At 59.2% G+C, this 53,153-nt stretch carries 52 protein-coding genes; 27 read left to right on the plus strand and 25 right to left on the minus strand.

Annotated elements, in window-relative coordinates:
- Nucleotides 1–351 precede the first annotated feature (351 nt).
- The 5 genes from WCA10_RS04580 (at nucleotide 352) to WCA10_RS04600 (ending at nucleotide 4,847) form a co-directional block, all read left to right on the plus strand.
- Entirely contained in the window at nucleotides 352–1,164 is an 813-nt protein-coding gene (locus tag WCA10_RS04580) for a sulfite exporter TauE/SafE family protein (protein ID WP_472821317.1), read from the plus strand.
- A gap of 31 nt (nucleotides 1,165–1,195) precedes the next feature.
- Nucleotides 1,196–2,668, plus strand: coding sequence for a M20/M25/M40 family metallo-hydrolase (locus tag WCA10_RS04585; RefSeq protein ID WP_472821318.1), 1,473 nt, complete (start codon nucleotides 1,196–1,198; stop codon nucleotides 2,666–2,668).
- 123 nt (nucleotides 2,669–2,791) lie between these two features.
- Nucleotides 2,792–3,247: a gamma-butyrobetaine hydroxylase-like domain-containing protein gene (locus tag WCA10_RS04590; protein ID WP_472821319.1), complete on the plus strand. Its 456-nt coding sequence runs from the start codon at nucleotides 2,792–2,794 to the stop codon at nucleotides 3,245–3,247.
- A gap of 137 nt (nucleotides 3,248–3,384) precedes the next feature.
- Complete coding sequence (locus tag WCA10_RS04595; RefSeq protein WP_472821320.1) at nucleotides 3,385–4,350, plus strand: SPFH domain-containing protein; 966 nt, start codon at nucleotides 3,385–3,387, stop codon at nucleotides 4,348–4,350.
- Complete coding sequence (locus tag WCA10_RS04600; RefSeq protein WP_472821321.1) at nucleotides 4,347–4,847, plus strand: TFIIB-type zinc ribbon-containing protein; 501 nt, start codon at nucleotides 4,347–4,349, stop codon at nucleotides 4,845–4,847. Before WCA10_RS04595 ends, WCA10_RS04600 begins: the two co-directional genes overlap by 4 nt.
- Nucleotides 4,848–4,890: 43 nt before the next feature.
- On the opposite strand, the gene WCA10_RS04605 is transcribed toward WCA10_RS04600, so the two are convergent.
- On the minus strand, nucleotides 4,891–5,352 hold the full coding sequence (locus tag WCA10_RS04605) for a hypothetical protein (protein WP_472821322.1): 462 nt from the start codon (nucleotides 5,350–5,352) through the stop codon (nucleotides 4,891–4,893).
- A gap of 240 nt (nucleotides 5,353–5,592) precedes the next feature.
- Here WCA10_RS04605 and WCA10_RS04610 point away from each other — a divergent pair, with 240 nt between their 5' ends.
- From WCA10_RS04610 to WCA10_RS04620, 3 genes are all read left to right on the plus strand, one after another.
- The gene (locus WCA10_RS04610; RefSeq protein ID WP_472821323.1) at nucleotides 5,593–6,489 is read left to right on the plus strand and encodes a hypothetical protein; all 897 of its coding nucleotides are present in this window, start codon (nucleotides 5,593–5,595) and stop codon (nucleotides 6,487–6,489) included.
- 168 nt (nucleotides 6,490–6,657) lie between these two features.
- Nucleotides 6,658–7,836, plus strand: coding sequence for a molybdopterin-synthase adenylyltransferase MoeB (gene moeB, locus WCA10_RS04615; protein ID WP_472821324.1), 1,179 nt, complete (start codon nucleotides 6,658–6,660; stop codon nucleotides 7,834–7,836).
- Between the two features lie 32 nt (nucleotides 7,837–7,868).
- On the plus strand, nucleotides 7,869–8,186 hold the full coding sequence (locus tag WCA10_RS04620; protein WP_472821325.1) for an EthD family reductase: 318 nt from the start codon (nucleotides 7,869–7,871) through the stop codon (nucleotides 8,184–8,186).
- 59 nt (nucleotides 8,187–8,245) lie between these two features.
- Here WCA10_RS04620 and WCA10_RS04625 read toward each other — a convergent pair whose 3' ends face one another.
- The 3 genes from WCA10_RS04625 to WCA10_RS04635 all read right to left on the minus strand — a co-directional run bounded on the left by WCA10_RS04625 (nucleotide 8,246) and on the right by WCA10_RS04635 (nucleotide 11,243).
- Nucleotides 8,246–9,280: a PIN/TRAM domain-containing protein gene (locus tag WCA10_RS04625; RefSeq protein ID WP_472821326.1), complete on the minus strand. Its 1,035-nt coding sequence runs from the start codon at nucleotides 9,278–9,280 to the stop codon at nucleotides 8,246–8,248.
- A gap of 184 nt (nucleotides 9,281–9,464) precedes the next feature.
- Entirely contained in the window at nucleotides 9,465–9,884 is a 420-nt protein-coding gene (locus WCA10_RS04630) for a response regulator transcription factor (protein WP_472821327.1), read from the minus strand.
- Between the two features lie 459 nt (nucleotides 9,885–10,343).
- On the minus strand, nucleotides 10,344–11,243 hold the full coding sequence (locus WCA10_RS04635) for a PhzF family phenazine biosynthesis protein (RefSeq protein WP_472821328.1): 900 nt from the start codon (nucleotides 11,241–11,243) through the stop codon (nucleotides 10,344–10,346).
- Nucleotides 11,244–11,327: 84 nt separating this feature from the next.
- Between WCA10_RS04635 and WCA10_RS04640 the strand changes: the two genes are divergently transcribed.
- Nucleotides 11,328–11,573 carry a hypothetical protein gene (locus WCA10_RS04640; protein WP_472821329.1) on the plus strand — a complete coding sequence of 82 codons (246 nt, stop codon included), beginning with the start codon at nucleotides 11,328–11,330 and terminating at the stop codon, nucleotides 11,571–11,573.
- A gap of 174 nt (nucleotides 11,574–11,747) precedes the next feature.
- Here WCA10_RS04640 and WCA10_RS04645 read toward each other — a convergent pair whose 3' ends face one another.
- Both WCA10_RS04645 and WCA10_RS04650 read right to left on the minus strand, forming a co-directional pair.
- The gene (locus WCA10_RS04645) at nucleotides 11,748–12,644 is read right to left on the minus strand and encodes a hypothetical protein (RefSeq protein WP_472821330.1); all 897 of its coding nucleotides are present in this window, start codon (nucleotides 12,642–12,644) and stop codon (nucleotides 11,748–11,750) included.
- Nucleotides 12,645–12,896: 252 nt separating this feature from the next.
- Nucleotides 12,897–13,949 (minus strand): VWA domain-containing protein, encoded by a 1,053-nt coding sequence (locus WCA10_RS04650; protein ID WP_472821331.1) that lies wholly within the window; start codon nucleotides 13,947–13,949, stop codon nucleotides 12,897–12,899.
- 201 nt (nucleotides 13,950–14,150) lie between these two features.
- Between WCA10_RS04650 and WCA10_RS04655 the strand changes: the two genes are divergently transcribed.
- Both WCA10_RS04655 and WCA10_RS04660 read left to right on the plus strand, forming a co-directional pair.
- Nucleotides 14,151–15,476: a VWA domain-containing protein gene (locus WCA10_RS04655; protein ID WP_472821332.1), complete on the plus strand. Its 1,326-nt coding sequence runs from the start codon at nucleotides 14,151–14,153 to the stop codon at nucleotides 15,474–15,476.
- A gap of 32 nt (nucleotides 15,477–15,508) precedes the next feature.
- Complete coding sequence (locus tag WCA10_RS04660; RefSeq protein ID WP_472821333.1) at nucleotides 15,509–16,327, plus strand: EamA family transporter; 819 nt, start codon at nucleotides 15,509–15,511, stop codon at nucleotides 16,325–16,327.
- Between the two features lie 94 nt (nucleotides 16,328–16,421).
- On the opposite strand, the gene tatA is transcribed toward WCA10_RS04660, so the two are convergent.
- Nucleotides 16,422–16,652: a twin-arginine translocase TatA/TatE family subunit gene (gene tatA / locus WCA10_RS04665; protein WP_472821334.1), complete on the minus strand. Its 231-nt coding sequence runs from the start codon at nucleotides 16,650–16,652 to the stop codon at nucleotides 16,422–16,424.
- Nucleotides 16,653–16,781: 129 nt separating this feature from the next.
- Nucleotides 16,782–17,225, minus strand: coding sequence for a hypothetical protein (locus WCA10_RS04670; RefSeq protein WP_472821335.1), 444 nt, complete (start codon nucleotides 17,223–17,225; stop codon nucleotides 16,782–16,784).
- A gap of 109 nt (nucleotides 17,226–17,334) precedes the next feature.
- On the opposite strand from WCA10_RS04670, the gene WCA10_RS04675 reads away from it, so the two are divergent.
- The gene (locus WCA10_RS04675) at nucleotides 17,335–17,832 is read left to right on the plus strand and encodes a thioredoxin family protein (protein ID WP_472821336.1); all 498 of its coding nucleotides are present in this window, start codon (nucleotides 17,335–17,337) and stop codon (nucleotides 17,830–17,832) included.
- Between the two features lie 7 nt (nucleotides 17,833–17,839).
- Here WCA10_RS04675 and WCA10_RS04680 read toward each other — a convergent pair whose 3' ends face one another.
- Together WCA10_RS04680 and WCA10_RS04685 are read right to left on the minus strand one after the other, a co-directional pair.
- Nucleotides 17,840–18,469, minus strand: a complete 630-nt coding sequence (locus WCA10_RS04680) for a CDP-alcohol phosphatidyltransferase family protein (RefSeq protein ID WP_472821337.1) — start codon at nucleotides 18,467–18,469, stop codon at nucleotides 17,840–17,842.
- Nucleotides 18,470–18,479: 10 nt separating this feature from the next.
- A complete protein-coding gene (locus WCA10_RS04685) occupies nucleotides 18,480–18,989 on the minus strand; it encodes a GreA/GreB family elongation factor (RefSeq protein ID WP_472821338.1) in 510 nt (169 codons plus the stop codon).
- Nucleotides 18,990–19,263: 274 nt separating this feature from the next.
- Between WCA10_RS04685 and WCA10_RS04690 the strand changes: the two genes are divergently transcribed.
- Genes WCA10_RS04690 through WCA10_RS04710 form a run of 5 tightly spaced genes read left to right on the plus strand, consistent with a single transcriptional unit; the run spans nucleotide 19,264 to nucleotide 22,473 of the window.
- The gene (locus tag WCA10_RS04690; protein WP_472821339.1) at nucleotides 19,264–20,262 is read left to right on the plus strand and encodes a metallophosphoesterase family protein; all 999 of its coding nucleotides are present in this window, start codon (nucleotides 19,264–19,266) and stop codon (nucleotides 20,260–20,262) included.
- A complete protein-coding gene (locus tag WCA10_RS04695) occupies nucleotides 20,262–20,759 on the plus strand; it encodes a heme-binding domain-containing protein (protein WP_472821340.1) in 498 nt (165 codons plus the stop codon). Before WCA10_RS04690 ends, WCA10_RS04695 begins: the two co-directional genes overlap by 1 nt.
- Nucleotides 20,756–21,166 carry a c-type cytochrome gene (locus tag WCA10_RS04700; protein ID WP_472821341.1) on the plus strand — a complete coding sequence of 137 codons (411 nt, stop codon included), beginning with the start codon at nucleotides 20,756–20,758 and terminating at the stop codon, nucleotides 21,164–21,166. Before WCA10_RS04695 ends, WCA10_RS04700 begins: the two co-directional genes overlap by 4 nt.
- Nucleotides 21,167–21,196: 30 nt before the next feature.
- Nucleotides 21,197–21,724 carry a sigma-70 family RNA polymerase sigma factor gene (locus WCA10_RS04705; protein ID WP_472821342.1) on the plus strand — a complete coding sequence of 176 codons (528 nt, stop codon included), beginning with the start codon at nucleotides 21,197–21,199 and terminating at the stop codon, nucleotides 21,722–21,724.
- Nucleotides 21,724–22,473, plus strand: coding sequence for an anti-sigma factor family protein (locus tag WCA10_RS04710; RefSeq protein ID WP_472821343.1), 750 nt, complete (start codon nucleotides 21,724–21,726; stop codon nucleotides 22,471–22,473). Before WCA10_RS04705 ends, WCA10_RS04710 begins: the two co-directional genes overlap by 1 nt.
- 25 nt (nucleotides 22,474–22,498) lie before the next feature.
- On the opposite strand, the gene ruvX is transcribed toward WCA10_RS04710, so the two are convergent.
- Nucleotides 22,499–22,948, minus strand: a complete 450-nt coding sequence (gene ruvX, locus WCA10_RS04715; protein ID WP_472821344.1) for a Holliday junction resolvase RuvX — start codon at nucleotides 22,946–22,948, stop codon at nucleotides 22,499–22,501.
- A gap of 164 nt (nucleotides 22,949–23,112) precedes the next feature.
- Between ruvX and mltG the strand changes: the two genes are divergently transcribed.
- Nucleotides 23,113–24,159 carry an endolytic transglycosylase MltG gene (gene mltG / locus WCA10_RS04720; protein ID WP_472821345.1) on the plus strand — a complete coding sequence of 349 codons (1,047 nt, stop codon included), beginning with the start codon at nucleotides 23,113–23,115 and terminating at the stop codon, nucleotides 24,157–24,159.
- Nucleotides 24,156–25,043, plus strand: coding sequence for a LolA-like protein (locus WCA10_RS04725; RefSeq protein ID WP_472821346.1), 888 nt, complete (start codon nucleotides 24,156–24,158; stop codon nucleotides 25,041–25,043). The genes mltG and WCA10_RS04725 overlap by 4 nt, the downstream gene beginning before the upstream one ends.
- A 33-nt stretch (nucleotides 25,044–25,076) precedes the next feature.
- On the opposite strand, the gene WCA10_RS04730 is transcribed toward WCA10_RS04725, so the two are convergent.
- Nucleotides 25,077–25,604 carry a DinB family protein gene (locus WCA10_RS04730; protein WP_472821347.1) on the minus strand — a complete coding sequence of 176 codons (528 nt, stop codon included), beginning with the start codon at nucleotides 25,602–25,604 and terminating at the stop codon, nucleotides 25,077–25,079.
- Nucleotides 25,605–25,822: 218 nt separating this feature from the next.
- Nucleotides 25,823–26,200, minus strand: a complete 378-nt coding sequence (locus WCA10_RS04735) for a DUF5818 domain-containing protein (RefSeq protein WP_472821348.1) — start codon at nucleotides 26,198–26,200, stop codon at nucleotides 25,823–25,825.
- A gap of 313 nt (nucleotides 26,201–26,513) precedes the next feature.
- Here WCA10_RS04735 and WCA10_RS04740 point away from each other — a divergent pair, with 313 nt between their 5' ends.
- The 7 genes from WCA10_RS04740 to WCA10_RS04770 all read left to right on the plus strand — a co-directional run bounded on the left by WCA10_RS04740 (nucleotide 26,514) and on the right by WCA10_RS04770 (nucleotide 34,606).
- Entirely contained in the window at nucleotides 26,514–27,536 is a 1,023-nt protein-coding gene (locus WCA10_RS04740) for a glycerophosphoryl diester phosphodiesterase membrane domain-containing protein (RefSeq protein WP_472821349.1), read from the plus strand.
- The gene (locus WCA10_RS04745) at nucleotides 27,529–28,644 is read left to right on the plus strand and encodes a hypothetical protein (RefSeq protein WP_472821350.1); all 1,116 of its coding nucleotides are present in this window, start codon (nucleotides 27,529–27,531) and stop codon (nucleotides 28,642–28,644) included. The genes WCA10_RS04740 and WCA10_RS04745 overlap by 8 nt, the downstream gene beginning before the upstream one ends.
- Nucleotides 28,641–29,624, plus strand: a complete 984-nt coding sequence (locus WCA10_RS04750) for a hypothetical protein (protein ID WP_472821351.1) — start codon at nucleotides 28,641–28,643, stop codon at nucleotides 29,622–29,624. The genes WCA10_RS04745 and WCA10_RS04750 overlap by 4 nt, the downstream gene beginning before the upstream one ends.
- A gap of 182 nt (nucleotides 29,625–29,806) precedes the next feature.
- On the plus strand, nucleotides 29,807–30,949 hold the full coding sequence (locus WCA10_RS04755) for a DUF4129 domain-containing protein (RefSeq protein WP_472821352.1): 1,143 nt from the start codon (nucleotides 29,807–29,809) through the stop codon (nucleotides 30,947–30,949).
- Nucleotides 30,946–32,178 (plus strand): DUF4350 domain-containing protein, encoded by a 1,233-nt coding sequence (locus WCA10_RS04760; RefSeq protein WP_472821353.1) that lies wholly within the window; start codon nucleotides 30,946–30,948, stop codon nucleotides 32,176–32,178. Before WCA10_RS04755 ends, WCA10_RS04760 begins: the two co-directional genes overlap by 4 nt.
- Nucleotides 32,175–33,173, plus strand: coding sequence for an AAA family ATPase (locus WCA10_RS04765; RefSeq protein ID WP_472821354.1), 999 nt, complete (start codon nucleotides 32,175–32,177; stop codon nucleotides 33,171–33,173). The genes WCA10_RS04760 and WCA10_RS04765 overlap by 4 nt, the downstream gene beginning before the upstream one ends.
- Entirely contained in the window at nucleotides 33,170–34,606 is a 1,437-nt protein-coding gene (locus tag WCA10_RS04770) for a DUF58 domain-containing protein (protein WP_472821355.1), read from the plus strand. Before WCA10_RS04765 ends, WCA10_RS04770 begins: the two co-directional genes overlap by 4 nt.
- A gap of 225 nt (nucleotides 34,607–34,831) precedes the next feature.
- Here WCA10_RS04770 and obgE read toward each other — a convergent pair whose 3' ends face one another.
- The gene (gene obgE, locus WCA10_RS04775) at nucleotides 34,832–35,881 is read right to left on the minus strand and encodes a GTPase ObgE (RefSeq protein WP_472821356.1); all 1,050 of its coding nucleotides are present in this window, start codon (nucleotides 35,879–35,881) and stop codon (nucleotides 34,832–34,834) included.
- 332 nt (nucleotides 35,882–36,213) lie between these two features.
- Here obgE and WCA10_RS04780 point away from each other — a divergent pair, with 332 nt between their 5' ends.
- A complete protein-coding gene (locus tag WCA10_RS04780) occupies nucleotides 36,214–40,020 on the plus strand; it encodes a carboxypeptidase-like regulatory domain-containing protein (protein WP_472821357.1) in 3,807 nt (1,268 codons plus the stop codon).
- A gap of 56 nt (nucleotides 40,021–40,076) precedes the next feature.
- On the opposite strand, the gene WCA10_RS04785 is transcribed toward WCA10_RS04780, so the two are convergent.
- The 11 genes from WCA10_RS04785 to bamD form a co-directional block, all read right to left on the minus strand.
- The gene (locus WCA10_RS04785) at nucleotides 40,077–42,779 is read right to left on the minus strand and encodes a ComEC/Rec2 family competence protein (protein WP_472821358.1); all 2,703 of its coding nucleotides are present in this window, start codon (nucleotides 42,777–42,779) and stop codon (nucleotides 40,077–40,079) included.
- A 39-nt stretch (nucleotides 42,780–42,818) separates the two neighbouring features.
- Nucleotides 42,819–44,132: a 23S rRNA (uracil(1939)-C(5))-methyltransferase RlmD gene (gene rlmD, locus WCA10_RS04790; protein ID WP_472821359.1), complete on the minus strand. Its 1,314-nt coding sequence runs from the start codon at nucleotides 44,130–44,132 to the stop codon at nucleotides 42,819–42,821.
- The gene (locus WCA10_RS04795; protein WP_472821360.1) at nucleotides 44,129–44,842 is read right to left on the minus strand and encodes a hypothetical protein; all 714 of its coding nucleotides are present in this window, start codon (nucleotides 44,840–44,842) and stop codon (nucleotides 44,129–44,131) included. Before WCA10_RS04795 ends, rlmD begins: the two co-directional genes overlap by 4 nt.
- 155 nt (nucleotides 44,843–44,997) lie before the next feature.
- Nucleotides 44,998–45,843, minus strand: coding sequence for a type III pantothenate kinase (locus WCA10_RS04800; protein WP_472821361.1), 846 nt, complete (start codon nucleotides 45,841–45,843; stop codon nucleotides 44,998–45,000).
- Between the two features lie 8 nt (nucleotides 45,844–45,851).
- A complete protein-coding gene (locus WCA10_RS04805) occupies nucleotides 45,852–46,634 on the minus strand; it encodes a biotin--[acetyl-CoA-carboxylase] ligase (RefSeq protein WP_472821362.1) in 783 nt (260 codons plus the stop codon).
- Between the two features lie 2 nt (nucleotides 46,635–46,636).
- Nucleotides 46,637–47,527 carry a carboxylating nicotinate-nucleotide diphosphorylase gene (gene nadC, locus WCA10_RS04810; RefSeq protein WP_472821363.1) on the minus strand — a complete coding sequence of 297 codons (891 nt, stop codon included), beginning with the start codon at nucleotides 47,525–47,527 and terminating at the stop codon, nucleotides 46,637–46,639.
- An 18-nt stretch (nucleotides 47,528–47,545) separates the two neighbouring features.
- Nucleotides 47,546–48,217, minus strand: a complete 672-nt coding sequence (locus tag WCA10_RS04815) for a J domain-containing protein (RefSeq protein ID WP_472821364.1) — start codon at nucleotides 48,215–48,217, stop codon at nucleotides 47,546–47,548.
- Between the two features lie 64 nt (nucleotides 48,218–48,281).
- On the minus strand, nucleotides 48,282–51,140 hold the full coding sequence (locus WCA10_RS04820) for a valine--tRNA ligase (protein ID WP_472821365.1): 2,859 nt from the start codon (nucleotides 51,138–51,140) through the stop codon (nucleotides 48,282–48,284).
- Between the two features lie 81 nt (nucleotides 51,141–51,221).
- Nucleotides 51,222–51,350, minus strand: coding sequence for a membrane dipeptidase (locus tag WCA10_RS04825; protein WP_472821368.1), 129 nt, complete (start codon nucleotides 51,348–51,350; stop codon nucleotides 51,222–51,224).
- 5 nt (nucleotides 51,351–51,355) lie between these two features.
- On the minus strand, nucleotides 51,356–51,589 hold the full coding sequence (locus WCA10_RS04830; protein WP_472821366.1) for a membrane dipeptidase: 234 nt from the start codon (nucleotides 51,587–51,589) through the stop codon (nucleotides 51,356–51,358).
- Between the two features lie 71 nt (nucleotides 51,590–51,660).
- Nucleotides 51,661–53,153 (minus strand): outer membrane protein assembly factor BamD (bamD, locus tag WCA10_RS04835; protein ID WP_472821367.1); only part of this gene is annotated, 1,493 nt, incomplete at its 5' end.

Here is a 53,153-nt window from a genome sequence, read left to right on the forward strand (position 1 = left end):
GTTTTGTGGGTTGGGGAGGCTGATCCCCATCCATACATTAACTATGATTACACTATAGCACAATCGATTCATAAAATATGAGTGTTATATGCTAATATGTTTAAAGAACCCACAAAACATTGCAAATAAAAGTGTTAGATAAGAGGAATGGACCAGGCCTGTCCGCCTTTTTGGTGATTATCCACCGGATTTCTTCCGAAAACACCTCAAATCTCCGTAGCAGCCGAGGCTCATTCGACCGCCCTTCCGGTCCGATGGATTCGCCAGCCAGACTTGGGGAATTTGAGATTCCGAGGCGCAAAAAGCCTGTCGCACTCTGAGGCTGGGAATGCCCTCTAAAATCGAAGGTAGATGATCGTTCTCTCCGCCCTGCCCCCCTACATGGATTGGCATTGGCTTTGGCTCACCGTGGCGGCCTTTCTGGCCGGTCTGTTGAATGCCGTAGCCGGAGGGGGATCGTTTCTCCTGTTTCCAGCGATGCTGAGCATGAAGATGCTGCCGGTCCAGGCCAACGCCACCAACACGGTTGCCCTTTGGCCCGGCCAACTCACCTCCGTCGCGGCCTACCGCGAAGATATTCGCAAGAATTTCAGAGTCGCAATTCCTATGGCGATTGCCGGCCTGATCGGAGGAACGGGCGGAGCGATCGTCCTTCTCAATACTCCGCAAATGACCTTTCTGCACCTGGTTCCATGGCTCCTGCTTATCGCCGCAGTCATCTTCGCCCTCAGCGGACCGGTCTCGCGCCGGCTTGAGCATCGTAAGTTCCTTCGCAGCCAGGTTCCGCTGGGCGAAGTGCACCAGCCTCGCATGGCTCCCGTGTTTCTTTCGACGGTGGCAGTCTGCTTTTACATCGGCTACTTCGGGGCAGGCGCCGGTTTTCTGATCATCACGCTGCTGTCGCTGTTCGGCTATCAGGACCTGAATGAAATCAACGCGCTGAAAGTCGTCTCGACCACCATGGCCAACGGAATCGCCTTTGTGCTTTTCGTCATGAATGGCCAGGTCGTTTGGCGCTACTGTCTTCTCGCCATGATCACGTGCGCAATCGGTGGATACACGTCGGCGAGCCTCGCGCGAAAGATTCCTCAACCCCTCTTGCGCGGAACCGTTGTAATGATCGGGCTCGGCATGGCGGCGTACTTCTTCTGGAAAGTACGATAGCCATACGAGGCCACCGTTATAGATTGGTCCCATGATGAAGCGGCAAACAATCTGTCTTCTCTTCCTTTCGATTTGCTCCGGCCCGGCGCTCTTTGCTCAAGTCTCGCCCCCGGAAGCGGCAAAACGTTACGCTGCTGCTCATCGACTCGAACTCGTTCGTCAATTCAGCGAGTTTCTCTCCATCCCCAACGTCGCCGCTGACCCCGCGAATCTCCAGCGGAACGCGAATTTTCTGCTTGACGCGCTCCGAAGCCGTGGAGTCGATGCGCGTTTGCTCACGCTCACCGGTGCGCCCCCAGTGGTCTTCGGCCAGATCATGACCCCCGGCGCGCAGCACACCATCGTTTTCTACGCGCATTACGACGGCCAGCCCGTCACGCCATCCGAGTGGGCGATTCCACCCTTTGAACCCGCCGTCCGCGCAGTCGACGGCGAGGATCGAATCTTCGCGCGCTCGGCCGGCGACGACAAAGCGGCAATCTTTGCGCAACTCACCGCGCTCGATGCTCTGAAGGCCTCTGCAATCGCCTTGCGAGCCAACATCCGCTTTGTCTGGGAGGGAGAGGAAGAGGCTGGGTCGCCGCATCTCGAGCAGATTCTCGAAGCCAATCGCGACTTGGTGCATGGAGATATCTGGCTTGTCTGCGACGGTCCGGTCGATCAGAGCGGTAAGCAGACCGTCGTCTTCGGCGCGCGCGGCGATGCGCATCTCGAGATCACGGTCTACGGACCGCATCACGGCCTGCACAGCGGCCACTATGGCAACTGGGCTCCGAATCCGGCCATGATGCTGGCCCAGCTTCTCGCCAGCATGAAAGACGAAAATGGGCACGTTCTCATTCCGCATTTTTACGACGGCATTGCAGCACTCTCCGCGGCAGAGAAGCAGGCCCTGGCGCGCGCTCCAGTCAACGACAAGATGCTGAAGGACGCATTCTGGCTGGGACACACCGACGGCAGCGGCGCGCATCTTCTCGAACTCATCAACCAGCCCTCGCTGAACATCAATGGGCTTTCCTCGGCGCAGACCGGACCTCACGCCGCCAACGTCATTCCCCCCACCGCCGTCGCCGATCTCGATCTTCGTCTCGTTGTCGGTAATGACTGGAAAGTCCAGCAGCAGCGCGTCATCGACTACGTTCGCGGGCGCAGATACTTCATCGTCGATCACGATCCCTCGAAACAGGAACTGACCTCGCACCCCCGCGTAGCAAAGATCGTCTCCGACCCGGCAAGCTACAACGCGGTGCGCACCCCGATGGAGCTCCCCATCGCCAAGGAAGTGATTGCGGCCGTTTCAAGTGCTCGTGGAGAGGTCGTGCTTCTGTCCACCATGGGTGGCAGCGTTCCTCTCGGAGCCATGGAGCGCGCTGCCCAGACCCGCACCATCACTGTCCCCATCGCCAACTATGACGACAACCAGCACGCAGCCAATGAAAACCTGCGTCTCCAGAGTTTATGGAATGGAATCGAGACAATGGCTGCGCTGTTAGACATGCGCTAAAGTGCTTAGGATCTAGGCATCGACTCTTCAAGCTAGCAACCCACGCGAATTCATCAGCTTCGAATCTCTAGCCAACTGCGAACTACGAACTACGAACTTAGAACTGCGAACTAAAATAGAACCATGAGTCACGAAGGCATTCGCTTCCTCAGTAAGGATGAACAGGCACAGGAGAATCTGGCAGATCGGCCCCTTCCTCGCGCAGCCGTTACCCCTGATAAGGTGCGCGTAAAAATCACCGAGGGCACCGGCCTCGAGATCGACTGGCAGGACGGCCACAAGAGCGCGTGGAGCTTTGCATGGCTTCGCGACGCTTGCCCGTGCGCCACATGCATCGACGAACGCAAGGCCCAGGGCCGCAAGGCGGGTCAGCCCAAGCCCAAGCCGGCAGCGTTGCTGCCGATGTATACGCCGGCACCGAAACCTGCCAGTGCACATGCCGTCGGCCGATACGCTCTCCAGTTCAACTGGCTTGATGGCCACTCTAGCGGCATCTACTCATGGGAATATTTGCGCCGTTGCTGCCATTGTGCGGAGTGCAGGTTCAAGACCACTGAGAGCTCGGGCTCGCCCAACTGATCGCAACCCGCAATAGCGCAATCTACAGATATTGCAGGAAGTTATAAGTTACGGCGTTGCAGATGATTCGCAACATTTTCTCGAATCCCCCATCACCTGCGTGGTAGAGTTGCTTTCCAGAACACCCGGAGGCGTGCGTGACTCTCAAGCAATTTGTTGCCAAGCAGTTCATCGACGTCATTCAGTGGAACGAGCCGGACGAGGGAATCCTCGCCTACCGCTATCCCATGCAGGACATGGAGATTCAGAATGGCGGTCAGCTCACAGTCCGCGAGTCGCAGATGGCCGCATTTGTCAACGAGGGCAAAATTGCCGACGTCTTCAGCCCCGGATTGCACGCCCTGAATACGCACAACCTTCCTGTCTTGACCGACCTGATGAACTGGGACAAGGAATTCGAGTCGCCCTTCAAATCGGACGTCTATTTCTTCTCGACCCATCTCCAGATCGATCAGAAGTGGGGCACGGCAACCCCGATCACGATCCGCGACAGCGAATTTGGGGCGGTTCGCATTCGCGGCTACGGCATCTATTCGTATCGGATCGCGGATCCGCGTATATTCTTCACGCAAGTGAGCGGCACGCGGCCCACATACTACGTTGGCGATCTCGAAGGCCAGCTGCGCAACACGATTGTGGCCCGCATGACCGACATCTTTGCCACCAGCAAGATCTCGTTTCTCGATATGGCGGCCAATCAGGCTGCGCTGGGCAAGCAGATCGCAGCGGAGATGCAAACCAACTTCGCCACGCTCGGCCTGGAACTCGCCTCCTTCGTCGTCGAGAACATTTCGCTGCCCGATGAACTCCAGAAGGTGATGGACGCGCGTATCGGCGTCAGCATGGCCGGCGACCTCAATAAGTACACACAGTTTCAGGCCGCGCAGGCATTGCCGGTCGCAGCTGCGAACTCCGGCGGTGCCGCCGGAATGGGTGTGGGCCTCGGAGCAGGGGCCGTAATGGGGCAGAACATGATGGCCGCCATGAGGCAGCCCGCAGCAGCCGATGCCCCCGCCTCGGTAGCGAAGAAACATTGCGTTGATTGCGGATCTGCAATTCCTGAGGGCGCGCGCTTCTGCCCGTCATGCGGAAGGGTCCTATGAACTGCCCATCCTGCGGCGCCGCCATGCGCCTCAACGCCGACGAAGACTATTTGAAATGCGACTACTGCAAGAGCATCTTCTTTCCCGCGAAAGACGATGAGGGCGTAAGCGTTCTGCAAGTTGCTTCCGATGAGGAATGCCCCATCTGCGCGGTTCCGCTAATGCACGCCGCACTGGCCAAGATCCGCATTCGGTACTGCACTCGCTGCCATGGCATGCTGATTCCCATGGCCGTCTTCCTTGCGCTGGTGGAAGAGCTCCGCGCCGGAGAGCCAGGAACCTTGGTTGCACCCACACCCGATCGCCACGACCTCGAGCGCAAGATCAATTGCCCACATTGCCATCAGCGCATGGACACCCACTTCTACAACGGACCGGGCAACGTCATCATCGATGATTGCGACCCTTGCGCCTTGAACTGGCTCGATCATGGCGAGATGATGCGCATCGTCCGCGCACCCGACTATTCGAACCAGCGCGCTTTCGAATCGTCTTAAGGCAACCTGCGGGAGGGCTTTTCAGACCAGACGGATGAACCGCCTAGTGGCCGCCACTTGCCAGCTCCCACGGCCGCTTTGGCGCTGGAGCCTCGTCTTCTCGACCACGCAGTCGGTCGTACTCATACACGTCACTCGTTGTGCCGAGCGACTGGTTGTAGAGACTCTCCCCGCCAATCAACTTCGTCAGTTCCTCGCTGAACGTGTGGATGGCATGCAACTGGCTCGCAGTTGCCGGTAATTCATATTGGTGTGTCTTAATAAATTTCTGGTAGCCCCGGTCAAGCAGTCGCGCCACTTCCCCCCGCACCAGGATTCCCGGACGCTCGAAGAGGCTGGCAGGTCCGCCTTGCTCATCACGCGAAGGAACCAGTATGGCTGCGGCTCCAGACTTGCTGACTATCTGACCGTTCGGCGCCCCCTGGAAAGAGGAAACCGCGAAGCCGTTGGTGCGAAGCGTCTCAAGAACCTGCTCGAAGCTCGGGCGGAGGGTCTTTCTGGGCATAATTGAGTCTCTATTCCGAAGATAATTAAGTTGAATCCCTCATCAAATCTCGCACACAAGGAGCTATCCCCGCAATCGAACTGCTCTGGCATAACTCCCTCTTCGTGGAGGATCCACTGACCCTATTTACAAGTTCACGTCGCGGGGCTAGTATTCGCGCAGTCCCAGAGCACATGCGGTTCCAAACTGAGTTCTCCCCCAATCGCCAGTGAATCTCTGAGCAAGTCCAGGAGGTTACACATGAAAATCAGTCCAGTCTTACTGGGGCTGTCCCTCGCGGTTGTCGGCAGTTCGCTGGCCGCAGCGCAAGACGCAGCAACCACATCCGTACCGAGAATCCTTCAGATCACCCGCGAATACACCAAGCCCTACAAAGGTGGCGCGGCCCACGACAAAACCGAAAGCGCCTTCGTCATCGCGATGAATCGCGCAAAATTCCCTGCTTACTACGTTGGCATGAACTCTATGTCCGGCAAAGCGCGCTCCTTGTACATGACGCGTTATACGTCTTTTGCAGAATGGGAGAAGGACAACGATATTGAGGCCAAGAGCGCCGCTCTTGCCGCTGACGTTGAGCGCGCAAGCCTCGCCGATGGCGAACTGCTCGAGGAAGTCGACTCAGGTGTCTACACCTACGAGGAAGAGCTCAGCTTCCACCCTCACAACGACATACAAAAACACCACTTCTATCAAATCTTCGTCTTCCACGTTCGTCCCGGACGCGGGAAGGAATGGCACGAACTTGTGAAGATGGTCAAGGAAGCGCACGAAAAAGCCGGCGACAGCGCTCACTGGGGCATGTATAGCCTCATGTTCGGCGGCGAAGGCGGCACCTATGTCGCTCTCTCCGGCGATCCTTCCATGTCGGCGATTGACGATGCCTTCACGGGGCGAAACAAATACCTTGAAGCTCTCGGGGGCGAAGAAGGGATGGCCAAGGCCGACGCGCTCTTTGGCGCCGCAGTCGACACCTCCCACTCCGAACTGTTCGCCGTCAACCCAAAACAAAGCTACGTGAGCGCGGACTGGATCAAGGAGGACGCTACCTTCTGGAAGCCTGTTGCTGCGGCATCGAAAGCCCAGGCGGCTGCGGCCAAACCTGCGGCTGCAGCTGCCGCCAAACCCGCATCGCGCTGAAACTGCATAATCTACATCGCTAAAGCGGCTCCGGTTACGCCTGGGCCGCTTTTCCTTTTGGTACCCTGTAAGGGTACGCGGCGCTTCTCCACCACATGCGCAGCATTGTCAGGCATTTCGAATCGAAACTGCGTTCCCAATCCTCAAATGAGGCAGAACCGAAATACGATGGCTACCGCTACCGACCCGACTCTTCTCCCTGAACTCACGACTGATGATCTCTCCCGCTACTCCCGCCATCTGATCCTTCCTGAGGTCGGCATGGAAGGCCAGCGCAAGTTGAAGGCCGCGCGCGTCCTGTGCGTGGGCACTGGCGGATTGGGATCGCCGCTGGCGCTTTACCTGGCGGCAGCCGGAATCGGCACCCTGGGGATCGTCGATTTTGACGTCGTGGACGCCAGCAACCTGCAGCGCCAGATAATCCACTCAACCAAAGACATCGGTCGCAAAAAGCTCGATTCCGCCGCGGAAAAACTGACCGCGCTCAATCCTGCACTGAACGTGATCAAGCACGACACAATGCTTTCAAGCGCAAACGCTCTCGAAATACTCAAGGACTACGACATCGTTGCCGACGGAACCGACAATTTTCCGACGCGCTATCTCGTCAACGACGCCTGCGTTCTGCTGGGCAAACCGAATGCCTACGGTTCAATCTTCCGCTTTGAAGGCCAAGCCAGCGTATTCGCGACGAAGGACGGAGCGTGTTATCGCTGCCTCTATCCCGAGCCGCCACCGCCCGGCCTGGTTCCGAGCTGCGCGGAAGGCGGCGTACTTGGAATTCTGCCCGGCCTGGTCGGCGTTATTCAGGCCACCGAGGTCATCAAGCTGATCCTCGGCAAGGGCAGTCCGCTCATCGGCCGTCTGCTTCTGGTTGATGCGCTCGGCATGCGCTTCCGTGAGCTCAAGCTTCGCAAAAATCCTGAGTGCCCCGTCTGCGGCGAAAACCCGACCGTGAAAGAACTGATCGATTACCAGAACTTCTGTGGCATCGTTCCGGAGTCGAAAGAGGAGAAGGCCGTGAAGAATGGCGTTCCGCAACTCAGCGTGAAGGAACTCAAGAAGCGCATCGATGGCGGCGAAGACGTCTTCATCCTCGACGTGCGCGAGCCCTACGAGTACCAGATCGCGCAGATCGGCGGAAAGCTCATTCCGCAGAATGACGTCCCGCAGCGCCTTGCCGAAATTCCTCGTGACCGTGAAATCGTCGTGCAATGCCGTTCGGGCGCGCGGTCACAGAAGATCGCAGAATTCCTCAAGCAGTCGGGTTACACCCAGGTAGTGAACCTTGCTGGCGGCATTCTTGCCTGGAGCGACGAGATCGACCCCAAGGTGCAAAAGTACTGATGGCCTTTACCCGCCGCAGTTAAGAGAGGGCAATGATTAAGGTAAGTGTTCTCTACCCCAGCAAACCAGGCAGCCGGTTCGATGTCGACTACTACCTGACAGTGCATATGCCGATGGCGACGAGGCTGCTCGGCGCGGCTGTAAAGGACACCTCCATCGAGATCGGAATAGGTGGAGGCGCTCCGAACGAGCCCGCGCCGTATGCCGCCATTGTCGGATTTACCTGTGATTCCGTGGACGCATTTATGGCGGCGTTCACGCCGGTAGTCGGCCAGCTCCAGGGAGACTTCCCCAACTACACTGATATCCAGCCGGTTATCCAGATCAGCGAGATCCGCCGGATTTCCTAATCCTCAATGGGAAAGCGCCGGCACTCGGCCGGCGCTTCGTTTTCAACAACGGAGAAGCTCTACCGAGCCAGCTCCACCGGACCAACCTTGCTTGGTTCGATGGCCTTGCCGTTCTCATCCATCTTGCCAAAGATCATTTTGCCGCTGGCGGTCTGCAGCACGCTGGTCACTGAGATCTCCACCGCTCGGCCGATCATCTTGCGTGCGTGATCCACCACCACCATGGTGCCGTCGTCCAGGTAGCCGACGCCCTGGTTGTACTCCTTACCTTCCTTCAGGATAAGTACATTCATCTTCTCCCCGGGCAGAACGACCGGCTTGAGCGCGTTGGCCAGGTCGTTGATGTTGAGCACCTCGACGCGATGCAGATGCGCCACCTTATTCAGGTTGAAGTCGTTGGTAACGACCTTTGCTTCCCATTTCTTGGCGAGTTCGAGCAGCTTCAAATCGACTTCTCTGATCGACGGAAAGTCGTCGGGAACAATCTGCACCTGGATGTTGTTATTCGACTGCATCCGCTGCAGCATATCCAGCCCGCGACGACCACGCTGGCGCTTGGAACCATCAGTGGAGTCGGCCACAATCTGCAGCTCGCGCAAAACAAACTCCGGCACCACCATCATCCCGTCGATAAATCCGGCTTCAGCGATATCGGCGATGCGGCCGTCGATAATCACGCTGGTATCCAGTACTTTCGCGCTCTTCCGTGAGGGGCGATCGCCGGCAAACAGCGTGCCCAGCGCCGCCGGGTTCAGCAGATCGCCTTTGTTCGCGCCGACCAGCAAGCCCACATACGTCATCAGCAGCAGAACAAAAATCTGCAGCACGGCCGAGGTGGACGAGTTGAGCGGGGCGGACCGCAGCACCAGGCAGAACAGCGCCGCGCCAAAAATACCCAGCACGCTGCCGGCCACCGCACCGATTAGGCGCCGCAGGCTGAGCGCGCGCACCCTGAGTTCAAAAACGATGACGGCAACTGCCGCCAGCGCGCCGCCGGCCGCTCCCCCCCAACCTGTTACGCCGAAGGGATGAAGGAAATAACAAACGACGGAGAGTAAGGCAACAAAAAGAAAACGAACAAGAATGAGGTCCATATAAGCCTGCTTCTACTGGTGTGGAAGAACATACACCAGTTTGGGCACCGTTGGCGAGTATGCTCATCGGCCCTCTTCCTCGTCAAGGGGCGAGTGCTTTGCGGCTACACCAAGGAGATTGCTCCCCAGTTACCATCCGGTTGGAGTAACCAAAACCATGCCTCCGGCCCCTTTTTAAAGCAGGTCACGAGGCGACAGCCAGCTCAGCGCTGACCACGCGCGAAGCCCCTTTGCGCGGCCCTCGTTTGCGAGCACTCATAATCTTTACGCGCTCCAGCAGTTCCTGCGGAGAGCAGGTCTTCTTGGCCAGCAGCGCATCGGCCCCGTGGATCTGGCCGCTCATCTTCTGCGGATCGCCCAGGATCACCATGGGCACGTGGGATGCGATCTGTTTCAGTTTGAGAACCAGCTGGTCGCCGCTCATCTGCGGCATCGCAAGGTCCGCCAGAACGAGGTCAACCTGGTTGTCCGCGAAAAGCGCGATTGCTTCCTGGCCGTTGCTGGCCGAGAGTACACGGTAACCGTTTGTTAGCAGCATAAACTTCAGGACGGATAGGTCCTGCTCATTATCGTCAACGCAAAGTATTACTTTCTTCGGGCGCATGTTTTTCGGTTCCTGCTCCTGTTTCTTAAATTCTCTCTACACCAGTTCCGAGGCACACTACCACATCGCCCGTTGGTTGCTCGGGCAGGCACGTCTAGGTCCGGGGCCATCGGCCGCGACTGGGTTCCAGCTTTAGAGCGGGCACACACGACGCCGCCTGAGCGACGCACCCTCAATCAAGACCGTGCGCCCCATGCAGACGACTTCGCGCGCAAGCGGTCCGCAAGCTGAAAACCTCGTTGCGGTCAGATTGTTGTATGAAGCCGTTGTAAAAACCGGAAGGCATCCGGCTCAAACTGCGTTCAATGCTTGGGCAAGAGTACGGAGAGTGGAAAGCTATGAAAAGAGGGAATAAGAAGCGAAACTATGCATGTAAACCATCTTGTAACAAAGGAAAAAAGGGCAGAATGAACATAGAAAGTAACTTGGCCTGATTAAATTCTGTTGAAAGCGTGTGTATTACGGCAGGAAAAGCTCCCCCTTTGCAACGCGAACTGTGCTGCCCCCAACGCGCACATCGCCGACCTTCCCTGAAACCCCGTCCGCCGCCAGAAATAAATCGCTTGCACGGCCGATTTCGACTCCTTGTCGAACGTGAATTTGCCTGCCCGGCGCGACAAAGCCATAACGTACCAGGTAGCTGATCGCACAACCGGCCGCTGAGCCCGTTGCCGGATCTTCGCCGCCGTAGAACTGCATGCGCGCTCTCCACGCAGGGGTGTCGCCGTCCGTTGGCCCGAGAACATAGAACCAGCGTCCCCCATGTTCGCGCAGATATTTTGTAGCGTCCTCCTGATCGATCCGTAGGCGTGCCAGGGCCTCGTGCGAACGCAAGGCCACAATGGCGAAAGCTGTGCCCGTCGAAACGACCTGAGGCGCGGCAGAGGCGCTAAGCTCACCGAGCGTCAGCCCGATAAGGCGCGCGACCTCCGCAGGATCGAGTTGATCGCCAAACTCGGGATCGCGCTGCATCATCTCCCCGAAAAGGCTGTCCGCCTTGAAGCGCACGGGCACCGTGCCGACGTTGAGAGCCAGCTTGATCGTGTCGCCTGAAATTGTTTCGGGTGCGGCGAGCTTCAGCACGCTTGCTGTTCCCAGCGTCGGATGGCCGGCAAACGGAAGCTCCTCCTGCGTTGTGAAGATGCGCACGCGCACACCCTCACGTTTCTCAGTCTCCACGTCGCGGCGCTGAATGAACGTGGTCTCTGAAAGATTGAACTCCCGCGCGATGGCCTGCATGCGCTCGCTGCTCAAACCCACGGTGTCGAAAACTACGGCGAGCCCGTTGCCCTTGAGGGCGGTCTCAGTGAATACATCGACGATCTGATAGTCGAGTGTTTGGCTGGAAGCGGGGACCATGCACCATTATGAATCCACCGGAAGATGCGTTGTTCACAGGCTCCTTCATAGCGAGATCATCGGAGGCGGAATTCGTGTTCCTGCATGATCGAGAAAGCTGCGCATGCGTCGCGCCTCGGCACGCTGCACGGCCACCAGGCGTCTTTGCCGGCGGATGTGATCGCTATTGTCGAGATGTGCCAGCTGAGCTTCGTCGGTGTCTGCGTCGCGCTCCAGTTGTTCAATGCACTCCTCGATCAGCCGCCGGAACTGGATGCTGATTTCAAAGCCTTCACGAGTTTCCGGGGCATCATTGACAGCCATTGCGGACTCCCTGGTGCGAGCGCTTGAAATTATTTGCGAAACCAGCTCAAGCTTCTCTGCCAAGGCCAATGCTATCGGTGAGGGCACCGTCCAGCCAGATTACGAAGTCGCGGAACTTGCGTAATCTCATTGCCCCAAAATGGGACCAGGCCGGAGAGTTACCCCGGCCTGGTCGTTGGGAGCGCCCTGTGGTGGTTACGATTAACGGCTCATCCCGCCGCCCGCGCCCTCAGGAGCCGCCGCGATTGCGACCACCATCTGCGTGCCGCCGTCCAGATGAATGTCGCGCCGCGCGCCCAGCAACATGCCCGAGGCATTCGTGAACGGCAAGCCGTTGATGTCATTTGCGAGCAGAACCCCTGGGATTGCCGTCGTGCGAATGGCGACGTTTCCGTTCCTGGCCACAATGCTTCCCGCTGCCGGCATGCTGCTGTTCGTTGTTTGGTCGGTGGCGCCGGGCTGCACCGTCGTATTCGATGCCAGTCCAGGACGATTATTGGCCATGTTCGGGTTTGTACCGCTGTTCGATCCGCTCATGCCCTGGGCAGAAGACGTGGTACCACCCGGAGCCCCTTCCGGACTCGCGCCAAATGCTCCCGGAACACCGTTGTCCATCGCACTGCTCGCACCCTCAGCCGGAGATACAGACTTGATGACAGACTCGATCGCCATATTCTGCCCATCTTTCAATTCCGCATGGTCAAACTGGATGGCGATTTGCGAATTCTCTTTGCCATCCGCGCGGGCCTGCACATTTGTGATGTGGCCGACCAGCTTCGATCCTTTGGGAAGATTGGCTCCTCCCGGAAACTTCAAGTCTTCCTTTGTCTTCACCACGACACTGTCGCCTTGTTTGGCTGACTTGGAGTCCAGTTTGTTCACAAGTTCACTGTTGACTGGCTGCAACTGGGCCGCTGCGGCGCCGGGTTGGTTGCCGGCAGCGTTTTGTTGGCCAGGATTCTGTTGGCCAGGGGCAGTTGCCGATTGGGCCTGCTGCGGTTGCTGCTCTGGCTGTTGCTGCGCAGGCGAAGGAAAACTTGAAAAGGCGGCAAGGGCCACCGCAATGACGGCGGCTGCTTTCATGTAAAGATCATCCATTGGTTCACCATCCGGGGTCGGCCGTGGAGTACGCAGCGCGAAAATTGCTTTCGCACAACTTGGTGGCACGACGGATGCCAAAGGTTAGCTCTCTTCTCGAACTCAACATCGCGAGAGATCGATCTTTATCAAAACAGGGTGCTTGAAGGATCGGGATTTTTCCCGAAGGGGGTTAGGTCGGAACACGAAGAACCCCGCAGTTTATGCGCAGCCGTGTAATTTCTCGTGTGTATATATTTCTGCGGGCGGGTTCTACCGGGCTTCCGGCAAAGGCGCGTAGTATCCCTTGCGAACCTGCACCTTCATGCCATCGCCCTTGCATTGCACTGAGATTCGGCGGAAACTGCCGTCCTGCTTGGCGTTGGTGGGTACATAGCTGGCGAGATACTCGGTGCGGAGTTCTTCCTCGATCTGCTGGAACGCGGCGTCAAGCTTTTTGCCGTTGCTCCCAACGTTAATCAGGCGGCCGCCCGTCTCTTCAGAAATCTTCTTCGCGGCCGAATAACCGGAGTAGCCAAAGCCGCCGTAGAAGCCCGGATCGGCGATCAGGATGACGTACACGATCGTATTCGACTTCTGGGCGGCGGCAATGGCTTCCTGGATCTTGTGGTCGCTGCCCTGGTCGTCTCCGTCGGTCAGGATGATCATCGCCTTACGCCCGTTCTGTTCGGACATCTTGTCATTGGAGGCGAGATAAATGGCGTCATAGAGCAAGGTGCCCTTCGGCGTTCCGTGGATCGGAATGGTGCCTCCGCCGAGCCCCGGAATACCGGAACCGCCGTTTCCTCCCGCCGTATTGATCTCGGCCTTGTCCATGGCATGCGAAAGCATGCGAGCGCTGTTGGTGAAGTCCTGCAAAAGATCGACATTGACATCAAACGAAAGCAGGAACGCCTGGTCTTTCGATTTCAAAACGCGCTCCAGAAACTGGCTGCCGGCCTGCTGCTCCAGCGGAAGCACGTCAATCTGGCTGCCTGACGTATCAAGCAGGATTCCCAGCGTAAGCGGCAGATGCGTTTCCGCATTAAAGTTTTTGAGGGTTTGTGGAGTTTTGTCTTCCGCGACCGAACAATCATCCTTCGTGAGGTGCGGAACAAGTTCCCCTGATTTGTTCTTGACTGTGAAGAAGAGATCAACCAGGTTGACGTTAAGTTTGAGCGTACCCATTGATTCTTCTTCCGGGGGCGGAGGCGGCGCAGTGCTCACCGGCGAGGCGTCAGGTGATGGAACGAGCTGCCCCCAGGCCGCTGCGCCGAGAAGCGCCAGGGCGAAGAACAAAACGACGAAACTTCGGGGGACACGCATGCTGCTGAGTTTGACGTGAAAACCGCGCCGAAAGAGAGCATAGCTTAACTCTTTCAGCTTGATTGGGGCAAACCTGCAAGGCTGCGGCGCGTCTGATACTCTGACGGGTGCAGCCTCTCCATTGCGAATTTCTGAGAGAGGGTGCGTCTGCGGGCCAAAAAACCGGCTGGCGCGGTGTCGTATGGGGAGGAAAGAATACCTGTGGACCTTGGCTTGAAAGCACTGGCGCTTACCGCATTCCTGAGTTTGTCGTTCAGCCTCAGTCCGGCGGCATTTGCCCAGACTCAACCGCAGCAGACTCCGGCAGATCAGCAGGCTGTTCCGGATGCTCCTGCCCCACAGGCTCCCTCGCCTTTGAAGGGCATCGGTCCCCTGACACCCGGAATTGGCACTCCGTCATCCACTTCCACCTCAAGCACTTCAGGTGATGTTCCCCAGCAGGCACCGGCCACTCAGCCGCCGGCCAGCCAGACGAACGAAGTGCAGAAGACTCCACCGGAAAACATGACACCGGAAGACATCGGCCAAACGATACGCACCTATACGACGTACGTCGAAGTCCCCGTTACGGTGAAGGATTCCAAAGGCAAGCCGATCGCCGGCCTTACCTGGCGCGACTTCCGCGTCTATGAAAACAATACCTGGGAGCCCCTCAAGATCTTTACCGTCGATCCCGCTGCGCTCTCGATTGCGTTTGTGATTGACCAGAGCTTGACTTCCGACGTCATGGCCAAGGTGAACGATTCGCTCAGCGCGTTCCAGGGCGCACTTTCGCCCTACGATGAGGTCGCGATCTTTACCTACAACAACGGCCCGCGCGAATGGACCGGCTTCACCGGGGCGCAGGGCAATCGCGTGCCTGCGGTTCTCGCTCTCGCCAAGTCGATCGGACGCGATGACCTGGTGCCTGTGAATAGCGGGCCTTTTGGTGGATGCGCCATCGTGAAGAACGGCGGCTGCGTCGATTCAAACAACACCGTGCAACAGGGTGGATCGGTAGGCAATCCCTCATTCATCAACATCCCCAAGGAAGTCCACACCCTGAACGATGCGATTCTGGCTGCCGCCAAGGAACTCTCAACCCGGCCGCCGGACCGTCGCCGCATGATCTACGTTGTTTCCGACGGCAAAGAGTACGGCAGCAAAGCCTCCTACAAAGACGTACTCCACTATCTTCAGGCCAACAAGATTGCCGTCTCTGGAACGCTGGTGGGCGATTCCGCTCGCTGGGGAGAGGGCCGCATCAGCAGGCTGCATCTGCCCTTCCAGATGTATGACAATCGCCTCGCTGGCTATATTATTGCGACCGGCGGTGACTTCGAATCTCAGGGCAACCTGAACGGCATCGAGAAGAGTTATGCTCAACTCGCCGAGGAGAGCCGCAACCAGTACACGCTGGTATACGCGAGCCACCAACCTCTGCTCGACAGCAGGTACCGTAAAATCGAGGTCCGCGTCGACAGACCCAACGTCGAAGTCATTGCTAAAAAGGGCTACTACCCATCCAGCCAGGATAACCAGCACTAGACATGGTGGCTTCTTCGGGAGCTACGGCAGGTTTGAGCCTCCTTTCGGCCGCCACGTGGGGCGGTTCCGACTTCGCAGGCGGGTGCGGTGCTCGGCGGTCTTCCACACTGCTTGTCACCGCATCGGGCCAGATTGTTTCACTTGCTGCGCTGCTGGTCCTCTGCTTCCTCCTCAGGCTTGCGTTGCCGGGAACAAGCTATCTCATCTATGCAGGCATCGGCGGATTTGAAGGCGCGCTCGCGCTCGCCGCTTTTTATCGGGCGTTATCGATGGGGGCAATGGGCCTGACCGCTGCTCTCACGGGACTCATGACCGCACTCATCCCGGTGATCTTTGAGCTGATCCACGCCGGCTGGCCCGGCCCGGTCACTGTCGTTGGCCTGATCATCGGACTGGCCGCGATCTGGCTGATCTCTCATTCCCCGGCAACCGAAGGCGCAGGCACCTCCCGCCGCGCACTGCTTCTGGGTGCGAGCGCCGGAATCGGATTCGGTGCGCAGTTGATTTTGTTCAGGGCGGCGGCCGCTGGCGGTGTGCTGTGGGGCCTGACCGCAGGCAGGGTCGCCGGCGTTGTCGCGATCCTTCTCGTCGTTGCCATGGCGCCCCCCAAAGGACCATGGCGGGGCTTCTGGATAGCAGGGATCGTGTCGGGATCGCTGGATACCGTCGGCAACTTGTTCTACATGATGGCTTCGCAACTGGGAAGGCTCGACGTCGCGGCAGTCATCTGCTCGCTCTATCCGGCAGGAACGATCCTGCTGGCCGGGATCCTGCTGCGGGAGCGGCCGACAAAACGCCAGGTGGCGGGAATGGGACTGGCGCTAGCCGCCGTTGCCCTCTTAAGTGTCTGAAACACAAAGGCCCATGCCACTGGCACAGGCCTCTTTGCTTTCTGAAAAGTCTGAACGATCCGGCCCAAAGCCTGTACCGGCTTTGGGCTCAGGTCTACCCCTGCTTGGGGGGTTCGGTGCTCGCGGGGGGAGGGGGAGGGGGGGTCTGCGTGCTCTGCTGGGTTGTCGGAGGCGCCGGATCGGTTACGCCCTTGATGCCCTCCCTAAACCCTTTTAATCCTTCGCCTAAACCCTTACCCAGCTCCGGCAGCCGCTTGGCGCCAAAGAGCAAAAACGCCACAATCGCGATCAAAATCAGATGCCATGGCTGTAATAAATCGCCCATCGTGTATCCTTCCGCGCGCCCGCTATGGATGCGCGCTTATCACCCTCAATTGTCGCACAAAGCCAATCAAACGGTGTGACCAATGCCACTCGTGTCCCCACCGCTAGGCCGTATTGGCTCGATATACGTTCAATTCACCTGCGCCGGATTGCCCAGCCGCTCCGTCACCATCGTGTAAAAGCTGCGCAAATCCTCCTCTTCCCCGGCGGTCAGCCGCCGATAGACCTTCATCAGCGGAAAAAGCCGTGAGCCCCGCACATCCACCGCCGGCGCCGCATGCTCCGCTCCCGGATACTGCGTCATCTCCCACGTGCCGGCATACCGTTGCCGAAGCACCTCGCCGAGATAGCTTCCCCAAAGGCGCGATTCGTAATCGAGATCGATCTCCGGGCTTTCGCTGAGCAGAACCAGAATTTCGTCGAGCGCGTTAATCGAGTCGGCGGAGAAATCCAGGATCTGACGGAAATCGCTCCGTGCCACCTCGACTGCCGCATGCGCGTAGCCCTCCATCATCGCTCCCAGATCGGGGAACGCGCGTGATTCGAGCTTCTGCCGCACTTTGTTCATACCCAATTAGAGACTAAATCTTCCCCCGGAAGGTAGCGGACAGATTTGTAACCGGATGCCCCGCGATTGCATCCCTATGGCAGACTTGTGGTAGTCGTTGGAGGATTCCCCGTCCATGAAAATGACGAAGTTTTTGAGCCTGGTTGTCGTCCTGGCATTCACCGTGGGACCAGCGCTGTCTGCCAATCTCGATATCTATCCCGATCCCTCGCAAGCCAAGGCCGATCTTGCAGCGGCGCTCAAGACAGCCGCCGCGACCCACAAGCGCGTGATCGTCGATTTCGGCGGAAACTGGTGCGGCGACTGCCATGTGCTCGACATCTACTTCCACAACACCGAAAACCGTCCGATCCTTGAATCGAATTACGTTCTTGTGCACGTCAATGTGGGACGTTATGACGCGAATCTCGATCTGGCCCAGCGCTACGGGATTCCGCTTCAGAAAGGCGTGCCCGCGCTGGTCGTTCTGAGCGACAAGGGTAAGCTCGTCTTCAGCCAGAAGAGCGGGGAGTTTGAGAAGATGGGCCGCATGGAACCAAGTTCGGTCACAAGCTTTCTAGTGCAATGGAAGCCCACCAAGCCCGGCTGCAGTGTGACAATGGTGACCTGCTGATCCGCCCCTACTGGCTCAGCGGCGCCAGATGCTTGGTGTTCTGGTAGGTGTACTGCACGCGATGGATAACCGTAATCGTCGAGAGCACGGCCAGCACCCATAGCACCGGCGCCATCACTCCCCAATGCTCAAAGAGCGCGCCTAGCAGGATGAGCACGATCCGCTCCGGCCGCTCCATGAATCCCACCTTGCACGAGCCGATCAGAGCCTCGGCGCGAGCCCGCGTATAGCTCACCATCAGCGACGTCACCATCACAAATGCCACCAGCACCACGTACCGGAAGCGATTGATGCGTCCGTAGTAGACCAGCAATCCGAAGAAGAGCACCACGTCCGAATAGCGGTCGATTACCGAATCAAAGAAGGATCCAAAGACCGTGACCTGGTTGTTCTTGCGTGCGACACGCCCGTCGACCATGTCGAAGAGCCCCGCGCCGAAGATAACCATTCCGGCGTAGAAAAACATCCGCCCGGCATTCGTAGCGTTCGCGTGTCCAAACAGGAACGCAGCGACGATGTTGATCACCAGTCCGATAAAGGTGAGCGCGTTGGGCGAGATGCGGGTCAGTGCAAGGCCATGCACGATTCGATCAAGAAGCCAGCCGCAGGCGCGGCCAAATGCACTGGTCCAGGTCATTCTTACTTCCTTACTTCTCTGTGCCGGTCTCGGCCTCTTCTTCGTCTTCGTCCACCTCATCGTGGACCGTGGTCAACTTCAAAATCTCGAGTTCGCGCTTCCCGTTCGGCGTCACGATCGTGGCAATGTCGCCAACCTTCTTGCCTACGATCCCGCGACCGATCGGCGAAGTCGTCGAAATCAGCCCCTTGGCCACGTCGGATTCTTCGCTGGTGACGAGGCGATAAACAATCTCTTCTTCTTTCGTTGAGTCGTACACGACAACGGTCGAACCAAATCCGGCTTTGTCGTGAGGGATGTTCGCCAGATTCACGAGCGAAAGCTCTGCCATCCGCCGTTTCAGCTGGCCTAGCCGCGCATTCACGAACTCCTGCCGCTGCTTCGCCATGTGATACTCGGCGTTTTCCGACAGGTCACCCATGGCGACGGCCTTCTTGATCTCCGCCGGCAACTCGTGAGCAAGCTCATGCTCAAGGACAGCGATTTCTTCGAGCAGTTGCTTTTTAATGTGATCGGGCATCCGTGATCCGTGGCGGCGAGCGGGGCTGCTCAACCGCGAGAAATGTTACGTCTAGACGTCTCCATTATACGCGGCTGAAGCGGTCGAAGGCTCCGGGGTCGGTTGCGCCTCGCCGTCGATAAACCCGCTTCTGCTAAAGACGCTTCAAATGCCGCTCCCCGACCGCGGTTCGCGCCAATGATCTTTGCGCCACATTTTCGTCCGGAACGGTGGAATAAAACGGCTCCGGCTCAGTTCTCTTCATTGACACAGCAAATGTGCACGAGGAGAAAACATGAGCGGATCAATAGAGAAGCAGATTCAAGCCGAAGCAACACAGATCGACTCCGGCGGGTCGGACGGCATCGACCGCCGCGGATTTCTGAAGTGCATGGCGTGGGCTGGCACCGGGCTCGTATGGACCTTCGCCGGCGGCGTGCCCACCTCGCGCGTATTCGGCGAACCGGTGAAGCCCTCGGTGCAGTCCGATTTCACATTCGTGCAAATCAGCGATAGCCACATCGGCTTCAACAAGCCTGCGAACACCGATGTAACAGCCACGCTGCAGGCTGCCCTGAGGCGGATCGATGCCGCTCCGGCGGCTCCGGACTTTCTGATCCACACCGGTGACCTCACGCATTCCTCCAAACCCGCGGAGTTCGACGCGCTCGATCAGATACTCGCCCCGCGTCGGCAGGTATTTTACGTGCCCGGCGAACACGATACCTCGGTCGACGACGGAAAAATGTATCTCGATCGCTACGGAAAAGGTACCAACGGAAATGGTTGGTACAGCTTCGACCACAAGGGCGTGCACTTTATCGGCCTCGTGAACGTGGTGCAGCTCGAAGGCATGGGCAAGCTCGGCCAGGCACAGCTCGACTGGTTGAAGCAGGATTTGCGCAGCGTCAAGAGCAGTGTACCCATTGTTCTCTTCGCGCATATTCCACTGTGGGCTGTTTACCCCCAGTGGGGCTGGGACACATCCGACAGCGAGCAGGCGTTTGCAATGTTGAGACGCTTTGGGTCCGTCACGGTTTTGAATGGCCACATCCACCAGGTGATGCAAAAGGTGGAGGGCCAGGTGATGTTTCACACCGCAATGTCGACGGCATTTCCGCAGCCCGCACCAGGATCGGCTCCATCGCCCGGCCCCATGAAAGTTTCGGCCGACCGACTGCAAAGCGTGTTGGGCATTACGGACGTAAGCTTCGTCGCCCAGCGGCGAGAACTGGCTATCGTCGACGCGACGCTATCAGGAATGACCGGCGAGCATCGCGAGCCGAGCCTGTGATGCTGGGTAGACCAATTGGCTTCAGCGCCCTACTTCTCTCACTGATCAGCGCAGCGTGTTCGTTTGTGCATCCATGGGGCGATGTCCGCAACGTTGCAACTCGCGGACAGATCCTTGAAGGCAGTGCCGTGCCGGAGGACGTTCGCAGAATCCTCGAGAGCAAGTGCGCCGATTGCCACTCGAACCAGACACACTGGCCCGTGTACAGTCGCGTGCCGCCGGTTTCCTGGCTCGTAGAACACGACGTACATGCGGGACGAGCGGCAATGAACCTCTCGCATTGGGCACGGATAAGCACAGAGAGCAGGATTGCGCTGCTTTCTCGCATCGCAGCCGAAGCGCGGACCGGAGAGATGCCGCCAAAGCCCTACACAATGCTGCATCCGGCGAATCGCCTCACTGACAGTGACAAACAGCAGATTGCGACATGGGCGCGGACCGAGAGAAAGCGCATAAGGACCGAAGGTTCCGCGCAGAAGGAGATTGAAACCAAGTGAAGCAGCCAAGTGAGCTCAGATTCTTCATCGTTGTCGCACCCGTCTGGCTGGCCATCGCGATCTTCTGCTCACCACACGTAAGCGGCGCTGCGGCAACGACCAATGGAGACGCGACAAACGGCAAGCAGCTCTTCGAGAAGAGATGCACGGGTTGCCACTCGCTCTCAAACAACAAAGAAGGCCCGCGTTTGCGAGGTGTCTACGGCAGAAAGGCCGGGAGTGTAACCGACTTCACTTACTCGGATGAACTAAAAGCGGCGCACATCGTTTGGGATGAACACTCGCTCGACCAGTGGTTGACCGATCCAGACGCGGTAGTTCCCAACAACGACATGGCATTCCATGTTTCAAACCCCCAGGAGAGAGCGGACATAATCCAATTTCTTCGGCTATCCTCGGGCAAATAGGATTTAGACAGAGATCGCGCAGGAGACGGGATGGATCGGGTGTTCTTCGAACAGCTTGCAATGCCGCTGTTCGACCAACTTTATAACCATGCTTGCTGGCTCACCGGCGATCGCGTTGATGCCGAAGACCTGGTGCAGGAAACCTACGCCAAGGCCCTGAAAGGGTTCGCCGCCTTCGCCGAAGGCACCAATATCCGCGCCTGGATGTTTCGTATTCTGCGCAATACATTCCTGACTTCGAAAAGTGGCCTCGCTGCCCAAAGGACGGAACCCCTTGAAGACGAAGACGGGAACGCGGAGGAATTGGTGGCGGATTCATTGACTCCCGAGGTGATCCTGATGCGCAGCCAGAATGAACAGGCGCTCTTTGCCGCGTTGGATTCGCTTTCGGTGAATTACCGGCAGATCATCCTGCTGTGCGAGGTTGAGGAGATGTCCTACCGCGAGATCGCGCAGGTTCTCGACGTGCCGTTAGGTACGGTAATGTCGCGGCTGTCACGCGCGCGGAATGCCCTGCGAGCTTCGCTCGGGGTAAATGTTGCGCAGGAGGTCCGGTGATGCCCTGCGATCAAGATCGAAAATTGCTCGCGGCATATCTCGACGGAGAACTGCAATCCGAGCAGGGAAGCGCGCTTGAGCAGCACCTTCGCAACTGTACCGAGTGCGCAGCGGAGGTCGCAAGCATGATGAGCGTGCGCCGAGCCATGAGGGCGGCGAAAACGCGCTTCACGCCGAGCGCTCAATTCCGGCAGAAGATTCAGTCCCAGACTGCACCGAAGCGTCGAGGCTTCGGATCCTTCGGCCTGTTGCCGATAGCAACGGCAGCCTTGGCCATCCTGGTCGTGGCCCTTGTCTTGACGCGCCAGAACACCTCGCAAGCCGACGCTTTCCGCGAGGTCGCCGATTTGCATACGGGAGACCTGGCCAGCGCAAATCCATACGATGTGGTCTCCTCAGACCGGCACACCGTCAAGCCCTGGTTCCAGGGCCATATTCCGTTCGCATTCAACCTTCCCGAGTTTGCCGGGACCGAATTCACGTTGCTTGGCGGCCGCCTGGTCTATCTGCACCAGCAACCGGCCGCGCAGGTGGTTGTAGGTATGGGCCAGCACAAAATCTCTGTCCTCATCGTGCAGGATTCCGAAACATTCGCAACTGCTTTTCCGCTCTCCACCGGCGTCGACCTGCGAAGTTCCTTCAACGTGGAGACATGGAGCAAGCAAGGTCTTCGCTTTTTCGTAATCGGTGACGTAGAGAAGTCTGAAATTCGGCATCTTGCCGATGCTCTCCAAAGCGCCAATCCGTGATTTCGTCAGGTTCATCGAGCCGCGATTAACCTTGGTGGGGCCGATCAGGCAGCCGATCAAGGAATGATTGCAGGATCAGTGTTGCGGCGACCTGGTCGACCACCCTCCGGTGATCCTGCCGCGCATGGCCCGCCTCGTAAAGCAGTTGGTGCGCCTCATGCGTGGTCAGCCGTTCGTCCCAGAGATGGATAGGCAGCCCAGTCAGCTCGACCAAATCCGCTGCGAATGCCTGCACCTTCACAGCTTGCGAACTGATCTCTCCAGTGAGTTTCAGCGGATTGCCAACCACGATCCCCGCGACGCCGTATCGCCGGCATAGACGCGCGACCGACCGCAGGTCTTCGCGAGGATTCCGTCGCCGTTCGAGGGTCAAAACCGGCTGGGCTGTGAGCCCAAGCTCATCTGAAACAGCGATACCGATGCGCTTTGAACCTACATCGAGCGCCAGATAACGCGAAACTATCTTGTCGGCCACCCTTTTGACCCTCCGAAACCCTTGAACTCCTAGAATCTCACCTCATTGTGCTTTGAGTCCTCCGGCGTCATCCATTCACTTGCTGACCGGTACAATCGAATAAGAAGCAGAATCCGCGGCACACTAAACCGCGTCTTATCTTGAGGAAGGGTGTTTCAGCATAGATGGCGTCACGCCGCACTCGAGGGAATCGGAAGAAAAGAGGGCTCGGCGCGGCGGGATTCTTTCTGGCGCTCATCCTCCTTCTTGCAGTTCTGGCCGCGGCTGCGGCCGGGTGGATGATTTTCATACCGTTTGGGCCATCGAACGAGACCTTTGTTGAGATTGAACCGGGCTCCTCGTCGACTCGTATTGCCCAACAACTCGAATCGGCAGGAGTGGTTCGCAATCAGTTCGCGTTTGACCTGTGGCGCTGGGTGCGCAGGGGCAAATTGAAGGCAGGGGAGTATCGTTTCGACCATCCGGCCCCCCTCCCTGAGGTGTACGACCGCATCGCGCGGGGCGACGTCTATACGGTTGCAGTAACGGTCCGGGAGGGAGCGACCATTTTTGAAGTTGCCGCGCGCCTCGAACAGGCCGGCATCGGAACAGGCCAACAGTTTCTGGATCAGCAGGAGCGGCTCACCGAACTGGTGGCCGACATCGATCCGAAGGCGAAGACGCTGGAGGGCTATTTGTTTCCCGATACGTACCGTTTCCCGCGTCGGGCAACATCGGGACAGGTGGCCGCCGCCATGGTCCGGCGGTTCAGGTTGGAGGCATCTCAAATCGGCCTCAGGGAGAATGTGCACAAGGTGGTAACGCTGGCTTCACTGGTGGAACGGGAAACGGCCGTGGATGCCGAAAGACCGCTGGTCGCCAGCGTCTTTGAAAACCGTCTCGCAAAACATATGCCGCTCATGACCGATCCTTCCGTGATCTACGGGCTCGAAGTCGAAAAGGAATGGCGCGGAGCCATTCATGCCAGCGACCTCAAGCGCGACACGCCCTACAACACCTATCTCCACCAGGGATTGCCTCCAGGGCCGGTCGCGAACCCCGGGCTTCCGTCGCTCCGTGCCGCGATGAATCCGGCGCAATCGAACTATCTCTACTTCGTTGCAGCGGGCGCAAATCCGCAGGGAAAGTCGCTGTTCTCGGCCACGCTTGAGGAACATGCACGGGATGTCTCCGGTTATCGCAAGGCGCTGAAGAAGGCAGGGCAACGATGACCGTGCGGAGTTCTTTCGGCGTCACCGCACTTGCGTTGCCGCTGCTTTTGACCGGATGTTCGCTGATTCCGATGAAGCGTCATTTGCCGGTACCCAAGGCGCCGGCAAAGGTCCAAACCGCCACTCCGGAAGAGCTGGTCACGCAAGTCAATCAACGGTGGAATTCCTTCGAAAACCTGACGGCCGAGGTTGAAATCAACCTGACCTTGACGAAACCGCAGGAAGGTCTGGCGACAGATTATCCAAGCTGCCGCGGATGGATCGTGATGCAGAAGCCCGAATATCTGCGGGTGGTCGGACAGTTGGTCGGGGTACGAATCTTTAACATGGCGAGCGACGGAAAAACCTTCACCGTGTTGATCCCACCGAAGAACAAGGCGATCGAGGGACCGACTTCGCTCACCAAAAGATCCGACAAGCAGTTCGAAAACCTGCGCCCCGGCTTCTTCTTTGACGCCATGATCGTGCGTGGGCTCGATCCGGAAGACTATTACACCGAAACTTCCGATACCGAGACCATCGAGGATGCCGCCAAGAAACACCTCTTTACAATGCCGGAATACGTCCTGAACATCACGCGGCACGCGCCAAATGGAAGCCGCCGCGACAAGCCTGTGCGCGTCATTACCTTCCATCGCGACGACCTGCTGCCCTCCAATCAGGATTCGTATGACAGCGAGGGGAATCTGGAGAGCCAGGTCTCCTATTTCGCATACAAAGACTTCGGTGGAAATAAACTCCCGACGCGCGTCGTGATCAGAAGACCGCTGGAAGGAATAACGATTGCATTGACTGTCGAAAAGGTCGATGAGAATCAGAAACTGCCTGGCGACGAATTCACTGTGAAGATCCCGCCCGACACCCAGATCCAGCATCTGCAATAAGCAGTCCCTGAGCGGCACTCCGGCCCAGCAAGATCAGACCGATCCCCGGCTCGCGCGACCGCTCTGGCTCAGTTCCTTGTAGAAGCCCAGGTCCCGGCCTTCCTGCATTTTTGTGATGTATACGATCTGACCGTAGTGCAGTCCAAAGTGCTCGACTACCTGGTAAACCGCCGCCAGCCCACTGACCGTGTAGCCTTGGATGTGCCAGGTTGCCAGCAGTTCTTCTTCCGTTAACCGAGCCAGCACCTTCGCCGCTTCGTCAAGGGTCTGCTCGAGACGACCGATCAGATCGGTAGCCGACAGGTCCCCGGTGGCGTTGAACTCCGCCGGTCGATCGCGACGATCTTCCAGACCGTTGAACGACCCCACCAGCCACTGCCAGACGTTCCCGTTCAAATGCAGGATAAGGTTGCCAATGCTGTTGCTGGCTTCGTTGGGGCGCCACCATATCTGCTTGTCGCTAAGCGGCTCGACCGCCTTGCGCAGACGCGGCCAGTATTGTTCGAGCAGTTTGCGGCGGGAAAACTCAAGAAAAACTTCGCATACGGGATCGGCAGGCATTTGAGCGGGTCCCTCCTTTAACAACTTGAGATTCTATCGAACCCGCCTTGAGACACCACCGCCGAAGTGGTCTCTGCGTGAACAGTGACCGGCTTCGGCGGGATGCTGCCTGGGATTTTGTAATGTATGAAGCCCCTGAGGAAGTGCGGTCCGGATGCGAACTTTCCTGCTGCGCATCCGGATCGGTTCGCTTTCACTTCAGTTTGATTGGTCTTGCGTTAGGACGCCAGCGCCTCAATGCTGTCGACATGGATCATCTTCGATTGCCTGTCGAGACGGCCGGTCACCTTGACTGTCTTTCCTTCGAAAGCCTGCGCTCGCGAAGAGTCGTCCAGTTTGTAGACGCTGCCCGATGAATCGCGGAGCACGTACTGTTCCCCGTCCTTCACGACTGTGCCGGTAAATGTCGTGGTTTTTGACGCGTCCGGGTTCGGCATCTGGTCAGGTGATGCCTGGGCAGGCGGATTCTGAGGTTCCTGGATGACCGGCATCGGGGTGGCCGACTTTAAAGTGCTCGCTCCCCATGCCTGCGCGCTTGCTAGCAATAGAGCGCAGCAGGAGACGCCGAATAGGATCTGGATTCGGGTACTTTTCATATGTAACCTCCGGGGGGTGAAACACTCCTACCTGTCTTTCATATCTAGATCGAGCGAAGAGAAAGTAGGAGATTCCTCTCCGAACTATCACCTTTACTAGCAAGCCGCGGACCACAGCCCTCCCGCTTTCGTTCGAATAGCTTGCAACAGACGTGTCGATTCCACTGCCGGGTAAGAAGTACCATGTTGGAAAAAAGTGCTCCACCTCCTTACCCACACGGTGAAATACCAGAGTGGGATGACATCCATTGCCGCCTCATGTGTGCTAGCATCCCCGCAAGCATCTGCCTCCCATTTTTGAAGGATTTCAGGCATGGAAACGACGCTGCGCCCGCTCACCCTTGGCGAAATTCTTGACCGCACGGCCGAACTCTACCGCACAAACTTCCTCTTATTTGCAGGCATCTCGTCGATCTACGCCGGCATCCTGCTGGTGCTGAGCCTGCTCCAGATCGGGGCACAGCAGGCCGCGCTGTCTCTGCACACCGGCCCGAACATGAATACCGGCCTGATCGCGGTGTCGGTCATCGGCCTCGTCGTTCTCTGGCTGGCCATTTTCGTAGCCGGCGGCCTGGCTGTGGCGGCCAACACCCGCGCCGTGGGGTGGGTGCATCTGGGAGAACCCGCCAGTATCGGCGCGGCTTATAGCACCATCCTTCCGCGAACCGGGCGCTACCTATGGCTCATGACGATTACGTACTTTCTCGCCTGGTTTCCTTGCGTACTCGTCTATGGTGCCTATGCCGCACTGCTCTTCGCATATGTGAAGCCCAAGGGCCTGTTTAGTCCCCACGCTCCTCCACCAGACCCGCAGATGATGGTCGTCTTCCTGGCATCGAGCGTTGCATTTCTGTTTTTGCTCGCCGGCGCAATGGTATACGGCATTATCATGAGCCTGCGCTACTCTCTCGCCATTCCTGCCTGCACGGTTGAGAACCTCACTGCTCGCGCGGCAATTCGCCGCAGCATTCAACTCAGCAAGGGTTCGCGCGGTCGTATCTTCATGTTGGCGCTCCTTGCTCTCATTATCCAATTGGGTCTCACCGGAATTACGCAAGGTTTCTTCATCGTTGTGGGCTTGAAACACCATGGCGTGCTGCCCGTATGGATGAGTGTGATGCAGCAGTTCCTGGCATTCCTGACAAACACGTTCGTCGGGCCCATTTATGCAACCGGATTCACCCTCTTCTACTATGACCAGCGCGTGCGCAAAGAGGGCTACGACATTGAACGCATGATGCACAACGCGGGAATGACGCCTTCCTTGCCGGCCGTCGAATCCAATTCCGCCCTTGAAGACGCGACTCCACTCGACCAGGGGAGCGGGCATGAATGAGCCGCTGCATCCGCTGACCCTGTCGGAGATTCTTGACCGTACGGCGCAGCTTTACCGCTCGCGGTTCCTCGTCTTCCTGGGCATCGGAACCATTCCCGCCGGAACCATGTTCGTCTTCGCCGCGGGAGCCTTTGCTTTCATCACCTGGATGGGCTTAAACGCTAGAAGCGGAACGAATATTGCCGACTCCTTTGTTTGGGTGTTTCTCGTACTGCTCATGCTTATCGCAATCCCGGTGAGCCTGGGGGTCGGCGCCCTTGGCGAGGCGGCGATGAGCGATGCCGCCGCGCGCCTCTTCCTGGGCGACAAGATCACTATCCGGAGTGCTTACAAGGCATCCTGGAAACGTGGTTGGCGCTATGTCGGCCTTTTTCTCTTGCAAGGGCTCGTGATCGTCGGTGTACCCGCCGTTGTGTTTTCCCTTGGCGTGTTTGGGATGATCTTTGGGAAGGTAAGTGGACTGGCGGCGAACGACAACAGCCCGCTGTTCGGCGGTCTTGTATTTCTGCTCATTCTTGTCCTTGGTGTCTTCGCCGTCTGGATGTTGCTGCGTCTGTGCCTGGCGTTTCCCACGTGTGTAGTGGAGCAGGCTCCCGCATGGAACTCCCTCAAACGCGGCGTCATGCTCAGCAAGGGGACCCGCGCGCGTATCTTCGTTCTTTACGTGATGGGTGTCTTCCTCAGCCAGATCCTTGCCTGGTGCGTGATGTTTCCGATCTTGATTGCAATCGCCCTTATTCCCGGACTCCAGGGCCAGGCCCATGCGCAGGCCGTCGGCATGTTTACCATTCTTGTCACGTACGGGTCGTATTTCCTCGTCAAGGCCCTGGTCAAGCCCATCTTCGGCATTGCGCTCACCGTCTTCTATTTCGATCAGCGCATCCGCAAAGAAGGCTTCGATATTGAGTGGATGATGCAGAAGGCGGGCATGCTCGCGCCTCCACCTGCTTCTGAACTAAAGCCCGAGATCGCACCCCTGGCTCCGGCGCAGGATTCGCCGGTGGTTTCTGAGCCGTTCGCAGTCGCGACCGTAATGCCTGAAAACCCGGAAATCATCTCCACACCTCAATCTGCCCTCGAACCGAAAACCGAAGAAGGCCACGCATGAGCGACGCGCCACCGTATCCGGTCTACATCCCAAAGACGTTCGGTCAGATTCTCGATCGAGTCTTCCAATTGATGCGAGGGAATTTCAAGCTCTTCGTGGAAATTGCTGTGTTGCCTCCAGCGGCGTTCTACGCCGTCTTTGTCCTCATAGCCGCTGCGGCGCTTTGGCCGGTTTTAAAAGCATTGCCCCAATCACCCTCGCCGGAAGAGATGCTCCAACTCGTCCCCGTCTTTGTTCCACTGATGGTCGGGTTGACCATCTTTTATTTGTTCGTGTTTGCACTGTATCTGGCCGCCGCTTCATTCGCGGGCGTGCAGGCTGACTGTGGCATAAAGGTCACGCTCCGGGAGTCCTATGCGGTCGCGTGGCGCCATGCAGGCCGCTGTGCTCTCCTGCTCATCCTCATATACTTCATCTGCTTCTTCCCGGCCCTGATTATCGAATTGGTGATGTTTGCCGGGATTGGATTGACGACCCTTCACAAGGCTCAACCCGATCCGGTGATGATCGCGTTCGTTCCGTTTCTGTCTTTCCTGCAAATGGCTGCCATGGTGGTCGGCGTCATCGTGGCGCTTCGGTTTTCGCTGGCATTCCCGGCATCTGTCTTCGAAGATTTGACTGCCTGGCAGGCGATCAAGCGCAGCGGTATTCTTACGCGCGGCGCCAAGGGAAGAATCTTTCTGGCGCTCCTGGTGATCTACGCAGCAACCTACCTGGCTATACTGCTCTTGATGAGCGGCGCTGCGTTGATCGGCGCGCTTGGTTTTCTAGCAGTCTCGGGGATGCACCTCCATCTGTCGACACCCGCGATCTGGGTCCTCGCCGTTCTCGGGGGCATTGCCTTTCTCGCTGTCATGGTGCTGTTCACGGCCGCAAGCTGGGCCGGATACGCAACCGCCTTCGCCGTGCTCTACAACGATCAGCGCCTGCGTATCGGCGGAGCCTTCGCAAGCACGCCGAGCCAGGGAACTTCGGCATGATAGTAACCGATTCTTCCGTGGAGTAAGCGCGAAACCAGCCCCCCTTTCTACTATCATCAGCGCATACGTCATGAGGGATATAACATCGCGTGAATGACGGATGTTGCCCATATCAACCCGATCCGTCCTGGCCAGATTCAGGAACGCTTACCGGCGTCTTTCCAGCAAAAGGAAACGCAGGGATGAGATTGGTGCGTCAAGCGTCTGCGGCGATTGCTGCCCTGGCGTCACTGTCTCTTGCAGTTACGGTAGGCGCGCAGAGCATCAAGTTGCCGCCGGCTCCATCCACAGCGAGCGCACGCGACGTATCGATGGACGGCTACCGCCAGCACCTCACCGCCCTCTCTGTGCTCGTCGACGCCTGCGCCAACGACCGCAACATCAAAAGCTGCGATCCCGCGCTCGTCGGTCCCGACGATCGAGTGCCGATCGTGAACGGCTCTGGCACCGAGCAGCGCCTGATCCGGTATGGCTGGCTCCGCGTGTTGTTTTCGAAGGCCGAGGATCCGGATCTGCCGGTAGCGAAACCAGCTGCGAAGAAGGCCGGCGACGCCAGCCCCAAAACCACAATTCAGGATCATCCGCCCACCTCGCAGCTCCTGAAAGAAGCCAGGCAGCGCCTCGAAAGCGATCTCGCGCAATCCCAGGCTCCGGTTGCGCCGGTTGCCTCTCACCCGCAGGAGCGGGCCGTCTTGCAGCAGGTGCTCTCCGAAAGAGAATTTCGCGGTCTACAGCAGACATCTGTTCGCGATTCGGTACTCGAAAAACTTGGCAATTGGCTCAACCGCCTTTTCGAGAGCGCCGCAAATCTCAAGGCGCGTTCTGCCTGGGTTGGCCGCGCCCTAGTGTGGGGATTCATCATCGGCGTTTGCGTAGCGCTGGTCTACTCCCTGCTTCGCCTTGAGCGCCGCTGGCGCGTCCGGTTGACAGAAGAAAGCTACCGGCCCGCCCCCGGCGCTGCGTCAGCGCGCGATTGGCAACTGTGGCTCGAAGATGCGCGCAAGGCCGCGGCGTCCGGTCTGTGGCGTGAAGCAATCCACTTTGTTTACTGGGCCGCAATCTCCCGCCTCGAATCGCGCAGACTTTGGCCCGCCGACCGCGCCCGCACCCCGCGCGAATACCTTGCGCTGGTCGCCCAAGAAGATCCGCGCAAGCCCGGACTCTCGCAATTAACAGGCACCTTCGAGCGCTTCTGGTATGGAGGTCGTGAGGCGGACGAAGGCGACTATAAAAATGCCGAAAACCTCGCATCCACGTTGATCGGTGGAGGCGCACCCGCGGTTGTTCGTGAACTATCAACCATGCCCGAAGGCGGTGCGCGATGAAGTTCATGTCGTCGCTCGATGCCAAAGATCGCCGCCTGCTGCTGTGGAGCGTCTCCATCGCAATCGGCCTCGCCGTGCTCATCGGCCTGGTCATGCCCAACGAAAACAATAATGACAACCCCATGCCGTCGACCTACCTCACCGGACAGCACGGCGCCCGCGCAGCCTATGAGTCGCTCGTACGGTCGGGCTACAACATCGAACGCTGGGAGCGCCCCCTCGGCGAACTGGCTGCCAACGCCGGCCCCGGCACCGTGGTCATCTTTGCGCAGCCCTTTACGCGCGAGACACAAGATTTCAAGGCTGTCGACCAGATCGTTGCGCGCGGTGGACGTGTCCTCGCCACCGGCTTCTGGGGCGGCTACCTGGTTCCTGAAGGAGACCCGGGCACACCGACGGAGTTCACCTTTGCTGCCTGCCAGCTTGAACCGCAGGGGCTCGATTCCCTCGCGAACACCGGAGAAGTGTGGATGGTGCCCGAAGCCACTTGGCAGGTGGGCAATTCCCGGCAGCGCATCCAGTACGATTGCGCCGGACAGCCCGCCGTCGTGGAATACACCTACGGCAGCGGCCACGTCGTGTGGTGGGCTAGCTCCACGCCGCTTGAAAACGGATCCCTGGCGCGCGCCGCCAACTTCGACCTCTTGCTCAATTCCCTCGGACCGCGCGAGGGCCACCACTTTTATTGGGACGAATCCCTGCATGGCGATGTGCGTTCCGAGTGGAGCTACGTTTCCGGACCCACCGTGGCGCTCTTGTGGACTGGCTTGATTCTGATTTCGATTCTCATCGTCTTCAGCTTCAGCCGGCGCAGCGGACCGGTCCGCGAGATGCCTCCCCCGGCACGAGCCACGCCCATCGAATTCCTTGAAGCCTTGGGTTCGCTTTATCGCAGTGCCGGGGCTTCATCCACCGCGGTCATGATCGCATGGGAACGCTTTCGCCGCTATGCGCTGCGCCTCTGTGGATTGCGCCAGGCGCCCGTCGGCGCCGAAGAACTGGCAGCCGCGATCCGCCGCCGCTTTCCCAATGCCGACTCCAGCCTCGCAGCGGATCTGATCGCATGCGAAGGTGCGAGACTGAATGAAAAGATTGAGCCACGCGCTGCGCTGAAGATCATTCAGTTGCTCTACCATCACCGCCAGATGCTCGCTGCAGCCTCAAAGCTCGGCAGCATCTCCAATCCAGCGGAATCCATTGAATCCACCAGAAACGAAAGGCCCTCATGAGCGAGGAACTAAGAGAAAACATCGATATCGGGCAACAGCCTGGACTTCAGGCAACAGGCAAGCTCATCACCCATGCGCGCACCGAACTGGGCCGCGTGATCTCCGGGCAAACACAGGCCATCGAAGAGGTGCTGATCGCCGTCCTCTGCCAGGGTCACGCGCTGCTTGAGGGCGTTCCAGGCATTGCCAAGACGCTGATCGTGAAAACGCTGGGCCGTCTCCTCGGCCTCGGCTTTCAGCGCGTTCAGGCGACCCCCGACCTGATGCCCGCCGACATTCTCGGCACCACGATTCTGCGGCCCGGTACCGACACGTTCACCTTCCACGCCGGACCCGTGTTCACTGACTTGCTTCTCGTGGACGAAATCAACCGCATGCCCCCGCGCACCCAGGCCGCGCTGCTTGAGTGCATGGAAGAGCGCCAGGTCACGAGCGATGGCACACGCCGCCCTTTGCCCAGCTGGTTCACGGTATTCGCCACGCAGAACCCCGTCGACTTCGAGGGCACCTATCCGTTGCCCGAGGCGCAACTCGATCGCTTCCTGATGAAAATTCGCGTAGCGTATCCCACCGAAGCGGAGGAACTGCAGATCCTCGAACGGCATCATGCCGGAACGGGTGCAAGCCTTCTCGACGATGCAGCCATCGCGCCCATTCCCGCGGGAATGCTGGAGGCCGCGCGCGCCGAGGTCCGCGCCATTCGCATTGAACCGGAACTCTACGGCTACATCCTCACCTTGGCGCGGCGCACCCGCGAGTGGCCGACGCTGCTGCTCGGTGCAAGTCCGCGCGCAGCCCTCAGCATCATGCGCGTGGCGCAGGCTTCCGCGGCCTTCGACGGCCGTGACTATCTTCTTCCCGATGACGTCAAGCGCGCGATTCCACCTGTGCTGCGCCATCGCGTGATGCTCAAGCCCGAGGCTGAGCTCGAAGGATTCGATGCCGACCGCGTCCTCACCGACGTCACCGCCGCCGTTCCGGTTCCTCGTCAATGATTGCTCCTTCCTTCCATCCCGCGACCGTCCGCGCGACTTGCGAACCGCGAAGCCGCGCGAGCTTCGGGCTCACGCCGCGCTCGATTGCGCTCCTTATCGCGGGCTTCGCGTTCCTGATCCCCGGCTTCTGGGATGCGCGCCTCAGTTATGCAATGCTGGCGTGGGATGCTCTCGTGCTTCTCGCCGCCCTGCTTGACGGAATGCGCCTGCCTCAGGCCGCAAAGCTAACAGCCTCGCGAAGCTGGTCGAATGCACCCTCGCTCGACAGTCAGACTGAAATTGAATTGACGATCGAAAACCAGGGATCGGTCATCATCGAGTGCCGCTTGATCGACGATCTGCCGCCTGCGCTCCGCGACCCCTCGGCGCAGCAGGATCCGGTTCGCGTCACCGCTTTCCCGCGTGTGCCCGCATCGATCCGGTATCGCCTGGAACCGCAGGAACGCGGAGATTGCACCACGGGCCAGCTCTACATTCGCTACCGTTCGCCGCTCTCGCTCGCCGAACGCTGGGCCAAAGCTCCGCTCGAGCAGACCGTCCGCATCTATCCCGCTTTGCGCACTGGCGAAGAGCAGCAGATATTTTTAGCGCGCAGCCGCCAGATCGATCTCCAATTGCGCCAAACGCGGCAGCGAGGCCTGGGGCGCGACTTCGAAAGCCTGCGCGATTACCGCGAAGGCGACGACATGCGCGACATTTGCTGGACCGCAAGCGCGCGCCGCGGAAACCTGATTACGCGCCAATACCAGACCGAGCGCAGCCAGCCCGTGTGGATCGTGCTCGATTGCGGCCGCCTGATGCGTTCGCGCGTCGTCGCGGCACCCGGAACCAATGCGGCTCTGCCCCTTGCTGCCGGCAGCCTGCGCGAACACTCCAAGCTCGATCACGCCTGCACGGCTGCGGTTGCGCTGGCGCAGCTTGCACTGTTCTCCGGCGACCGCGTCGGCCTCCTCGCCTACGGCCAGACGATCCAGCAGCGCCTGCTTCCCGGCCGCGGCGCCGCACACCTGCGCCAGATGATCGAACTGCTCGCGCAGCTTCGCGCGGAGTCGAGCGAGGCCGACCACCTGCGCGCGACCACGCTGCTCGGCCGCCTCCAGCCCCGTCGTTCACTCATTCTCTGGATTACCGATCTTGCTGAGACCGCCATGCGCCCCGAGGTGATTGACGGTGCGATGCACTTGCTGCGGCGTCACGTGCTGCTCTTTGTCGCCATGGCGCAGCCAGAAATCGATTCCATTGCGCAACAGCGCCCCAGAAATGTGGAGCAGATGTTTCGCGCCGCCGCCGCGCAGGAGATGGCTGGCCGTCGTGAATTACTGCTCGCGCGCCTCCACGAGCAGGGCGCACTCACCCTCGACCTCAATCCCGAAGCAGTAACCTCATCGGTGCTGAACCAGTACCTGATGGTGAAAGAACGCGCAATGGTGTAGCTCCTCAGATTGCATTCGCAAATGCGCGTCGCCGCCACTGTCCCGACTCCGAGATTCTTCAAATAATTGGCGGTGTCATTCTGAGTGAACGGGGCCCCGGACGCAGTTCAGTTTGCTTCATTCACACTGTCATTCTGAGTGAACGGGGCCCCAAACGTTTTTCAGTTTGGGGGTGGTGAGCGAAGAATCTGCTTCTTGTTTTTTTAGGACTTCAGACCAGTCACTTTACGTCGCCACAGCCACCGGCAGCACCCGCTTCGCCAGCGCCCACTTTAACTCATCGATCCCTTGCCCAGTGACCGCGGAGACTGCATGAAACTCCAGCTTCCGCCGCTTCGCATACGCCGTCAGCTTCTTCAGCTTCTCGGGATTCGCAGCATCGATCTTCGTCGCCACCACGATCATCGGCTTGTCGGCGAGTGGATGCGCCTGCCCGGATTCTTCGCCGGCCTTGGGTGTGAAGCTGGCCAGCTCTTGGTTGATGACTTTGAAGTCTTCCACCGGGTCAGGCCTTCCTGATGCATCGGAGACATCCACCAGGTGCGCCAGCACCCGCGTGCGCTCGATGTGGCGGAGAAACTGCGTCCCCAGTCCTGATCCAAGATGGGCGCCTTCGATGAGACCCGGCATATCCGCGACTACGAAGGATTGCTGGTTCGGCTCCTCGCCTACCGTCACCACGCCCAGATTTGGCTCGAGGGTCGTGAATGGGTAATCGGCAATCTTCGGCTTCGCCGCCGATATCCGCGAAATCAGCGTCGACTTTCCGGCGTTGGGATACCCCACCAGTCCCACATCGGCCAGCAGTTTTAGCTCCAGCCGGTAGAGCCGTTCCTCGCCCGCCCGCCCCAGCTCATGCTCGCGCGGAGCCTGGTGAGTGCTGGTGGCAAAATGTTGATTGCCCCTGCCGCCGCGCCCGCCCTTGGCCACAACCAGGCGCTCATCCGGCTCTGAAAAGTCATGCACCAGCTCGCCAGTCTCTTGATCGTAAAGCGCCGTACCCACAGGGACTTGCAGGATAGTGGACTTCCCGTCGAGACCGGTGCAATTCGACCCCATGCCGTGCTCGCCGCGCTGTGCCTTATGCTCCGGGTTATAGCGGAAGTGGATCAGCGTATTGTGCCGCTGCGACGATTCCATGATCACGTCGCCGCCGCGCCCTCCATCCCCGCCTGACGGACCCCCGCGCGGCACAAATTTCTCTCGCCGAAAGGCCATGCAGCCATTCCCGCCGTCGCCCGCCTTCACCCGAATTTTGGCTTCATCGATGAACATTAGTAAGCGCTAAATCAGCAATTTAGGTCCTGGGATGCCGCAACTTCACAGTCCTCTCCAAAACCGGATCGCCGTCTCCCTAGTCTACCGAACCAGGCCGCTCACCCACAGATGTGCGTGCAGCCTGTCTCATTTCCGTACACGACTGTGTTCTGAGTCACCTCAACCTTTCCTTATTCTTGCGTAAGATCGCAGTCGAATTCACTGCAAGGAAAAAAGATCCGCCCTTCGCCAAAGTTCCCGGCGTGGGAAGGGCGACTTCTAGTTCCGCTTTCGGGAGAAACGACAGGCGCAGTGAATGCAGTTTCACTTGACCGCAAGCTGGTCATCGGATGCTAAAGCGAATCTGGACGAAGCCGCTGGCGATTGCCGCCCTGCTGATGATTGCCGGCGCGACTCCGCTTTGCTGCGCCCATGCCCAGCAATCCCCCGCCAACGGGTCACTGGCAGGAAAACTCACCGACAGCCGCTCCGCACCCCTCGATCACATGACCGTCACCCTTCGCAATGCAGTCACAGGCGCAGAGGTGCAAACCACCACCGCCCGCGGAGGGCGATATCGATTCACCGGGTTGCTCCAGGGAGAGTATGTGCTGAGCGCCAGTGGCCCGAGCGGCACCGGCAAAGTCGACGAAATCTTTGTCGCCGCCGGACACGAGGCACATATTCAAACCGCGATTGAGCTTGAACCCCTGCGCGCCGAATCCCCGGCACCGGCTGCAGCGATCCCCGGGTTGGTATATCCCAAAGCCGAAACGATCGAGTCGACGCGACTATTAGGGAGTCGGCGGCCTAATATCACTCCTGAGAAAACACACCTACCCGGGAATCGCACTCAAGAAAGCGCAAGATCGGCCTCCGCTCCGGCTTCTCCGCAGCCCTTACCAGTTGCGTTAGCGCACATAGTCCCCAGTCCTTCGGTCGCCAGTGCTTCCGTCCTCAGTCCTTCCACAACATCGGAGACATCTGTTCCAGAATCTTCCGCCCTGACTCCGGCCACTGTCGCCAATTCAGCGACGCTGGCGAAGGCAATCCCCGCTAACCCATTTCCCGCTCACTCGCTCGCCGGCGCAGCGCTGGCCGTGAAAAGCGGTTCGATCCAGGCGTCGCTCCTGAACCCGCGTCCTGTTCCCCCAGCACAGGTGGCCGCTCTCCAAAGCGTATCCATCCCGCCATCTGCGCAATCCCTCGATGCAACTCAACTGCAGGCGCTGCCGCTCTCCGGCCGCAACTGGCAAAACTTTGTTCTCGACGCTCCCCCACAGGGCGATGATGCCGGCGACCGTCGCGCACCTTCCGCGACTGATCCGCAAATCAGCGTTGACGGCGCACGCATTCAATTGGCATTCGGGAGCACAAACACAACCCGCAATAGCGCGTCCGCTCTCCTCGGTCCCGCTTCAACAGAGTCCGCGGTACGCGAAGTGCAGTCCAGTGATTTCAGCGGAACAGCCACGGTTTACGCGAGTCCCGGCCAAACCGTCGTCGAGACGCAGCGCGGAAGCGATCATCTCCACGGACAGGTCTTCGTTTTCGACCGCCAGAACCTCTGGAACGCCCGCAATCCCTTCACGCAGTGGGTGCAGGAAACGGCGCCTGCAACCGCTATGACAACTCCAGCTTTCACAGCGCAACCATACAGCCCCGGTGATCGCGAGGCGTTGTGGGGTGCTGGCATCGGCGGTGTCATTCACAAACGGCATTTGTTCTGGTTTGCGGCGCTCGACGGATATGAACGCAACGACTCAGGTGTGGCGACCGTCAAGCATCCTGACAATTTCTTCGCGCAGCCCTCCAACGATCAGATGCAATTACTGAGTGCACAGCTTGGTCTCAACAGCGCAGACCCGGTCACGGCCGGGCTCGGCGCATATTCCAAACTCCTTGAAACCCTCAGCGGTCTTCTTGGGCCGGCGCCGCGAAACTCTTCTCAATGGATTGCCTTCAGCCGCGTCGATGGCAGCGTCGCCGAGCGTCACCACTTCACGTTCGAGGCGACCGATGCGCGACTCAACTCCCCCGGCGGCGGATTTACCCGCGCTTCGGAAACATTCGGAACGCACAGCTTCGGCAATGTGCACGCGACGAACCAGCGGGTTCTGGGCCGATGGGAAGCCTTCCTCACGCCCAACCTCCTTGCTGTGACACAGGGCTCCTATGGCCACAACGTACAAAGCGCAACTGCGGAGACACCCGCAGCGTTCGAGCAATCCCTCAACATCAACACATGGGGCCGGCTTCCGCAGATCGTCGTGGATTCGCGCTACGGCTTCACCATAGGTAATCCGGCGCGATTCGGCCCAGGAACCTACCCAGACGAACACCTCCTCATGGCACAGGAGCAGCTCAACTGGGTTCGCGGTAATTTGCTCGTAAAAGCCGGCGTTGAAATTAACCACAATCGAGATGCAACCACCCGGTTGCGCAACCAGGCAGGCACCTACACCTACTCCAGCGTTGAAGGCTTCGCCTCCGACGCGCTCGCCTTCTCCACCTACGGCCTGAATGCACAACTCAACCCGATGAACCAGCACAATTGCGATCAAACCGGAAGAGCCTGGCGCGATTCTTCCGGCGTGCTTCACGGTCTCGGCTATCTGCCTTGCTACTCGTATTACTCGCAGACCATGGGCCCAGCGGATTGGTGGCTCAGCACCAACGACTGGGCCGGATTCGCAACCTCCCAATGGCAACCGGCCAGGCGAACCGCCCTCACTCTCGCCATGCGCTGGGAACTGGAACAACTCCCGCCTGCAATCTCAAGTTTGCAAAGCCCTGATCTTCCTCTCACCGCGCGCATGCCCGGCCTCGGTAGCCAGTGGGGCCCGCGCGCCGGGTTTGCGTGGGGCACCGGCGAAAGCCATTGGCCGGTTATTCGTCTGGGCTATGGCGTCTATTTCAGTCGAACGCGCAATTCTGTAGTCGAAAACGCGCTCACGCAAACCGGCTCACTCAAAGGCGATCTCAACTTTTTCATGCGGCCGACTGACAATCTCAACGCCGGCGGCGCTCCGCCGTTCCCTTACGTGCTGGCTGGTGAGCCGGCAAGCATCGTCAAGCCCGGCGCAATCGAATTCGCGCCCAACTTCCGCAATGGCGAGATTCAACAGGCCGAAGCCGCCGTCGAAGAGACCCTTCCCGGAAGGATCCATCTGGAAGCCGGCGCGGTTGCAAGCCTCGGCCGTCGCCTTCCCATCACCATCGACGCCAATATCGACCCCGCTCTGTACGCAAAAACCATAACCTATGCCGTGGTCGATGGCAACGCTTCGGGCCCGATCAAGACACCGCAAATCACCGTTCCGTTCTTCGCCTCCTGGCCGTCCATCACGTCGCCAACTGGATTCGCAGGCCGCCTCAATCCCAGCTACCAGCAGGTAAGCGAAATCTTCAGCCGGGCAAACTCCACCTACGAAGCGGCCATGTTGCGCGTCTCTCGGAATGCACATGGACTGACCCTGCGCGCCCGTTACACGTACGCGCACGCGATGGATTGGAACCCCGACGAAACATCGCAGGTCGGCGGACCCAGCGTTCTCGACCCCATCGACTTTCGCCAGGAGTACGGAACCAGCGCGCTCGACGTGCGCCACTCCGCAACCGCGGCCGTAATCGTTCAGTCGCCATGGAAGCTGAAAAATCTCGCCGGCTCCATCGCTAACGGATGGATGCTAAGCGGCACAGCCTACTTCCGCAGCGGCATCCCTTACACCATGCGTACCGCTGGATCGATGGCAAAGGAATTCGATTCAGGACGGGCAGCAATCGTCGCGCTCAGCACCGGCATGAACGGGTATGGCGGGGACAACCGGGTCTATGGCGTCGGTCGCAATACCTATCGCTACCCCGTAACTTGGAAAGCGGACTTGCGCCTTGGCAAGCGATTCAACCTTGGCCGGATGCGCCTGTTGGAGTTGATGGCCGAGAGCTTCAACCTCTTCAATCACCAGAACGTGACCGAGCTCGAAACAACGGGCTATTCGATCGAGTCGGGAACCGTCACCGGGGGCCTGCCCCGGCTGAACTTCCTCACTGGTCTCAAGACCGGCCAGACGGAATTCGGAAAACCTCTGAATATCAACGCAACCAATTTCTATCGCGAGCGCCAGATTCAATTCGGCGCGCGGTTCCGGTTCTAAGATACTTCGCTGTCGGATTCCAACCAGTTCCACATCTGCATCGACGAAAGGCATCTCTACCTTTCCGGCACGCTGCAGAACGCGCTTGCTCTTACTGCCGTTCCATCGAGTTCGAAACATACAGCGCCATTGATGTCCGTCGAAAAAGTGCGCACGTGCGACGCCTGCAACTCCGCAAGCACTTCTTCCTGCGGATGCCCGTAGCGATTGCGCAGCCCGTATGAAATCACAGCCCACTGCGGCGCGACTCGTGCCAGAAACGCAGGCCGGGTGGAAGTAACGCTGCCATGGTGCCCCACCTTAAGCAACGTACTAGCGAGGCCTTCCTCGGCAAGCATCCCTTGCTCGATCGGAGCCTCTGCGTCGCCTTCGAGCAATACCGAGGCGCCACGGTACGCAACATGCAGCACCAGCGAGTCATTATTGCTCGGCTCCGCACCCGGCTTATAATTCGCCAGCGGCGCGAGCACGCGAACCTGTGCGCCGCCTAACGCCGCGCCGTCGCCGGCACGCAAAGCATGCACATGAACACCGAGGAGCGCCGCCTCATCCAGCAGCGCCTTATAGGCATCAATCGGTGGATTGTTGCCGACCCACAATTCGCCCGGTCTGAAATTGCGCAGCAAGCTCGGCAAACCGCCCATGTGGTCAGAGTGCGCGTGGCTCAGCGCAACCACGTCGAGATGCCGGATCCCGCGTGACCACAGCACCGGCGAAACTACCTCTTCGCCAATATCAAAATCCTGCGATGCCTGTCGCGGACCGCCGCCGAATCCACCGCCATCCACCAGCATGGTTTTGCCATCCGGCGTCACAAGCAGTAGCGAATCTCCCTGGCCCACGTCGATGGCTTCGACAAGGAGAGCGTCATGCGGATGCTCGATGGGTCGCGGCATCACCACAATGACCGCCGCGCCCATCATTGCCATCCATGCAAAGCGACGGGGCCAATGCGCACCGGCTTGATCCCCCCGCCGCACGAGCCAAACTGCCAGACCAAGCAGAACGCAAAAAATCGCAACCTGCACCGGAAGTGGAGCGGGAACACGAAAATCGCCCGCTGCCACTGACCCGAACAAATGCACCAGACCCACGCCAAGGTGCAGCAGGAACGCCGCCGCAACCGCCGGAATCGTGGCAACAGTCATCGACAAAAAAGATGCGATCAGCGTAAGCAGCGCCGCCGGCAGCAGCATTACCATTAGAGGGAGAATCAGCATGTTCACCGGCAAAGCGAACACCGTGATGCGATGGAAGTAGACCGCCATGGGTAGCGCCATGGCCAGTTCCACGATGCACGACACCACCAGCGCTTCCACGCATCGGAGCGACAATCGAATCGTCCACGGCAACAGGCCCCACCCGACCCTTCTATGGGTTGCGCGTGCCAGCGCCGCCGCAAACATCCGCAGCATCACGCGAAACTGCGCATGCCGCGGCGAAAGTTTCACATCGAGTGCGACCAATGAAAGTCCACGCGTGGCCGACAGGTATGGGTGCACCGTGCTGACCAGCAAGGGCGCCGCAACTCCCCCGATGGAGACAACGGCGAGCAGCGTCATCTGCAGGCTCGAATTAAAAAGACTTCGCGGGCTTGCCGCGAGCAAACAGAGCGATGCAAATCCGATGGTGTTCAGCACGTTTCGCTCGCGGTAGACCAGCCGGCCCAGAAGATATAGCGTCACCATCCAGAGCGAGCGCTGCACCGGCGTCGCGAAGCCCGTGAAGAGCGCATAAGCACACGATGCCGCAATCGTCATCAGCGTCGCTGGCAGTTGCGGCACGCGCAGACTTCGTGCGATCCAGAAAATCAGCGCAGCCACAATTGCCAGATGCAAGCCCGAAACCACGAGCATGTGGAACGAGCCCGTCCGTTCAAACCCTAGGCGCAGCGAGTGCGTCAGATAAGTGCGATCGCCCGTAACCATCGCCGCCAGCATGATCGCATCGTCTTCGCTTAGTCGCACCGCAGCTGGCAACCCGCTCATCGCCCCGGGCAACGCCAGAATCCTGGCGCTCGCAGCTTGCTGCCACCCTGCAATGCGGCAGCTAAGGCTGCGTTTTTTCGCGGACTCAATCACCTCCACGCGATCCGCATTCACGCTCGCCGTCGCCGTAATGCCCTGCTCGAGCAGATAGTCCCTGCGGCTCCACGCGCCGGGATCGCGATACACCTCCGGCTGTATCAGCCGTGCATCGGCGCGAATGCGGTCGCCACAGTGAAACCCCGACGTCGGTCCGTCGCCATCCGGCCAGCGCACCGTGAGCCGCACGCCTCCCGGCATCGCACTCTGCTTGTCTTCTTCGTCCGTGACAACTTCAACGCTTGAGATATTAAGGTCCAGACGCTGCTCTTGCGTCGTGTCGTTCCCTTCGTCCACATCCTGCGCAACTTCTCCACGCACAGGGCCGGCACTGATAATCGTGCCCTCGACCGTTCGCACCAAGCCATCAGATAACGATGCGAGCGCTGGCGACGGCGCAGGCTGCTGTTGCATATCGCCGCACCATGCGCCCAGCAAACACCACAGAAACGCCAGAGGCAACCATGCCGTGCGCTGCGTCCGCAACGCCGCAATCGCGCATAGAAACGCGACTGGAGCAAGAGCCAGCAGAAGATACGCGGGGCGGAGCCAGACGAAATGAGAGATCACGATCCCCAGCGCAAACAACCATGCCGCGTGAAATAGCGGTGCGCCAACACCGGCCCGCACAGGACCCAGCGCGGAAAAACCGGAGTTGCTCGGTGCAGCGCCCATGAAACTCGAATCTAGGAATTATCTTTAGCCGCAAGACTATCAGGAACGATGCAGTTCGACCACTGACTCCAGATGAAACGTCTGCGGAAACATATCGGCGAGCGACACGGAGCTTAGTTCATATCCGGAACCGAGAAGCGCGCGCAGATCCCGCGTCAGCGTCGCCGGATCGCATGAAACGTAGACGATCGCAGGCGCCCCAACTTCGGCGAGAAAGGAAGTCGCCTCCGAGCCAAGCCCCGCACGAGGCGGGTCCACCACAATGAGATCGGGCCTCGGCCTCTTGCCCTGCGCGCGCAGAAATGCCGCCGTCTCCGCGATCACGCAATCGTCCGCGCAGCCTTCCAGGTTGTGTTTCAAAGCTTCGCTGGCGGTTGCTGCCGCTTCGACGGCGACAACGCGTTCAAAGTTCTTCGCAAGGTTTTTCGCAAAGAGACCAACGCCTGCGAAAAGATCCCACGCCAGCCCTCCACGCCGATTCGCGGCAACCTTTCCGCAGAGATCGTCAATCAGCCATCGATTCACCTGGAAAAACGCGCCGTGATCTACGCGAAAATCAAACCCACCCGTGCGGTAAGTCAGTGAAGACTCGCCCAGGTGCGCCAGAACTTTCGGAGCGTTGCCCCTGCCGGCATCCTCAACCAACTCCGCACCCACGAGCGCCGGAATGCGTTTCTTCCATTCCTCGAACACGCGGTCAAATCCACGAGTGCCCGGCTCCGGCACCATCATGCTCGCCAGCAATTCCGTTTCGTCGGCATTTGAAAAGAGCGAAATCTCCGTGGCGCGAAATGCCGGCTTCACCGCCCTCAAAACCTCTTCTGCATCCAGCGCAGCCTTCACCAGCAGCGGCGCGGCAATCGGACACTCGGCAATGGCGACCAGATCGTGCGATCGCCGCGCGCGGTATCCAACGCGGCCCGCCCCGTCCAGTGCAAGGCGAATGCGATTGCGATACTGCCAGGGATTCCCAGCCAGAACCTCGATTGTTTCCGGCGCGCGAACGCCGCCACGCTCCAGCGTCTCGCGCAAAATCGCCTGCTTGAATTGGAGTTGTGCCTCGTAATTCGCGTGCTGGTAATGGCATCCCCCGCACGCGCCAAAGTGGCGGCAATGCGGCACAACGCGTTCCGGCACGCCACGCACAATCCCTTCCGGCTCCGCACTGGCATAACTGCTCTTCTCTTCCACGATGCGCACACGGGCCTGTTCCCCCGGAAGCGTCAGCGGCACAAACGTCGCCTTGCCCTCCATCCGCGCCAGAAACGCCCCGCCGTAAATCGGCTTCTCAATCTCGACGAGAGCGCTCCGCACGGATTTCGCATTGCGCGGCTTCTGAGGTCTGCGCTTCATTGTTGGCTCATGTAGAAAAGGCTCAGCCGCGGCAGGCTGTAGTGCACCAGCAGTTGCTTCTGTTCGAATTGGCGCTTCACCTGGCGCAGTTGATCCACGCTCATGCGGCCGCGATAAGGTGCCAGTTCGCGCTCCGCATGTTCGCGCAAGCCAACAATGAGATCTTCCGGCGCTGCGGCTTGAAGTGCTGTAAAGAGTCGCTCTTCGAGCACCGTGAGAACCCGTTCGAAAGCCTCCATCTCGTGCGCGACCGTGGTTGTGTTCTGGGCGGCGCGCGCCTCCGCCGCAAGTTCCCGCAGACGCTTCGCCGTCGCGGCACAGGCATCCTGCGCAATCGTTGAAGCGTCCAGAGCCGTTGCAGCGCCCTCGAGGTGCATCGCCACCCGCTCATGCTCAAATCCCGTTTCTTCCGTTGCAGTCGAGGTCGTCGCCGTTCCGGCGCTTGCTTCGCGCAACTCCTCGGCCGCCTCCATCACCGCCTGCGAACACCACGCCAGCCCATTCACGCGCCGCATGCGCCCGCGCTTCTGCCGCGATTCGTATTTGTCGAACGCGGAGTCAATCCCGCGCAGCACGGCCTCCAGCGGAATCCCCGCATCCCGCCATGTCTCGATCAAGGCCCAGTCAAGCGTTGAAAGCAACAGGATCGCCCCGCGCCGCTGCTGAAAGCGCTCCTCGATCTCCGTAAAATAATTGAAGTAGTTTTGCACGCAAGCACTAACATCCCGAGTCGAAGAATCTTCGCGTAATTGGCGGTGTCATTCTGAGTGAACGGGGCCCCAGACGTTTTTCAGTTTGGGGGTGGTGAGCGAAGAGTCCGCTTTTCGATTTCCTGGTTTCCTTTAAAAACTTCGGACTCACCACATCAGTGTGCGCGCCCGCGCGGCCGCACACTGCGATTTCGCTCGAAAAGAATGCGCAGCCCGTCCAGTGTCAGCAGATCGTCGATCTCAGAGATGTAGTGCGAGTCCGCCGCAACCATCCGTGCCAGACCCCCGGTAGCAATCACGCGCGGCTTCTGTCCCAGCTCGGCAAAAATGCGATCGAGAATGCCATCCACCAACCCGATGTATCCGTAGTACAACCCGCTCTGCAGATGCCCCACCGTGTTGGTGCCGATCACCTTTTCCGGCCGCTTGATCTCCACCCGGCTCAGGCGTGCCGCACGCGAAAACAGTGCTTCCGCGCTCAATCCCAGCCCCGGCGCAATCGCCCCGCCCAGGTATTCGCCCTTTTCTGAGATCACCTCAAACTTCGTCGCCGTGCCGAAATCCACCACGATGCATGGCCCGCCATATCTTTCAATTGCCGCAATGCAATCGGCCAGCCGGTCCGCGCCAAGCTCTGTCGGATTGTCCACAAGCACCGGCATCCCCGTCTTGATGCCCGGCTCCACGAATAGCGGATCGAGATGGAAATACGTCTCGCAAACCTGCCGCAGCGTCGAGTCCAGCGGCGGCACCACCGAAGAGATGATGATATGCGTCACCTGGCTCGGTGACAGGCCATGCATCTCAAACAGCTTCACAAAAAAAACACCGTACTCGTCGACCGTCTGCGTGCGATGCGTGGTGAGGCGCCAGTGCGCGGTCAGGTCAAACCTGTCCTTCGCTGCAACAGCCGCGCCCTTCGGCGGAAGTCCCGCCTCCGCGTCGAGCCGGTAAAGCCCCAGCACCGTATTCGTGTTTCCCACATCGACCGCAAGCAGCATCGTCGTTCTTATTCCGTCTCCGCGGCGCGAATGCCGCCCGTCTGCACCGTCACGATTCCATGATCGGTACGCACCCGCAGGAAACCGTTCCCGTCCAGACCTGCAGTAATGCCTACGCACGATTGCGGCCCGTGAACCTCGACCTGACGGTTCCAAAGCCAGGTTGACTCGAGCGCCACACGTGCTGGAATCGCCGCTACAACTGCGGCATCGTACAGCCCCCAGGTTTCTCGCTGCAGCGATTCTAGCAGGGCAATCAGCAGCGCCTGGCGGCTGATTGTACGGCCGGATTCGATGTCAAGCGAGGTCGCCGAGGTCGACAGGTCGGCTTCGAATTCTCGCTGGTGGACGTTGATTCCGATGCCGATTACGACCAGCGCCGCAGCGTTCGCATCGGTCTTCGATTCCACCAGAATGCCGCCTGTCTTACGATCGCCGATGAGCAGATCGTTCGGCCAGCGGATGTCGACACTCAGTCCCGCCGAGCCGATAGCCCAGGCTGCAGCGAGGCCCGTGACCAACGGAATCATCGGCAGGTACGCCGGTACAATGTCCGGACGCAACAGGACACTCACGTAAAGGCCCTCGCCGGCAACCGAACGCCACCTGTGATCTCCCCGCCCGCGTCCCGCCGTCTGCTCATCGGTAAAAAAGACGGACCCATGAGGCGCCCCAAGACGCGCCGCAGCCAGCGCATCGGTGTTGGTCGATCCGGTTACAGAAGAAAAATGCAATTTTCCCGCGAAAATAGTGCCAGCGAGTTCCTTCTCCAGTGCGGCGAGGTCGTACACGCTCAGGCAGGCTCCGCAACAATGCGCATCGAGATATCCGCGGCCTTGGCGGAGTGCGTAAGCGCGCCAACGCTGATAAAGTCCGCTCCCGCTTCGGCGTAGGCGCGAATGTTGTCGAGCACAATGCCGCCCGACGCCTCAATCGGAATCCAGCGATCTTCCTTGCGAATCCGCTCCACCGACGTCTGCACCTGCGCTGGCGTCATATTGTCCAGCAAGATCGCCTCCGCGCCGTATTCGAGCGCTTCTTCCAGTTCCTTCTGCGTACGCACTTCCACTTCGATCCGGTTGCCTGGCTTCCGCTTCTCCAAAGCGTTGGTGAGCGCCGCGCGCAATCCGCCGCCAAGCGAAATGTGATTGTTCTTGATCAGAATTCCCGACGACAGATCGAGCCGATGGTTCGTCCCACCGCCGCAGAGAACAGCGTATTTCTCCAGCGCGCGCATCCCCGGCACGGTCTTGCGCGTATCAAGCACGCGGGCCTTCGTTCCCTGGATTGCATCCACGTATTGTCGGGTAAGCGTGGCGATCCCGCTCAGGTGCTGCATCAGGTTCAGGATCACGCGTTCGCAGCTCAACAGTACCCGCGCATTGTGGCGAATTACCGCGAGTATCTGGCCCTTGCGCACGCGCACGCCATCAAAAATCTCCGGGTGGCTGACCACGTCGAATCGCGTGTGCGCCGCTGGCCGCGGATCGAGCCGCGCGAAGATCTCGAGCAAACGGGGCACCGCTCCCAGCCCGGCCACCACCATCTCCTGTCGCGCAATGATCGAGGCGGAAGCGCGCAGGTTCTGATCGATGGTTATGTTGGTCGTGGCATCGCTCACAGCCTTGTCTTCCAGCAGGGCCTGCTCCAGCAATGCGTCTACGCGATGGCTCTTCCAGTCCATTCGTTCTTCTTTCGATGTTCAAGACTGCCAATTCGATTTCATTTGTCGTAGAAAGTTATAAACAACTTTCTTCACCCTGTCATCCGGTCGGTCCGTCAACTCCCGAAATAGAGTTCCATTCAGCCGGCAGATCCTGAGCGAATATCGCTGCGCCTTCCCCGCGAGGGTTTCGGCAATTCTTTGCCACGCGCCCGGCTTCTTCCCCGCCTGCGAATCAACAAGGTCAACGTCTCCCAGGTCTGAATACCACACCACCGACAGGAGCCCCTTGGGGTCGCGGACATACATTCGGTGCCCCGTCAAGAGAATGAAGTGCGAACTGCGCGCCGATCCGGTCGACAGGTCGATAAACCCCACGGGAGGGTCCGAGTTCTCGACGCGAGCACCTGCAATAGCCTCGCGAATGCGGGCAGGAAAATGTGGCGCCACAAAACAATCCGGCGCGCCCCCGAAATGTATGGTCGGCGTCGGAATCCTGCGGATGGGAGAAACAAAATCTGCCTCAGGCAGCTCTCTCGTCGGGTTCTCGAAATGCACGCAAAGCGCCTGGTAGGCCGCATGAATGCGCTTGAACCGCTCTTCCGCCTCTAGACGCTTCTTCTGGTTGCCTTCAAAACGATCCGGATGCCATAGCTTGGCCGCGGCCCGATACGCCTTGTGGATCGCCGCCTTCGACTTCGGCGGCTGCACGATTCCAAGGATTCTGGAATGCTGAAGGCAATCTCTGCATACACACGCCATTCGCCGCGACCGCTTACTCGGGCGGCAGAGAATCGAGATCCCTGCGCAACTTGTCGAGCAACTGCTGTGCCTCGTCCCGTTGTTTTTTCAAGCCCTCGACAATGTGCGGCGGAGCCTTGGCCGTGAAACCAGGATTATTCAGCTGGCGATCAGAGTTCGCAATGATCTTCTCTTGCTTCGCGATTTCCTTGTCCTTCTTCGCGCGCTCTGCTGCAACGTCGATCTTTCGTTCGTAGATCACTGCCATATCGAATTGAGACGTGGAGTGCCTCGCAAGCCCCGCCGAGATTTGATCGACAAACTTTACCTCGCTCACCCGCGCTAGCCGCTCGACAATCGCGAGATTCTCGCTGATGACCCCTTTCAAGTCTGCATCAATGCGGACCTCGATCGGCACCAAAGCCTTCTCTTCTACGCCGATCTCCTTGCGCAGCGCGCGGACTTCCACAATTAGGTTTTGCAAGAGAGCCATCTCCTCGATCACTGGCATCGGGAGGTCGGCCAGCTTCCCAGGATTTGGAAATCTCGCAAGTGCAATGGAATTCCTGGGAGGCTTGCCGTCGTACACAGCGTGCCAAATCTCCTCCGTCAGAAATGGCATAAACGGTGACAGCAAACGCAGAGAGGTCTCGAACACGAGTAGAAGATTGCCAAGCGCGAGAGATATCTGCCCCACTCGCTGGCTCAACTCCTCATCAAATTCTGCCTGTGGCTGCGAGCCATCAAGCTGTGGAACCAGAGTGAAATCTAGCCGAATCTTAACTATCTCCAGATACCAGTCACAAAAGCTTCCCCAGAAAAACTGGTAAATGATATTCGCGGCCTCATCAAATCGATAATTTTCAAGAGAGGTGTTTACTTGAGCGGCGGTCTTGTAGACCAACGCCATAATCCACCGTGCCTCAATCGGTGTGTCCGGCTGAAGAATGGTGGGAACGCTGAGCAACCCGTCCTTACTCACCTTAGAAAAGGCGCCCAATGCGATCAGAGGAATTCCTGCCTCTGCGGCCCGATCGACATTCATAAAAATGAATCGCGCCGCATTCCATATCTTGTTCGCAAACGCCCGATAGCCCTCCGTCCGCGCCACACTGAACGCAATATCCGTCCCCGGCGAGGCCATCGACGCCAGCGTGAACCGCACTGCATCGGTCCCGTACTGCTTCACAATCTCGATGGGGTCGACCACGTTCCCCTTGGTCTTCGACATCTTCTCGCGATTCGCATCCCGCACCAGCGCGTGAATGTACACCTCGCGAAATGGAACCGAATCCTTCAGCGTGCGTGTCGATCCGTCCGGCATCTTTACATCGTCCGCAAACCAGCAGCCCAGCATGATCATCCGGGCCACCCAGAAAAACAGAATGTCAAAACCCGTCACCAGCAAACTCGTCGGATAAAACGCGTCGAAATCTCCGCGGTTCTCCGCCCTAATATTCGGCCACCCAAACACCGACACCGGCAGCAGCCCAGAAGAAAACCACGTATCCAGCACATCCGTCGACTGCGTGATCTGCTCCGACCCGCAATGCGCACACTTCGCCGGATTCTGGCGCCCCACCGTGATCTTGTGGCACACAGCGCAATGCCACGCCGGTATCCGATGTCCCCACCAAAGCTGCCGCGAGATGCACCAGTCGTGGATGTTCTCCATCCAGTTCAGGAACGTCTTCCCGTACATCTCCGGCGTGAACTTGATGTGTCCTTCCTTCACCGCCGCAATCGCCTTGTCGGCCAGCGGCTGAATCTTGATGAACCACTGCAGCGACAGCCGCGGCTCCACGACGGTCTTGCAACGGTCGCAGTGCCCCACGTTGTTCACGTGGTCCTTGATGCCCGCCAGCAGGCTCATCTCTTCGAGGTCCGCAACAATCTTCTTGCGCGCCACAAACCGGTCCAGCCCCGCGTACACCCCGCCCTCTGCGTTGATGTGCGCCGTATCGTCCATCACGTTGATCAAAGGCAGATCGTGCCGCTGCCCCAGCGCAAAATCGTTCGGGTCGTGCGCCGGCGTCACCTTCACCGCGCCGGTCCCAAATTCCGGACTTACCCATTCGTCCAGCACCACCGGAATCTCGCGCCCCACCAGCGGCAGCCGCAGCTTCTTCCCATGCAGATGTTTGTAGCGCTCGTCGTCAGGATGTACGGCCACAGCCACGTCGCCCAGCATCGTCTCCGGCCGCGTCGTTGCGACGGTCAGAAACTCGCCGCTGTCCTTGCCATCGCCTCCAATGACTGGATACTTGATCTCCCACAAGTGCCCCTTGTGCTCGTCATACACCACTTCAAGATCGCTGATCGCCGTCTGGCAGCGCGGGCACCAGTTCACAATGTAGGCGCCGCGATAGATCAGCCCCTCCTCGTAAAGCCGGACAAACGCCTCACGCACCGCTACTGAAAGCCGCTCGTCCATGGTGAAGTATTCGCGATCCCAATCGACCGACGCGCCCAGCCGCTTCATCTGTCCGAGAATCGCGCCGCCATAATGCCGCCGCCACTCCCACACCCGCTCTACAAATTTCTCGCGGCCCATCTGCTCGCGCGTCGTGCCTTCGCTCGTAACCTGCCGCTCCACCAGCATCTGCGTTGCGATTCCGGCGTGATCCGTTCCCGGAATCCAAAGCACGCGCTGGCCGCGCATCCGATGCCACCGCATCAGAATGTCGCTCTCCGTGTGCTCGAACATGTGCCCCATGTGCAGGTTGCCCGTCACATTCGGCGGCGGCAGCAGGATCGTGAACGAGGAATCGCCGTCGAGGCGATCTGCTTCGCTCGGAGTCGGCTGCGCAAACAGTTTCTCGCGCACCCAGTATTCCGCCCATTTATCTTCAATGGCAGTAGGGTCGTACGCTTTTGGCAGGTCGTGTGGCATGGGGTTAGAAGGCGAGTCCCCCGGATTTGCGCCGGCGTCTCCGAGTGAGAGTTGCGAGCGAGAGGACCAACCTCAACTTTATCAGCTTCCCCATATCTCTTTCAGAACCCTCACCCAATTCCCGCCCAGTACCAGGCGTATATGCTCGTCGGTGTATCCGCGCCTCGCCAGCGCCGAGCACAGTTCCCACATGCCGTTCGGCCCTTCCATGCCTGTCACCACTTCATGGGTTCCGTGAACTCGATACCGGTGATCGGCACCGGCCAGGATCGACTTGAGTTTCTCAGGCGAGGCGAGATCGTTGCTTTCAATCCGACGTCGGACCCGACACCTACATGCTCAATCCCCACCAGGTCCCGCACATGGTCGTAATGATCCACCACGTCGTCGATCGTCACCGGCTCGGCGTTCCCCGCGGTACGTGAATCGCTTGTCACCAACCGAAACACAAAGAGCCGCACCCTCACCGGATGCGGCCCTTTGCCTCGTTCCCTTGTTCCCTGCTTTTCGTTCTCTGTCTTTAGAACGGGTTCAGCTTGCCCAGACCCTTCTTCTTTTTCTTCTTGCTCGAGGACTGCTCGTCCAGGTTGACTTTCGGCTTCTTCTCTTTTCCACTTGCCTGCGTTGGCTGCTGCGCTGCACCCGACTTGATGTCATTCACCGGCATCGGCGCTTCAGCAGGCTTCTCGACGGGCGGCAGAACCGTATTGTTGGGGCCAACAGGCTTCACCAACGCGTTGTTCGGATCACCCGGCGTGCCTGCCGGAACGGCGTCATTGCCGCTCGGCGTAGCTGCAGCGTCTCCGTTTGGAGCATTCACAATCGTCACGCCCACACCGGTTCCACCGCTCCCCGGGGGGGGAGCAAGCGGAACATTGGAAGGCTGATCGCTGCGGGGCGGCTCGTTCGGTCCGGTCGGGTTCACCGCGGCGGCCGCGGCCGGCTTACCTTCGTTCAGCGCCTCTTTGAAGAGTGCGACATTCTCCTTGTTTACGTCCGGTGCCAGCGTCCGCTTCGGATCCTCCAGCGAAGGCTCGCCCACGTGCGCGGCTTCCACCATTGTCGGACCGCGCTTGATGATCCCCAGCACATTGTCAGTGAACCGGATCGGCCGCATGCTCTTCTGTTCCGCATCGTTCTCGGCCACCGCTGCGTCCGACGGCTCCGGTACGGCACGATTCATCGCTACCAGGCGGTCGCGTGCATCTTCAACGTGCGGCGCCATCGGGTACCGCGTGATCACCTTCGCATACGCCGCCGCAGCTTTGTCCTCGTACATGGCGTGCAGACGCTCACGCACTGCACCATTCAGGCCCGGCGCAATGAGCACCGAGCGCGCTATGCCGGCGTAGGCATCGCCGATCGCCAGCAACGCCTGGTCGCTCTTCGAGTACAGCGGGTACGTATCCACCACCGTCTCCAGCCGGGCGATCGATGCGGGGAAGTTCTCGCGGCTCTCATAGTAGAGCCCGATCTGCGTCTCGCGCTCCGCCAGAACCTCCTGCACGTCGCGCAGCTTCTGTTTTGCCCGCGGAATCAGTGGCGAGTCCGGGAACATGTTGATCATGGTCCGGTATTCGCGTTCTGCATCTTGCGCATTGTTGTAGTCGCGGTCGGGCTTTTCCATCTGCTGGTAGTAGATGTCGCCCACCTTCATCTGCGCCTCCGCTGCCTCCGGCGCGTTGGGGAAGAAGGTGATGAAGTCCTTGTATTCGCTTTCGGCTTGCGTCAGTGCCGCGGTCCCGCCTTCCTTGAACCAGCTGTCGCCCACCGCCAGCTTCGCGCGCATCCGGTATTCCGAATCGGGATAGGTGTTGAGCATGGTCTGCAGGTCAAGACGCGCCACATCGTAGCGTCCCTTTTTCAACGCGATCATGGCCTTGTCGAAGAGCTCTTTGTCAGGCTGCTTTGAATTGACATCCTTGAGCGGGTTGGCGCTCAGGTCGAAGTTCTTCTTCTTTTTGGGTTGCTTTTCCTTCGCATTGGCTGCAACTCCGCCAAGCGCCAGAACAA

The sequence above is a fragment of the Occallatibacter sp. genome (assembly GCF_049582745.1).
In the GTDB taxonomy this organism is placed as follows: domain Bacteria; phylum Acidobacteriota; class Terriglobia; order Terriglobales; family Acidobacteriaceae; genus Telmatobacter.

Bases quoted from the DNA above. Each gene is read 5' to 3' on its own strand.
- WCA10_RS04580 (WP_472821317.1), top strand. From the start codon at position 352: ATGATCGTTCTCTCCGCCCTGCCCCCCTACATGGATTGGCATTGGCTT.
- WCA10_RS04585 (WP_472821318.1), top strand. From the start codon at position 1,196: ATGATGAAGCGGCAAACAATCTGTCTTCTCTTCCTTTCGATTTGCTCC.
- WCA10_RS04590 (WP_472821319.1), top strand. From the start codon at position 2,792: ATGAGTCACGAAGGCATTCGCTTCCTCAGTAAGGATGAACAGGCACAG.
- WCA10_RS04600 (WP_472821321.1), top strand. From the start codon at position 4,347: ATGAACTGCCCATCCTGCGGCGCCGCCATGCGCCTCAACGCCGACGAA.
- WCA10_RS04605 (WP_472821322.1), bottom strand. From the start codon at position 5,352: ATGCCCAGAAAGACCCTCCGCCCGAGCTTCGAGCAGGTTCTTGAGACG.
- WCA10_RS04610 (WP_472821323.1), top strand. From the start codon at position 5,593: ATGAAAATCAGTCCAGTCTTACTGGGGCTGTCCCTCGCGGTTGTCGGC.
- moeB (WP_472821324.1), top strand. From the start codon at position 6,658: ATGGCTACCGCTACCGACCCGACTCTTCTCCCTGAACTCACGACTGAT.
- WCA10_RS04620 (WP_472821325.1), top strand. From the start codon at position 7,869: ATGATTAAGGTAAGTGTTCTCTACCCCAGCAAACCAGGCAGCCGGTTC.
- WCA10_RS04625 (WP_472821326.1), bottom strand. From the start codon at position 9,280: ATGGACCTCATTCTTGTTCGTTTTCTTTTTGTTGCCTTACTCTCCGTC.
- WCA10_RS04630 (WP_472821327.1), bottom strand. From the start codon at position 9,884: ATGCGCCCGAAGAAAGTAATACTTTGCGTTGACGATAATGAGCAGGAC.
- WCA10_RS04635 (WP_472821328.1), bottom strand. From the start codon at position 11,243: ATGGTCCCCGCTTCCAGCCAAACACTCGACTATCAGATCGTCGATGTA.
- WCA10_RS04640 (WP_472821329.1), top strand. From the start codon at position 11,328: ATGATCGAGAAAGCTGCGCATGCGTCGCGCCTCGGCACGCTGCACGGC.
- WCA10_RS04645 (WP_472821330.1), bottom strand. From the start codon at position 12,644: ATGGATGATCTTTACATGAAAGCAGCCGCCGTCATTGCGGTGGCCCTT.
- WCA10_RS04650 (WP_472821331.1), bottom strand. From the start codon at position 13,949: ATGCGTGTCCCCCGAAGTTTCGTCGTTTTGTTCTTCGCCCTGGCGCTT.
- tatA (WP_472821334.1), bottom strand. From the start codon at position 16,652: ATGGGCGATTTATTACAGCCATGGCATCTGATTTTGATCGCGATTGTG.
- WCA10_RS04675 (WP_472821336.1), top strand. From the start codon at position 17,335: ATGAAAATGACGAAGTTTTTGAGCCTGGTTGTCGTCCTGGCATTCACC.
- WCA10_RS04680 (WP_472821337.1), bottom strand. From the start codon at position 18,469: ATGACCTGGACCAGTGCATTTGGCCGCGCCTGCGGCTGGCTTCTTGAT.
- WCA10_RS04685 (WP_472821338.1), bottom strand. From the start codon at position 18,989: ATGCCCGATCACATTAAAAAGCAACTGCTCGAAGAAATCGCTGTCCTT.
- WCA10_RS04690 (WP_472821339.1), top strand. From the start codon at position 19,264: ATGAGCGGATCAATAGAGAAGCAGATTCAAGCCGAAGCAACACAGATC.
- WCA10_RS04695 (WP_472821340.1), top strand. From the start codon at position 20,262: ATGCTGGGTAGACCAATTGGCTTCAGCGCCCTACTTCTCTCACTGATC.
- WCA10_RS04705 (WP_472821342.1), top strand. From the start codon at position 21,197: ATGGATCGGGTGTTCTTCGAACAGCTTGCAATGCCGCTGTTCGACCAA.
- WCA10_RS04710 (WP_472821343.1), top strand. From the start codon at position 21,724: ATGCCCTGCGATCAAGATCGAAAATTGCTCGCGGCATATCTCGACGGA.
- mltG (WP_472821345.1), top strand. From the start codon at position 23,113: ATGGCGTCACGCCGCACTCGAGGGAATCGGAAGAAAAGAGGGCTCGGC.
- WCA10_RS04725 (WP_472821346.1), top strand. From the start codon at position 24,156: ATGACCGTGCGGAGTTCTTTCGGCGTCACCGCACTTGCGTTGCCGCTG.
- WCA10_RS04730 (WP_472821347.1), bottom strand. From the start codon at position 25,604: ATGCCTGCCGATCCCGTATGCGAAGTTTTTCTTGAGTTTTCCCGCCGC.
- WCA10_RS04735 (WP_472821348.1), bottom strand. From the start codon at position 26,200: ATGAAAAGTACCCGAATCCAGATCCTATTCGGCGTCTCCTGCTGCGCT.
- WCA10_RS04740 (WP_472821349.1), top strand. From the start codon at position 26,514: ATGGAAACGACGCTGCGCCCGCTCACCCTTGGCGAAATTCTTGACCGC.
- WCA10_RS04745 (WP_472821350.1), top strand. From the start codon at position 27,529: ATGAATGAGCCGCTGCATCCGCTGACCCTGTCGGAGATTCTTGACCGT.
- WCA10_RS04750 (WP_472821351.1), top strand. From the start codon at position 28,641: ATGAGCGACGCGCCACCGTATCCGGTCTACATCCCAAAGACGTTCGGT.
- WCA10_RS04755 (WP_472821352.1), top strand. From the start codon at position 29,807: ATGAGATTGGTGCGTCAAGCGTCTGCGGCGATTGCTGCCCTGGCGTCA.
- WCA10_RS04760 (WP_472821353.1), top strand. From the start codon at position 30,946: ATGAAGTTCATGTCGTCGCTCGATGCCAAAGATCGCCGCCTGCTGCTG.
- WCA10_RS04765 (WP_472821354.1), top strand. From the start codon at position 32,175: ATGAGCGAGGAACTAAGAGAAAACATCGATATCGGGCAACAGCCTGGA.
- WCA10_RS04770 (WP_472821355.1), top strand. From the start codon at position 33,170: ATGATTGCTCCTTCCTTCCATCCCGCGACCGTCCGCGCGACTTGCGAA.
- obgE (WP_472821356.1), bottom strand. From the start codon at position 35,881: ATGTTCATCGATGAAGCCAAAATTCGGGTGAAGGCGGGCGACGGCGGG.
- WCA10_RS04780 (WP_472821357.1), top strand. From the start codon at position 36,214: ATGCTAAAGCGAATCTGGACGAAGCCGCTGGCGATTGCCGCCCTGCTG.
- WCA10_RS04785 (WP_472821358.1), bottom strand. From the start codon at position 42,779: ATGGGCGCTGCACCGAGCAACTCCGGTTTTTCCGCGCTGGGTCCTGTG.
- rlmD (WP_472821359.1), bottom strand. From the start codon at position 44,132: ATGAAGCGCAGACCTCAGAAGCCGCGCAATGCGAAATCCGTGCGGAGC.
- WCA10_RS04800 (WP_472821361.1), bottom strand. From the start codon at position 45,843: ATGCTGCTTGCGGTCGATGTGGGAAACACGAATACGGTGCTGGGGCTT.
- nadC (WP_472821363.1), bottom strand. From the start codon at position 47,527: ATGGACTGGAAGAGCCATCGCGTAGACGCATTGCTGGAGCAGGCCCTG.
- WCA10_RS04820 (WP_472821365.1), bottom strand. From the start codon at position 51,140: ATGCCACACGACCTGCCAAAAGCGTACGACCCTACTGCCATTGAAGAT.
- WCA10_RS04825 (WP_472821368.1), bottom strand. From the start codon at position 51,350: ATGGAAGGGCCGAACGGCATGTGGGAACTGTGCTCGGCGCTGGCGAGG.